The sequence below is a fragment of the Polynucleobacter sp. AM-25C3 genome, from assembly GCF_018882335.1.
GTDB lineage: Bacteria > Pseudomonadota > Gammaproteobacteria > Burkholderiales > Burkholderiaceae > Polynucleobacter.
Window position 1 is genome coordinate 57,672 of sequence record NZ_JACVOS010000001.1, and the last position, 57,391, is coordinate 115,062.

Sequence of the window (57,391 nt, forward strand, 5' to 3'; positions counted from 1 at the left end):
GGGCTTTCCAACACGCAGTTGATCATCTAGCTTTAGGACGGTGACATCACCACGATCAGGGATTAAAACGGAGTTGGCGGAGCTGCCTAAAGACTGCGAAGAAGGGGGTAAAGGTGCTGGTGCTTGGGCAATACTTGGGAGAGCAAATTGCGACAATGCAACCCCCATCATTATGCGGAGGGTGACAGCTAAAAAAAGAGGGGCGCAAAGGCCGGCGCGACGGCGATAATGACTCATAGATCCAGACCCGCCTTATTATACGAATCGACCATGACTGACTCTCGCTTAGATACCCTCCGCAACTGGCTAAAAGGCCTTGAACCTAACTGGCAATTAGATCTCCCCACCTTGACCCCAGCCTCGGCAGATGCCAGCTTTCGGCGGTATTTCCGAATTGAGTCCAAAAACCTAGATTTTCCGACTTTGATCGTAATGGACGCCCCACCCCAACACGAGCCCTTAGACGCCTTCATCAAGGTCGATTTATTGCTCGAAAATGCCGGTTTAAACGTTCCTAAAATTCTAGAAAAAAATGTAGCCGAGGGCTTTCTTCTATTAAATGATTTAGGTACTAAAACTTATCTGGCCGAACTCAATAATGAGAGTGCAGATTATCTGTATAAAGATGCGACACATGCTTTGGTGCAAATGCAATTGGCCAGTAAACCGGATGTATTGCCAAACTACGATGAAGCACTCTTACAACGAGAATTGGATTTATTCCCAGAGTGGTACATACAGAAACACTTGCAGATCGAATTGACTGAAATTCAACAATCTCAAATCAAGCAAGCTTTTGCGCTCATCATTGAGAATAATTTAGCGCAGGCAAAAGTCTATGTTCATCGCGATTACCATTCACGCAATCTCATGGTGACTGAAAAAAATAATCCAGGCGTGATTGATTTTCAAGATGCAGTTTATGGGCCGATTACATACGATGCATCTTCACTCTGGCGCGATGCTTACATTGCTTGGCCGGAAGAACGGGTAATTGATTGGGTGATTAAATTCTGGGAAGCTGGTCGCAAAGCCGGACTTCCGATGACAGATGATTTTGGCCAGTTCTATCGCGACTTCGAATGGATGGGATTACAACGTCACCTTAAAGTTTTAGGTATTTTTGCAAGACTCTTTCATCGCGATGGAAAAGATGGCTACCTTAAAGACATTCCCTTGGTACTAAAGTATGCAATTGCGACAGCCAATCGTTATATCGAATTAAAGCCATTGGCACGTATTCTGGAATCGACGCGCCCAACCAAAGAATGACGGCAATTCATCATGAATAAGAGCAATCTCATTCCGTGTTTTTTACTTGCCGCAGGTCGAGGCGAGCGCATGCGTCCATTAACAGATGATTTGCCTAAGCCGCTCCTGACCATCAAGAACAAATCCTTGCTTGCCTGGCATTTGGAAACATTGAATAAAGCAGGAATCAAACAAGTGGTGATTAACCACGCATGGCTTGGCCAGAAAATTGAATTAGCCCTAGGCAATGGTAGTCAATTCGGCCTCCACATCACCTACTCTCCGGAAGCCAGTCCCCTCGAAACGGCGGGGGGTATTCGTAAGGCTCTGCCTTTGCTCAACCCTAGCGATTATTTCCTAGCCATCAATGGGGATGTTTTTAGCCCAAATCTTCCAATTCAGCAGCTTTTGGACCAAGTTTCTAGCTTACGTAGCATGCCAAATACGCCTTTGGCACATCTGTTGATGGTTCCGAACCCAGTTCAGCACCCGGAGGGGGACTTTTATCTCCAAGACTCCCGAGTGTCCAATGAACCCTTGGATGGGGCTGAAAAGCTCACTTTTTCTGGAATTGGGCTATATCACCGAGATCTATTTAAAGACTTAGAACTAGGCACCCCTGCCAAGCTAGCACCCCTCCTTAGAGAGGCCATGGCTGAAAATAGAGTATCCGGTGAAAAATATACTGGACCATGGCACGATGTAGGTACACCCCAACGATTACAAGAGCTCAATGCAGCTAATGAATAAATCCCTTATTTACCAACAACGCCGAGTTGAGCTGGCAAAACTGATCTGTGCCAAAACTGGTGGCGGTATTGCCATCATCACTACGGCGCCCGAGACTTCTCGCAATCGGGATAGTGAATTTCCATATCGTCACGACAGTGATTTTTTCTACCTGACCGGCTTTGAAGAACCAGGCGCAACGTTGGTACTAAAAGTCGCGGGGTCAAGCTCACAGCCTCAATTAGAGTCCCATCTGTTTTGTCGACCGAAAGATACGGAGCGCGAGATTTGGGACGGCATTCGCTTAGGGCCAGAGGCTGCCCCTGCAGCCCTAGGAGTAGAACATGCCCATAGCAATCATGATCTGGATAGTGAATTAAGTGAATTATTAGCAGATCAGGATGCCATCTATATTCGTCTATCAGAAAGTGCTGAGACGGACCGTCGTTTGCGTCATTGGATGAAACAATTACGAGGTCAAGCTCGAGCTGGCATCAATCCACCTTCGGAGTTTCATGATGTCGAAAGCTTGATTCATGAAATGCGTTTATTTAAAGACGCACATGAAATTGACATCATGCGTCGTGCTGCGGTAATTTCTGCGCGTGCCCACATCCGAGCAATGCAAGCGTGCAAACCAGGAATGCGTGAGTACCATCTGGAAGCAGAATTACTCCATGAGTTTCGTCATGGCGGTGCGCAAAGCGTGGCGTACAACAGCATTGTTGCTGGTGGCGCCAATTCCTGCATCCTTCATTACCGCGCAGGCGATAACGAACTTCTTAGCGGCGAACTGTGCTTGATAGATGCAGGCTGTGAGTTAGATGGCTACGCCTCAGATATCACCCGCACCTTCCCAGTAAATGGAAAATTTTCCGGTCCGCAACGCGCCCTGTATGACATCACACTAGCTTCGCAAGAAGCCGCTATTGCTGTGACCAAGCCAGGCAATACTTTCATGCAGCCACATGAGGCCGCCCTAAAAGTGCTGACTCAAGGTTTGCTCGATGAGAGGCTTCTCAAATTATCTGACTTGGGCTCATTAGATAACGCCATCGAAACTGGCGCCTATCGCCGCTTCTATATGCACCGCACCTCACACTGGTTAGGCATGGACGTACATGATGTTGGCTCGTATCGCGAACCACTCGGCACGGCAAAGGATTCTTCAGAAAAACCATGGCGCGTACTGAAACCAGGCATGACCCTCACTATCGAGCCAGGTCTATATATTCGTCGAGCAGATGATGTGGATGAGCGCTTTTGGAATATCGGCATCCGCATTGAAGATGATGCAGTAGTCAATGATTCTGGATGTGAGTTGATTTCTCGTGGCGTACCAGTGAAGGCCGATGAAATCGAAGCACTGATGAAGAACAATTAAGACGCGACTCAATAGAAATTAAATCACCAAGCATGCAAGTAGAAAACTTCGATATTGTGATTCAGGGCGGTGGGCCAGTAGGCTTAGCCTGCGCTGCATGGTGCTTACAAAAATTCCCAGAAGCAAAGATTGCACTACTAGATCGCAACCCTCTTGATGATGCAGACTTAGCAGCCGCAGATAGTAGAGGCATTGCCCTATCGCATGGCAGCAAGCTATTGCTCGACACCATCGATGCGTGGCCTTCTGAATGTGCAGATATTCACCAGGTCCATGTCTCGCAAGCGGGCCGTTTTGGTCGCGCACTGATGACACGCGAAGAACTCAAACAAGATGCGCTGGGTCATATCATTCGCTATCGCGATATTCACCTTACCCTACGTAAGGCATTAAGAGTCATTCAAAAGAAGAGTCCCAATTTTGTGTGGCGCCACATAGATGCTAATGCCAACGCTGGCACTATTGAGGCCAACTGCGTAGTTCATGCTGAGGGCGGTTTATTTAAGAAGCAGGATTGGGTTGAGTCGGGTCGAGACTATGAGCAATCTGCATTGGTAGGCTTAGTTGAGGTTGAGAATGCAGCGCCAAACCAAGCCTGGGAGCGCTTCACATCCGAAGGTCCTTTAGCTGTTCTACCAAGCCACTATGGCCCCAATATTCTGAATCTCGTTTGGTGTGGATCGCCAAGCTCTTCACAAGCTCGCCTCGCTTTAAGTGACGCTGAGTTTCTGAAAAGCCTGCAAGCTGAATTTGGATCACGCATCGGGCAATTTGTAAAAATCCAAGACCGTCGTCTCTATGAGCTAGGCCTTAATTACCACAAAGAAATTAACCAAGGTAATGAAGTCTGGATTGGCAATGCTGCTCAGACATTGCATCCTGTTGCTGGACAAGGCCTCAATCTTGGACTAAGAGATGCTTACCTCCTCTCGGAAAAACTCAGCGCCCTCTTTTCTAAGCCGGAAGATCAAAAAACTGCTTTAGCTATTGAGGCGACTCTGCAAGATTACGCCCTCAGCAGAAGAGAGGATCGCACCGCCACCATCGGTCTAACTGACTTCATGGCCAGAATCTTCACATCCAATCTACTTCCGATTGTGATTGGCCGAGGATTGGCTTTATCAGCCCTCCAATGGCTACCTCCACTCAAGACAGCCTTAGCTCGCCAGATGATGTTTGGCAGGCGCTAAGAGGCTGAAATAGCCCTCCAAATACAAGCATTGTCCGTTTGATTTAAAACAAGCAATCTGCCTATTTTTTAGGCAGATTTAGGCTGACTTGTGCTAAAGTGACACCCTTCCCCAGCACGAGAAGCCCTCCAGAATCCACCCTGAAATACATGAAGATTGGCCCACACCTACTCGCAAATAGACTATTTGTTGCCCCCATGGCTGGGGTAACTGATCGCCCGTTTCGTCAGCTTTGTAAAAAGCTAGGTGCTGGTTACGCTGTTTCTGAAATGATTGCGTCAAATGCCTTGCTATGGAAGAGTGAGAAAACCCAACGTCGCGCCAATCACCAAGGTGAATTCAAGCCCATCGCAGTCCAAATTGCTGGTGCAGATCCTCGCATGATGGCTGCAGCGGCCAAACTCAATGTCGATCATGGGGCTCAAATCATCGATATCAATATGGGTTGCCCAGCTAAAAAGGTATGTAACGTTGCTGCTGGTTCAGCACTATTAAGGGACGAACCCCTAGTGCAGCAAATTTTGGAAGCCGTAGTCCAGGCTGTGGGCATAGGACCTGATGCAGTGCCGATAACGCTGAAGATTCGCACAGGCTGGGATCGCGAGCATAAAAATGCTATCGATATAGCCCGCCTCGCAGAAAAATCTGGCATTTCGATGCTGACAGTTCATGGTCGCACGAGAGCAGATCTGTATCACGGCGAAGCTGAGTACGAAACCATTACGGCAGTAAAAAACAGTGTGGCAATTCCGGTAGTAGCGAATGGTGACATCACCACTCCAGAAAAAGCAGAATTTGTTTTAAAAGAAACTGGGGCGGATGCCATCATGATTGGTCGCGCCGCTCAAGGGCGTCCTTGGATCTTTCGCGAGATCAATCACTTTCTGGAAACGGGTGGCAAATTACCGACACCGCAAGTCAATGAGATTCAGGACATCATGAATGTCCATCTGCTTGATCACTATGAGTTCTATGGTGAATACGTTGGTTTACGCACAGCACGCAAACATATCGGCTGGTACTGCAAAGGCTTGCGTGACTCTCATGCCTTCCGCCAAAAAATGAATACTGCCGATGATTGCAAAACACAACTGCAAATGGTGAATGCTTTTTTTGATGAAATGAAATCCCACTCAGATCATTTGTTATTTTTAGAAGCCGCCTAAATTTAGTTTTTACTTATTTAATTTACCCATGACCAATAAGCACCCCATCACTGAATGCATTGAGACCCAGTTACAACAGTACCTAGAAGATCTCAAAGGAACGCCCCCATCTGACTTGTACCAAATGGTTCTAGCGGTTGTTGAAAAGCCCATGCTGGAATTAGTGATGCAGCACGCCAAGCAGAATCAATCATTGGCTGCACAGTACCTTGGCATTAATCGCAACACCCTTCACAAGAAGTTGGTCGAACACCAACTCTTGAAATAAGTCATCACCAAACACCCCATTCTTAATTAATTACACCTTCTGAAAAATATGATCCGCACAGCCCTACTCTCTGTTTCCGATAAAAATGGCATTGTGCCTTTTGCTAAAGCCCTCCATGAGCAAGGCGTCAAGCTAATCTCTACTGGTGGTACCGCAAAGCTTTTGGCTGAAAATAACTTGCCTGTAGTGGAGGTATCTTCATTAACTAAGTTTCCAGAGATGTTGGATGGCCGTGTGAAGACATTACACCCCATGGTTCACGGCGGTCTATTGGCCCGCAGAGATTTTCCTGAACACATGGCTGCTTTAAAAGAGCATGGCATCGATACGATCGATATGCTCGTGATTAACCTCTACCCGTTTAATGAGACGGTTGCTAAAGCTGATTGTTCATTTGAAGATGCTGTGGAGAACATTGATATTGGTGGCCCAGCCATGCTGCGTGCCGCCGCCAAGAACCATCAAGATGTCACTGTGTTGATCTCGCCCGAAGATTACGCGCCAGTACTTGAGGAGATGAAAACCAACAAGAATGTGGTTTCTTATAAGACCAATTTGGGTCTAGCTAAAAAAGTGTTTGCCCATACCGCTCAATACGATGGTGCCATTGCTAATTATTTATCTGCATTGGGCGATGACTTAAATCACAAAACGCGTTCAGCTTATCCAGAGACTTTGCACTTCGCATTCAACAAAGTACAAGAGATGCGTTACGGTGAAAACCCGCATCAATCTGCAGCCTTCTATAAAGATATCTATCCAATCGATGGCGCACTTGCTAATTACAAGCAACTGCAAGGCAAAGAGCTTTCTTATAACAATATCGCTGATGCTGACTCTGCCTGGGAGTGCGTCAAGAGCTTCACTGGGAATGCTGGTGGGACCGCTGCTTGCGTCATCATCAAGCATGCCAACCCTTGCGGCGTAGCTGTTGCTGCCAACGCCCTCGAGGCGTATCAAAAGGCATTCAAAACAGATCCAAGTTCAGCATTTGGCGGAATCATTGCCTTCAATGTGCCATGTGATGGTACGGCGGCTGAAGCCATCTCTAAACAGTTCGTAGAAGTATTGATTGCCCCAAGCTTTAGCGCTGAAGCAAAAGCGATCTTTGCTGCAAAACAAAATGTTCGTCTCTTGGAGATTCCTTTGGGCACTGCATTTAATGCCTTTGACTTCAAACGCGTTGGCGGCGGTCTCTTGGTTCAGTCTCCTGATGCAAAGAACGTACTCGAGAATGAAATGCGTGTTGTGAGCAAGCGCCTCCCAACCCCAAGCGAAATGCACGACATGATGTTTGCTTGGCGCGTTGCCAAGTTCGTGAAATCCAATGCGATTGTGTATTGCGCTAACGGCATGACCCTCGGTATTGGCGCAGGCCAAATGAGTCGCGTGGATTCTGCACGTATGGCAAGTATTAAGGCTGAGAACGCAGGCTTAAGCCTTAAAGGCTCTGCAGTAGCGAGTGATGCTTTCTTCCCCTTCCGTGATGGCTTAGATGTAGTTGTAAATGGCGGCGCAAGCTGTGCAATCCAACCGGGTGGCAGCATGCGTGATGACGAAATCATTGCGGCAGCCAATGAGCATGGTATTGCCATGATCTTTACCGGCACCCGTCACTTCCGTCATTAAGCAAAAAGATCGTCAAAGCACCCATGCGCTGGATAGGAATCGACCCAGGTTTACGTACCACCGGCTTTGGGGTCATTGATGTTGATGGTCAAAAGCTGACCTACGTAGCCTCTGGGACGATTGAGAGTGGGGATCCAGCCCAAGGACTTCCTGAGAGATTGGGAATCTTATATTCAGGCATCAAGGAAGTTTTAGAGACTTACCATCCAGAGCAAGCAGCTATCGAAGAAGTATTCCTAAACGTCAATCCGCGTTCCACCCTAATGCTTGGACAAGCTCGGGGCGCTGTGATTGCGGCTCTCGTTTCTGAAAAACTCCCTGTTGCTGAATACAGTGCCCTCAGAGTAAAGCAATCCATTGTGGGAACTGGCAGGGCGACTAAACCCCAAGTTCAAGAAATGGTAAAGCGCTTGTTACGCCTGAGCCGCGCTCCCGGAACGGATGCAGCAGATGCTTTGGGAGTAGCGATTTGCGCTGCGCATCATGCCCAGATTCCGAAAGCAATTACTGCTGCACTTGCGCCCAAGAAAAGTGGCAAGAAATAACAATTCAAACAGGTTAAGATCTTCACATGATTGGTCGCATTCAAGGCATTCTCGTTTCAGTTCATCCGCCCCGCCTTTTGGTGGATTGCCAAGGCGTTGGTTACGAGATCGATGTGCCCATGAGCACCTTGTATCAACTTCCTGAGATCAATCAAAAAATTACGCTACTCACCCACTTCCAAGTGCGTGAAGATGCACAGCAGCTCTTTGGCTTTGCTACCGAGACAGAGCGGGAAGCATTTAGACAATTGATTAAGATTAGCGGTGTCGGCTCACGTACGGCGCTCGCCGTACTTTCTGGCATGAGCGTCAATGAATTAGCCCAAGCAATTGCAATGCAAGAAGCAGGACGTCTGACCCAAGTCCCCGGCATTGGTAAAAAGACTGCTGAGCGCCTTTGCCTCGAACTCAAAGGAAAGCTAGCCCCAGATTTAGGTATCGTTGGCGGCAAACCCCAAGCCATCGAAGCAAGCAGCGAAGTTTTGCAGGCTCTCTTAGCGCTGGGCTATTCAGAAAAAGAGGCACATCTTGCCCTCAAACAAATACCGCCTGACACTACCGTTTCAGATGGTATCCGCATGGGCCTGAAATACCTCTCGAAGTCTTCATAACTAGTCACCCAAACACCACTACACTTGCAGTATGGCGATACATACCGAAGACCTCAGCTCAATTCCCGAAGACTTACCGGAGGACAATGACCGCATTGTTAGCGGTGCGGCAGGCAACTCTGAAGCGGTCTTTGAAAGAGCTTTGCGTCCAAAACAGCTTGACGAATATGTTGGTCAAACTAAGGCTCGCGCCCAATTAGAAATATTCATCACCGCAACTAGGGCAAGACAAGAAGCGCTCGATCATGTGCTTTTATTTGGCCCTCCTGGACTCGGCAAAACTACCTTGGCACACATCATCGCCAGGGAACTGGGTGTGAACTTACGCCAAACCAGCGGACCAGTTCTGGACAGACCTGGTGACCTCGCTGCATTACTAACCAATTTAGAAGCAAACGATGTGCTCTTTATTGATGAGATCCATCGGCTCTCTCCAGTTGTTGAGGAGATTCTCTATCCAGCACTTGAGGACTACAGCCTAGACATCATGATTGGCGAAGGTCCTGCAGCACGCAGTGTCAAGATTGATCTCAAACCATTCACTTTGATCGGCGCAACCACTCGTGCCGGCATGCTCACAAACCCTCTGCGTGATCGCTTTGGTATTGTGGCAAGACTAGAGTTCTACACCACTGAAGAGCTGACTAAAATTATTACACGCTCTGCCAGCCTACTTAAAGCTGATATTGATCCTGAGGGATCCATTGAGATTGCGAAACGCGCTAGAGGCACTCCACGCATTGCCAATCGTTTATTACGTCGAGTGCGCGACTATGCTGAAGTTAAAGGTACTGGCATTATCACCAAAGAGATGGCTGACGCAGCATTGAAAATGCTCGATGTCGATCCAAGTGGTTTTGATGTGATGGACAGAAAATTACTGGAAGCCATCTTGCATAAGTTTGATGGCGGTCCTGTAGGTATTGATAACTTGGCTGCAGCAATTGGTGAAGAGCGCGACACCATTGAAGATGTCTTGGAGCCTTACTTAATACAGCAGGGTTACCTACAGAGAACTTCGCGTGGTCGAGTGGCGACTAGACAGGCTTATGAGCACTTTGGCTTAAAAGCGCCAAGTAGTTTAGGGAACTTAGATCCACAGAAATAGCATTAGGATTTCTTTAGCCCTCATCTTTTCTTGGGGGCTGCCATGGCCAGCGGCCATCAATTTCCAGAGTTAAAGACCAGCTTAAGAAGCATCGGATAAGCACAATAGCGCCGAGCACCGCAACACTAGTTAAGGTGGGGCTAATTGCTACTGTACGAATGACATCGCCAGCAACCAGCACTTCAAGACCCAGTATTAATGAACGCACAATTTGAATGCGAAATCCCTTATAGGCAATATCCACCGACTGAGTAATCAACTCTTTGATAAAGATAAACAAGCCCCAAAGCACGCCAAGAGAAACAACTGCAACCCCCAAGGCATCCATCACATCACTAACACCTCTAATAATTTCGATCTGATTCATAAGGGGTCTTTATTTAGAAGAATTAATATCAGTGAACTATTGGAAATCTAAACTAATATAGCCTTAGCAAACTTACGCTTGCCTACCTGCACCACATAAGTCCCAGCCTCTACTTTCAACTGTTTATCAGTAACTGTTACGCCATCAAGCTTTACGCCGTTCTGCTCAATATTGCGATTGGCTTCTGAGGTAGATGGGGCAAGGCCAGCAGCCTTGAGGAAGTTAGCGATCCCCATAGGAGCACCTGTAAGTGTTACCTCAGGAATCTCATCTGGTACACCACCTTTAGCACGGTGATTAAAGTCTTCAAGCGCTTTTTCTGCAGCAGCTTGTGAATGAAAGCGCGCGACGATCTCTTGACCGAGTAGCACTTTGCAATCGCGTGGGTTGCGACCAGCGGCAACTTCTTGCTTCATTAAATCAATCTCTGCCATCGGGCGAAATGACAGTAATGTGAAGTAATCCCACATTAAGTCATCGGAGATGCTCATGAGCTTACCGAACATCTCGCTAGCAGGCTCGCTGATGCCAATGTAATTACCTTTGGACTTACTCATCTTATCAACGCCATCCAAACCAACGAGGAGTGGCATTGTCAAAATGCATTGTGGCTCTTGACCATACTCACGTTGAAGCTCACGGCCCACTAAGAGATTAAATTTTTGATCGGTACCACCGAGCTCTAAGTCACTCTTCAAGGCAACGGAGTCATAACCCTGCATCAAAGGATACAAAAACTCATGCACAGAGATGGGTACGCCACTACGGTAGCGCTTGGTAAAGTCATCACGCTCTAACATCTGCGCCACGGTATATCTTGCTGCCAACTGAATCATGCCGCGCGCGCCCAGTGGATCACACCACTCGCTGTTGTAACGGACTTCCGTTTTAGCAGGATCAAGCACCATGCTCGCTTGACGATAATAAGTCTGCGCATTGACGGCAATTTCTTCGGCAGTCAATGGTGGGCGAGTGGCATTGCGTCCAGAAGGGTCGCCAATCATGCTGGTGAAGTCGCCAATCAAGAAAATAACCGTATGACCTAAATCTTGCAGCTGACGTAACTTATTCAAAACAACTGTATGCCCCAAATGAATATCTGGCGCAGTAGGGTCTAAACCCAACTTAATCCGTAATGGAGTGCCAGTGGCTTGGCTTTTGGCTAGCTTCGTAATCCAATCTGCCTCAACCAATAACTCATCACAACCCCTTTTGGTCACTTCAAGGGCTGCAAAAACTTCAGGGGTCAGTGGGTATTTTTGTTCTGGTTTAGCCGTCATGCTGAATTAGTGAACTGATTCGGTTAAATTAGTATTTATGTTGCTAAAGCATAATTGTCGCATTCCTGAGAACAAAGTCCCGATACCGCATGAATAAGTCTCATTCCCTCTATATTGGCCTGATGTCTGGCACCAGCCTAGATGGAATAGATGCCGTGCTAGCAAAGCTAGGGCCTCAAGGTGATGCAAGTCTGCTGGGGGCCGTAAGCACGCCCTTTACGCCTGATCTACGCAAAGCCCTGCTAGACCTGCAATCTCCAGGGCCTAATGAGCTTCATCGCGAAAAACAAGCAGGAAATGCTCTTGCTGCAGCCTATGCGGATGCAGTGCAAGACTTGTTATTGCAGTCCAACCTTACTCCTGAAAATATCAGCGCGATTGGCGCCCACGGCCAAACTATTCGTCATCAGGCAGACCTCCCCCATCATCTGGCATATACCCACCAAACACTCAACCCAGCCCTATTGGCAGAGCTCACTGGGATTGATGTTATTGCCGACTTTAGAAGTCGTGATCTAGCAGCAGGTGGTCACGGCGCCCCATTGGTGCCGGCTTTCCATGCACAGCAATTTTCCTTAAATAAAGAGATCGCTGTCCTCAATTTAGGTGGCATTGCCAATCTCACCCTCCTCCCCAAAAGTGGCGAAGTGAAAGGTTTTGATTGTGGTCCAGCAAATATGTTGATGGATGCCTGGATTGCAGATCAACAAGGGCATACTTTTGATAAAGATGGCGTCTGGGCATCACAAGGCGAAGTGAATCAACCGCTCCTCGCCAGAATGTTGTCCGATCCATTCTTTTCAAAAGCCCCACCAAAGAGTACGGGACGTGATGACTTTCATCTGGAGTGGTTACAAAGGCAGATTAACTCAGACAACATCAATGCAGAAGATGTGCAAGCAACACTCTTACATCTGGCGGTGGACTCAGCGCTACAAGCATTAGAGCGCCATGCCCCACAAACCCAAACACTCATTGTGTGTGGTGGTGGCGCACGCAATACAGCACTCATGAATCTATTTAAAACGAGCTCACAAGCGGTGTTTAAGAATCCTCTGGAGATCGTGACAAGCGATGTACTAGGAATAGACCCACAACTAGTAGAAGGCCTCGCATTCGCATGGCTGGCATGGGCTCACAAAGAAAAACGGCCAGCAAATTTGCCAGCCGTTACAGGAGCGAAGGGTCCTAGAATTCTAGGCGCTTGCTATCCAGCTTAAGTTATTAAGCTTGTTCTTATGCGGAGAAAGAGGATCCACAACCACAAGTGGTTTGTGCATTTGGGTTTTTGATTACGAACTGTGAACCGTTAATATCTTCTTTGTAATCAATCTCAGCGCCAACTAAATATTGGAAGCTCATTGAATCAACCAACAAAGTTACACCATTCTTTTCAAAGAGTGTGTCGTCTTCATTCACAGCATCATCAAATGTGAAACCGTACTGAAATCCTGAGCAACCACCGCCTTGAACAAACACGCGCAGTTTTAATTCAGGATTGCCTTCTTCAGCAATCAAGTCAGCCACTTTTGCAGCAGCGCTATCCGTGAACACCAATGGGGTTGGTGGCTCGGCTAAATCTTGTGCGGGTTGCGTAGTTTCTTGCGTAGCTAATTGGGTCATGATTTACTCCTAATTCAAAAGGCAATGGTCTATTTTAGGCTTTTAATACCAAGCTTGCTGAAGGGTCTTTCCCGCTGGCCCCATTATGGGGAAACAGCAATCTGCGTCAATCCGGTGGTCTCAGGCAAACCAAACATCAGATTCATGCACTGGACACCTTGGCCTGAAGCACCCTTCACTAGGTTGTCCTCAACTACCAAAATGACTAAAGTGTCACCGCCTCCTGGACGATGGATGGCGATCCGCAAGCCATTACTGCCGCGTACAGAGCGTGTTTCTGGGTGACTACCAGCAGGCATCACATCCACAAATGGCTCGCCTTTGTAGAAATCTTCATAAAGCTTCTGAAAATCCACATCCATCCCAGCTTCGGTCAAACGCACATACAAAGTGGAATGAATGCCTCTAATCATGGGAGTTAAATGTGGCACAAAGGTCAAACCAATCTGATCATGACCAGCAATTGCCTTTAATCCCTGGACGATTTCCGGTAAATGGCGATGGCCTTTTACGGCATAAGATTTGAAGTTATCACTGGATTCTGACAACAAGGTACCGATCTCAGCTTTACGTCCGGCGCCAGAGGTTCCCGACTTAGAGTCGGAAATAATATGGGTACCATCGATCAACTGCTTACCGCCAGTCGACTTAGGCGAAAGTAATGGAGCCAAGCCTAATTGCACAGATGTTGGGTAGCAACCAGCTAAGCCAACTACGCGCGCTTTTTTAATGGCTTCACGATTAATTTCTGGCAAACCATAGACTGCTTCAGCCAAAATTTCTGGGCAGCCATGCTCCATGCTGTACCACTTAGCAAACTCTTTAACGTCTTTCAAACGGAAGTCTGCAGCCAAATCCAAAATCTTTACGTTATTGGCGAGCAATTCTTTTGCTTGCGCCATTGCTACACCATGTGGCGTTGCAAAGAACACCGCATCACATTCATTTAATTTGGCTTCATCTGGCGTGGTGAATTTCAGATCAATACGACCGCGTAAAGATGGAAACATCTCAGCCACTGGCATGCCAGCTTCTGTGCGAGAAGTAATTGCCTGAATCTTCACCTCAGGATGCTGCGCCAACAAACGCAGTAATTCCACTCCGGTATATCCAGTTCCACCTACGATGCCAACTTTAATCATGTCACTCTCCAAAATGCGCTATAGCGAAATTATCGTATAGAGCTTACTACTTGATTCTTACAGTTTTCTTAATTGTAGAAACAAAAAGGGCCGCTTGCGCGACCCTTTCGATAAAACTGAAGCGACTGAAAGAAATTAGCGCTTGCTGAACTGCTTACGACGACGCGCGCCATGCAGGCCAACTTTTTTACGCTCAACTTCACGAGCATCGCGAGTTACCAAACCTGCTTTAGACAGGGCTGGCTTCAAAGTGATGTCGTAATCCATCAATGCACGAGTAACACCGTGACGAACTGCACCAGCTTGGCCAGTTTCACCGCCACCAGAAACGTTTACTTTGATATCAAAGGTCGTTAAGTGGGCTGTGAGAGCCAAAGGCTGACGAGCAATCATGCGTGATGTTTCACGAGCAAAATAAGCATCGATAGGCTTGCCATTAACAATGATTTCGCCCTTGCCAGATTTAATGAATACACGCGCCACAGAACTCTTGCGACGACCAGTACCGTAATTCCAATTTCCGTAATTAATAGCCATTTGGTTTCCTTAAATCTCTAACGCTTTTGGCTGTTGAGCCGCATGCGGATGACTGGCGTCGCCGTAGACTTTTAATTTCTTAATCATGGCATAGCCTAGTGGGCCTTTTGGCAACATACCCTTCACAGCCTTCTCCAAAGCGCGACCTGGGAAACGATCTTGCATCTTGTCGAAGTTGGTCGAGCTAATACCACCTGGGTATCCGCTGTGACGGTAATAAATTTTGTTCAAGCCTTTTGTGCCTGTAACACGCAGCTTAGAAGAGTTGATGACAACAATAAAGTCGCCGGTATCAACGTGTGGGGTGTATTCAGGTTTATGCTTGCCGCGTAGACGGAGTGCCACTTCACTGGCGACACGACCGAGGACTTTGTCCGTAGCGTCAATCACGAACCATTCATGCACTACCTCATGGGATTTTGCAGAAAAAGTTTTCATGATTTCTCAAATTGTTATAGTCAAAAAAAATTACTCCAACCAAACTACGTCCACCTTGGCCCTGCTTATATTTGCAAGCTCGCAGATTCTGCAATTCACTTGGTACAACAATTACCGCTGACTGGTTCGGTAATTCAGTAAAGCCTTGAATTGTAACCTAAAAAAACCCAGGAACGAGTCCTGGGTTGGAATCCACCTATGTTTAAGTGGAGGAGACACTGGGAGGTAAGTCACAGTCTTGTATAAGACTGACTACCAATATGGTTATTCTACACAAGAAATTTGGTGCAATGCAAGAAAATTGACCAAAATCAAGTTTTTGATGTTTTTTAGCCAAAATAGGGAGGATGGCTAAACTGCTAAATATTGGTAAACTATTGATAATATTGATTAATTTAGTAAGTTAGGGGTCACTAATATGGAATGTCGAGTATCTTGGTTGGGTAATGGCGGGATGGCTTTTTCAGCAGAAACCGGTAGCGGCCACCAGATCAAAATGGATGGCCCTCCTGAAGCTGGTGGGCAAAATAGCGCTCCAAGACCGATGGAACTGCTTTTAGCAGGTACTGGTGGCTGCTCTGCCTTTGATGTGGTTTTAATCCTACAAAAGGCCCGCCAAGAGATTAGCGCCTGCGATGTCAAGCTAACAGCAGAGAGGGCTGATACTGAACCCAAAGTTTTTACAAAAATTAACCTGCATTTCACGGTTAAAGGGAAAAACCTAGATTTAGCCAAGGTTGAGCGTGCGGTGAAGCTATCCCACGAAAAGTACTGCTCTGCCACAACCATGCTCGCCAAAACAGCAGAAATCACCTATTCGATTGATGTGCTGAACGACTAATCAGCTGTCTGGTAAGTGCAGAGTCAATCGATAAGCCGGATTCTGTCGCCTAGATTTGCATCTAGGGGCAATCATTCCTCTAGGCCGGCAGTTACCTGACGGCTCAAGCTCCCTACCCGCAGACTCAGCGGATCGCCTCATCGCCTGCTTACTTGGGATTGCTCCGGGTGGAGGTTACCGCGTTTCACCGTAACTAAATACGCTCGTCTCTGTGGCCCTATTCCTCACGTCGCCGTGGATGGTCGTTAACCATCACCCTATCCTATGGAGTCCGGACTTTCCTCCCCCTCAATAAAGAGGCGGCGATTGCCCAATTGACTCTGCGACTGCAGTCTAACGCAGTCGCAGAAATTTAGCCTAAAAATGAAAAAAAGAATGAATTGCTAACTTAAGCCAATGACCAAGCAATAGTCTCGCCAGCGCGCAGTGGCACGATGGTCGCATCTCCTAGTGGTAGCTCAGCTGGAATGCTTTGCGCTTGTTTCACCAGGGTAATTGTTTTGCTATTGCGTGGCAAAGAATAAAAATCGGGGCCAAAGAAGCTGGCAAAGCCCTCAAGCTTATCTAGTTTGCCAACACCCTCAAATGCTTCGGCATATAAACCCAAGGCGTTAAATGCGCTGTAGCAACCTGCGCATCCGCAAGAAGTTTCTTTTGCACCCTTAGCATGTGGTGCGCTATCAGTCCCCAAGAAAAATCTAGGGCTGCCACTCGTAGCCACTTCAAGTAAAGCTATGCGATGCTCTTCACGCTTTAGCACTGGCAAACAATAGTTATGCGGACGAATGCCGCCAGCAAAAATAGCATTGCGGTTCATCAGCAAATGTTGCGGAGTGATTGTGGCCGCTAAGGTATTTTTTTCACCGGTTTGCGCATCACGCACATAGTGGGCAGCTTGCTTAGTCGTAATGTGCTCAAACACAATCTTGAGCTCAGGAAAATCTTTACGCAAAGGCTCAAGAACCTGGTCAATAAACACTGCTTCGCGATCAAATATATCAATCTCAGCGCTAGTTACTTCACCGTGCACTAGCAATGGCATGCCCACTGCCTGCATCGCCTCAAGCGCAACATAGCAACGCTGGATATCGCTGACACCAGCATCACTATTGGTGGTGGCGCCAGCAGGGTACAACTTAAATCCGACAATACCAGCAGCTTTGGCCTTTCGCACCTCATCAGCAGAAGTGTTATCAGTCAAATACAAGGTCATTAATGGCGTAAAGCTGTGGACGCCTAAAGATTGAAGGCTAGCTTCAATTCGAGTGCGATAGGCGCTTGCTAAATCTACAGTGGTCACTGGTGGCTTCAAATTCGGCATGATGATGGCACGGGCAAATTGGCGCGCAGTATCTGCCAAGACATCTTTCATGACTTCGCCATCACGAATATGCAAATGCCAGTCATCTGGTTGAATCAATTGAATTTTGCTTGGGCTAGTAGACATGTATTTGAGTATTGATATTGACCGTATTAATTAAGCAAGATGATGCGGAAATCATTCACATTCGTAAGTGTAGGGCCAGTTTCCACTAAAGCATCTAATTGGGCAAAAAAACCATAGCAATCATGGCTAACTAAATACTGGGTAGGAAGCAAACCTTGAGCCTGGGCAGCCTGACGAATAGCCGGGGTAAACCAGGCGCCGGCATTCTTTTCGCTGCCATCGATACCGTCGGTATCCGCAGCCAGAGCAGAGATGTTTGGCAGATCCGTTGATGCTGAAAACAGTGAAAGCAGATATTCACTGCAACGACCGCCTCGCCCCTTGAGATCGACAGGAATGGTAACCGTGCACTCGCCACCCGAAATCAGAGCTAACGGTTTATCAGCCGACTTCGTCAAATACTCGCGCGCCATTGCTGCCTGAGTAGCGCCCACATATTGCGCTTCGCCGGTAATGGTGTCACCCAAGATCACTGGCTCATATCCTTGAGTGCGTACATAGTCTGCTGCAGCCTCAAGACTTTTATAAGCGGTGGCGATCACATGATTGTTCACTTGGACATTTTGTAAATCGCCCACCTTCAATGTCTCCGGCACCTCACCGGCAAGACCGCGATTCAAATGCAAGAGCACGGAAGCTGGAATCGCTCCTTCGCCCAAGCGATGCTTATTCAAAATAGTTAAAGCATCTTGATAGGTCGAATAATCAGGAGCACAAGGTCCGCTAGCGATATCCGCTGGGGAATCACCTGTCACATCAGAAATCAATAAGGCCTCAACTCGAGCACCTCTCGCCATAGCCAGTCTTGCCAAATTGCCACCTAGAATTGCTGACAAATGTTTGCGCACCACATTCATCTCATCGATCGGTGCGCCAGAACGCAATAGCGCCTCTGTAGTTTTTCGCATATCTTCAATGCTGATGCCAGCTTGGGGCAAAGTAAGTAGGCTAGATCCGCCACCCGAGATCAAGGCAATCAGAATATCACCCGCTTGCAGTTCACTCACTAAGCGGTAGATTTCTTTTGCGCCATCCATGCCTGCCTGATCGGGTACAGGATGACCTGCTTCGATAATTCGAATCTGACTTGTGGGAGAGTTGTGCCCATAGCGAGTCAAAACCACACCATTAATATTGGCCTGAGGCCAATGGGATTTTGTATAAGCCTCTAATGCGCTTGCCATAGAAGCGCTGGCTTTACCCGCACCCACCACAACACATCTTCCCCGAGGCTCATTCCCAACTGGAAATATCTTGTCTAAATATTGCGGGACTATGAGTTGTGGATCAGCTACCGCCACAGCAGCTGAAAACGCATTTTTAAGAATAGTCTCTTGCTGGCTCATTCGGATATTTTAATCAAGGGCACTACGCTCTTGCATTTGCCACATCTCAGCATATCGGCCATTGGTGTCCAATAGCTCAGCATGCGTTCCGCGCTCAATAATTTGCCCATGCTCCATCACCAAAATTTGATCAGCATGAATAATAGTAGAAAGTCGATGAGCAATAATCAAAGTAGTGCGATTCTTGGCAAGGCCGAGCAACTCCTCCTGAAATGCCCGCTCCGTCTTGGAGTCCAAAGCTGAAGTGGCCTCATCAAAGATCAGCATGGCAGGCTTCTTGAGTAATGTTCGCGCAATTGCAACGCGCTGCTTCTCACCGCCAGATAACTTCAGACCGCGCTCTCCTACTTGGGTTTCATAGCCATCTGGCAAATGCTTGATAAAACCGTCGATCTGCGCAGCTCTAGCCGCCTCATGCACTTCTTCAATCGAGGCGTTGGGATTGCCATAGGCAATGTTGTAGCCAATCGTGTCATTAAATAAAACTGTATCTTGCGGAACAATACCAATCGCTTTACGCAGGCTAGACTGGGTGACATCCACAATGTTCTGATCGTCAATCAAAATCTTGCCAGATTGAACATCATAGAAACGAAAGAGTAAGCGAGCTAAGGTACTCTTACCCGCACCGCTTTGCCCAACTACTGCGGTAATCATTCCCGCTGGAATATTAAAACTAACATTTTTGAGAATTTCACGTTTGGCATCGTAGTGAAACGAGACGTTCTCAAAACGAACATCTGGGCCACGCCCTTGGTTAGCAATACGCAAAGGTTTGGCATTAGGGTCATCTGCAATCTCCTTCTCTGTATTGAGAAGAGAAAACATTCGATCCATATCTGTGAGAGCCTGTTTAATCTCCCGATAGATTACACCCAAGAAATTGAGTGGAATATACAACTGAATCATCAAAGTATTCACCAGTACGAGATCACCCAAAGTCATTGAGCCATCAATCACGCCTAAGGTTGCGCGCCACAAAATCATCACTAAGCCAACCGCAATAATCGTTTGCTGACCAAAATTCAGAAGCGCTAAAGATTTTTGAGATTTGACTGCAGCTACCTGGTAACGCTCGAGATTTTGATCGTAGCGACTTGCCTCGAATGCTTCATTGCCAAAGTACTTCACCGTCTCGAAATTCAACAAAGAATCAATCGCCTTCTGGTTGGCCTTCGAATCCATATCATTCATGGTACGACGGAAATGGGTGCGCCATTCTGTTACGACTACCGTGAAGCCAATATATAGAACTAAGGCAGTAAGCGTAATTGCAGCAAACCAAAGATCGTAGGCATAAGCAAAGTAGCCCAGCACCAAACAAAACTCAATTAAGGTTGGCAGGATGCTGTAAAGCGAATAAGAGATCAACGACTGAATACCGCGAGTACCACGCTCAATATCCCGGCTCACTCCACCAGTCTGGCGAGCTAAATGAAAGCTCAGTGCCAAAGAGTGCAAATGCTCAAAAACTTGCAGAGCAACTTTGCGCACCGCATTTTGAGTAACGCGAGCGAAGAGGGATTCTCGTAACTCAGTAAATAAGGAGGCTGAGATTCTTAAGAGGCCATAGGCTAAAATCAATCCAGCTGGAACCACTAGTAATGCTTGTGGTGAATCGGCCTTGATATTGAGTGCATCAATCAATTGCTTCATCAAAATCGGAATGCCGAGGTTGGTAACCTTAGCAGCGACTAAGCATGTCAGGGCAATCGCAACCCTATATTTGTATTCCAGTAGATAGGGAAGCAGGTCACGGATAACTTTCCAGTCGCTCCCCTGTGTAGGTTTTGAATCTCCTGCCGAATGATGATGCCCAGATGAATGTCTCATCGCTCTATCTTAGTCACTTCTGCACTAAGGCGCAGAGAACAACTGCAAAATGGCCTCACCATTGCTGCGAGAAAAACATTTGCTCACCGCTTCAGCATGAGGAAGCCATTGATAGGCGACGTGCTCTCTTGGAGCCAATTGAACTTGAGTGTTATCTGGCACTCGCAATGAAAACCAATGCTCAGTGTTTTTAATTACGCCAGGTGCATAGCGATGGCGCCATTGCGGGTAAATCTCATATTCAATCTGGTGGTGCATATCTTGTAGCGAGTTTGCCGGCAAGAATTGAATATCAATACCCGTTTCCTCAAGCACTTCTCGTTCAGCTGCTGTACTGAGATCCTCGTCAATGGCATCGACACTGCCAGTAACTGATTGCCAGAAGTTGGATTTGTCGGCCCGCTCTATTAGCAAGACCTCCCCATTCGATTTATAGATAACAACTAAAACCGAAATGGGGATTTTCAAGATGCTTTAAATACTTTTCTGCTTAAGCAGCTGGAGCGGCCTGGCGCAAACGAATGTGCAACTCTTTTAGCTGACGCTCATCTACCGGGCTAGGAGCTTGAGTTAATAAGCATTGGGCACGCTGCGTTTTAGGGAAGGCAATCACATCACGAATAGATTCGGCACCGGTCATCATGGTAACTATGCGATCCAAGCCAAATGCAATGCCACCATGCGGAGGTGCGCCATATTGCAAAGCATCCAACAAGAATCCAAACTTCGCCTGAGCTTCTTCAGCATCAATCTTCAATGCACGGAATACCTGACTCTGCACAGCCTCTTGGTGGATACGAACTGAACCGCCACCAATTTCGCTACCGTTAAGAACCATGTCATAGGCTTTCGCTAAGCACTTACCTGGATCAGACTCTAAATACTTCATGTGCTCATCTTTAGGGCTGGTAAACGGATGATGACAAGCAACCCAACGGGCTTCGCCTTCATCGTAATCAAACATGGGGAAGTCAACTACCCACAATGGCTTCCAGCCTTCAGTAGAGAGACCATGCTCTTTACCCCAAGCAGAGTGGCCAATCTTCAGGCGCAAATTACCAATAGCGTCATTGACTACTTTTTCTTTATCAGCACCGAAGAAAATAATGTCGCCATCTTTGGCGCCAGTGCGCTTTAAGATGCCTTCGATCGCAGCATCATGCAAATTCTTCACGATCGGTGATTGCAAACCATTACGACCTTCCGCAACGGAGTTCACTTTGATCCATGCCAAACCTTTGGCGCCATAAATGCCAACAAACTGGGTATAGTCATCGATTTCGCTACGGCTTATTTCGGAGCCGCCGGGAACGCACAAACCTACTACACGACCACCCTCTTGGTTTGCTGCACCAGAGAACACCTTGAAATCAACATCCTTCATTAAGTCGGTCAGCTCGGTGAATTCAAAATTCACACGCAAGTCAGGCTTGTCGGAACCAAAGCGCGCCATACCTTCTGAGTAAGGCATGGTTGGGAATGGATTTGGCAACTCGACATTCATCGTGGTTTTAAAAATATGACGAATCATGTTTTCAAATAACTCGCGGATTTCTAACTCATCCAAGAAAGCAGTTTCACAGTCGATCTGCGTAAATTCAGGCTGACGATCAGCGCGTAAATCTTCATCACGGAAACACTTAGTAATTTGGTAGTAGCGATCAAAACCAGCCACCATCAATAACTGCTTAAACAACTGAGGGGATTGTGGCAAAGCAAAGAACTGACCATCATGAACACGTGAAGGCACCAAATAGTCGCGCGCACCTTCAGGTGTGCTCTTAGTCAACATTGGAGTCTCAATATCGATGAAGCCAGCAGCGTCTAAATAGCGACGGCATTCCATTGCGACGTTGTAACGTAGACGCAAATTCTTTTGCATCTGTGGACGACGCAAGTCGAGAACGCGATGGGTTAAACGAGTTGTCTCGGATAAATTCTCATCTTCCAATTGGAATGGAGGCGTAATAGATGCATTCAAGATCACCAAGCTATGGCAAAGCACTTCAATCTTGCCGCTCGCTAAATCATTGTTCTCAGTGCCAGCAGGACGCGCACGTACCAAACCTTTAATCTGAATACAAAACTCATTGCGTACTTGCTCTGCCAAGGCAAACATGTCTGGACGATCTGGATCGCAAACCACCTGTACAAAACCTTGGTGATCGCGCAAATCAATAAAGATCACACCACCGTGGTCACGGCGGCGATTAACCCAACCTGAAAGAGTCACTTCTTGACCAATGAGTGATTCAGTTACCTGGCCGCAGGTATGGCTTCGCATCGACATAACAATTTCCTATAAATCAAAGATGATGGTTTGACCCAATAGCGGTCAAACCAGTTGAACTGGTGGGGGGAACGGATCCCATTGAAACAATATGTTTGAGCGCCTCTTCGACACTCATCTCTAATTCAATCGTGTGCGCACGCGGGACAATCATAAAAAAACCAGAGGTTGGATTTGGGGTGGTTGGCAGGAATACATTGACATAATCCTCGCCTAACTTGGATGCAACCTCTTTTGCGGGGATGCCCGTCTGAAATGCAATCGCCCACGAATCCGCATGCGGATAGCGAATCAATAATGCCTTGCTGAAAGCTTGGCCACTGCCGGAAAATAATGTGGAAGACACTTGTTGAACGCTGGAATAGATCGATCGCACGATTGGAATGCGATTCATCTGCTTATTCCACATCCGGATCCACCATTGCCCAGCAAAACTAATAGCAACTAATCCAGTGAACATAATCACTGAAACTACGATCAAAATACCTACGCCCGGCAACTCACGGAAATGACGCAAGTCCCCAGCGAACTGGCTGGGGAATACAGTAATAATGGCTTGCATCACGGATCCAAAAACACCGTCGAGCAGGCCTAGACCCCATGCAATCACCCAGATGGTGATTGACATCGGCGCCCACACCAAAATGCCTGCGATAAAGTATTTTTTCATTTGCCTATGCTTACGCTTTGCTTAACCTGGCATTTTAGCGGTTTAAGCGGTGACAGGCGACAGACTAATAAATACCCAGGCCGATGATTACAATCCCAGCCAAAAAGCCACCTGCAAACAGTAAGGCGCCAACTAATAGGCGGTGAGTGCGTCTTTCTTGTAATAAAAGGGCTTTGAGGACCTCTAATTCGCCTTTTTGCTCCCTTTGGGGGGTGCGCGCCTGAGCCAAACTATCTGCAATCAAGCGAGGCAAAGTTGGCAAAATTTGAGCCCAGCTTGGCGCCTCAGCCTTAATTCCATCTACCAAAGCCCTCCAACCTAGCTGCTGACTGATCCATTTTTCCAAAATTGGCTTAGCAGTCTTCCAAAGATCTAGATCGGGATCTAGCTGACGAGCAAGTCCTTCAACGTTCAATAGAGTCTTCTGAAGCAAAGTAAGTTGTGGCTGAATCTCCACCTTGAAACGACGCGAAGTTTGGAACAAACGCATCAAGACAATGCCCAAGGAGATTTCTTTTAAAGGGCGATCAAAGTAAGGCTCGCAAACAGAGCGTACTGCACCCTCAAGTTCTTCTACCCGTGTATTAGCAGGCACCCAACCAGATTCGATATGCAATTCTGCAACACGGCGGTAATCACGATTAAAGAAGGCTAAGAAATTTAATGCCAAATAACTTTTATCGGACTGACTCAATGCGCCGACAATCCCAAAGTCCAAAGAAATAAATCGGCCAAATGTTTCTGGCTCAAGGCTAATCATGATGTTACCGGGATGCATGTCCGCATGAAAGAAGCCATGCTCAAATACTTGCGTGAAGAATATTTCTACACCATCCGCAGCTAGCTTTTTAAAGTCAACGCCAGCAGCGCGCAACTCTGCGCTACGACCAATCGAAATGCCATTCATCTTTTCCATCACGATGACATTGGTATGGCACAAATCCCAATACATCTCGGGAATCATCAACTTCTTAGAGTCAACAAAATAACGGCGCAACTGACTCGCGTTTGCTGCCTCGCGCATGAGATCCAATTCATCATGCAGATAAGTATCAAACTCCGCTACGTTCTCGCGAGGCTTTAGGCGACGACCATCCTCTGAACTTCTCTCGATAATTTTTGCCAAGTCGTATAACAAGGCAAGATCGCCATCAATAATTGGCAGAATGCCGGGACGCAAGACTTTGACTGCTACAGCACGACCTTCCCACTCGGGATGTTTTTCAGTTCCGCGCAGTAAACCAAAGTGTACTTGGGCCACAGAGGCGCTAGCTACAGGGGTTGCATCAAAACTAATAAACACTTCCTCGATGGACTGCCCTAGTGCTTTTTCAATTAAATGGCATGACTCATCATTAGAAAATGGAGGGACTTGATCCTGTAACTTGGCCAGTTCATTCGCAATATCTTCTGGCAATAAATCACGTCGAGTAGAAAGCACTTGTCCAAACTTGACAAAGATCGGACCAAGCGCCTCTAAGGTCAAACGAATACGCTCGCCCCTGGGTAAAGATTCACCAGGAGAGGTCCAACAAATCATGGTTAATGCGCCACGACGAATACCGGGTTTCAGAATATCGCGTAGTAATGGCAATAAGCCATAGCGCCATGCGGTAAAGAATATAAAAAAGAGGCGGGCAAGACGACGCACGATGAATTAACCTTTTCGCTCTAAAAGTTGGATGCGCTTTTCCATGCGATCAACTGCATCACGCAAGGCATTCAATTCATTTTTGCGAATCATAAAATCTCGTTTATTCAAAAGTACTTTTCTCTCTTCACTGACATACTCCACTACATTCTCCAGTAAGTCAGAAGCGGCAGACCGCCCCGCGGAGATGAATTTCTTACCTTGGCGTACAGCAAAATTGGCAGGTGCATCACCAATGAAATGCGCTAAATCCTCCTCATACTCCCAGCGAATTTGTCCTGCCAAGCGGCCTAATAATTGCGCTAGGTCAGCATCGCCAGTAATCTTGACTGATTTCATCGCCTGCTCTCGCAAACCGCCAGAACTACCTGCAAGCGCACTCAATATCTCAGCAGAAACCTCTAGCTCTAAGGAGGGGGCTTCAAAATGCGTCAAAGCAGTCAAGGAGCCCTTGGGTGTTAATTCAAAACAAAGATTGCCGACAGGCAACTTCATTAACACCACTTTTCCTGCATGCTTCGCCAACTCCACCATCGCCCATGGCTCTGCCTGGAGGACATGATTAATCCCTCTACTAGCGGCTGTAGCTGCAATATGGTGAGTAGTGGGAGAGGTGGTGGTCATGAGCGTAAAAAACCCGCACAAGTGCGGGCTTTCAATGGAAAGTACCTCAAGCTTAAACCAACTGAGAAATACCCGCCAGTACCCAGCCTCCAGGGCCCGCTACCGGCTTACTGAGGTTCCAAATTTCAGAGAAATTATTTGCCTGTGCGCCTGCTTGCTCACGAATCATGCCCGTGAACTGCACGCTACAGTAATAAGTATTGTCGGCCGTCTCAATTCCGAGCAACTGCGCATTGAGCGTAACCACATCAGTTTGATTGGCGCTATCTGCACGACCCGAAAGATCTTGCTCGATTGTGGCGAACATCTCAGGCGTGGTGTACTCACGCAATGCTGCTAAGTCGCCTTGATCCCATGCCTTTTGCAGGCTTGAAAAATACTGCTTCGCATTTTCTAAAAACGCATATTCATCAAACCCTGGAGGCAAGGTTGACTGAAATGGTGCAGGCTCAGCGGCAACGCCACCAAAAGCACTAGCAGCAGGCGTAAATGCTGGCTCCTGTCTTGGTGCCTGGTCCATATTCGTACGCTGCATTCCTTGCGAAGTGACTTGAGGACCTTTATTGGCACCTGATAAAGCAGGCAACAACCTTCTCATCACAAACATGATGGCGAAGCCTGCTAGAACAGCAATCAACAAACCAGTAATTAAAGAGGATGCCGCCTCACCCATACCAAAGTGGGATAAGAGATACCCAATACCAAGCCCTGCAGCAAGACCGCCTAGGATGCCACCCATACCGCCAAAGCGACTAGGTGCTGGCGCCTGAGGTGTTGCAGCTGGTGCAGCCGGTTGAGCTTGCTGAACTGGCTTTTGCGCCGGAGCAGCTTGTTTTTGCATTGGCGCGCTTGGCGCTTTACCGATACTTCTACCACCACCTAAACGCGCAGCATCAGCATGACCAACAGTAGCAAATATCAAGCTAACACTTAACAGTACTGCCTTGAAAAATTGCTTATTCATTTTTTTATCCCCTATAGAACAACTTGAATTCTTGACCACTAAAAACTACAAATTCACTAGTATTTAATACCAATATGCAATGCAACGATACCCCCAGTCATTCTATGGGTATCAACTTCATCAAAACCGACTCCTAGCATGATCTCTTTCAGGGCCTGTGCATCTGGATGCATCCGAATGGATTCTGCTAAATAGCGATAGCTCTCAGAATCTTGAGCAATTTTTTCACCCAACCAAGGTAACACCTTAAATGAATAAGTGTCATAAACCGGTTGTAAAAAAGCATCGGGCTTAGAGAACTCCAGTACCAATACTCGACCCCCGGGCTTAATGACTCTGAGCATCTCTGCCAGAGCAACATCTTTGTGAGTCATATTTCTCAAACCAAATGCCACTGTCACTACATCAAAGTGATTGGCAGGAAAGGGAATTTTCTCTGCATCGAATTGAACACAAGGTAAAGCCAGGCCTTTGTCTAAAAGACGATCTCGGCCAACACCCAACATCGAGGCATTGATATCACTTAACCATACCTGCGCATCAGCATTTTGCCCCCAGCCCGCTGCTCTTGCAAATGCAGCAGCCAAGTCGCCTGTACCGCCGGCAATATCTAGCACCTTTTGACCTGGGCGAACTTGCGCGCGAGCAATAGTGACTTTCTTCCACAAGCGATGCAGACCAAATGACATCAAGTCATTCATCACATCGTATTTGCTAGCTACCGAATGAAAAACTTCTGCGACCTTACCCGCTTTTTCAGCTTCGTCAACGCTTTGGTATCCAAAATGGGTCTTGCTCATATTCTTCTTTGCTCTACTGAAATATCGATTAATGACTGCCGCAGGCATGTCCGCCAGCAACACTCATCGGAGTATCGCGGTCTAGGCCGGCAGCAGCTAATTTATCCAAATGCTCTTGCCACAGCGCTTCCTGGTTCTCACATAAAAAGTGCAAGAAATCCCAGGTATACAAACCAGAATCATGTCCATCAGAGAAGGAAGGCTTCAGTGCATAGTGGCCTACTGGCTCGATATTGGCAATGAGAACCTCGCGCTTGCCTGTTTGCAAGGTCTCCTGCCCGGGGCCGTGCCCCTGCACTTCAGCTGATGGTGACAATACTCTTAACAATTCAAAAGGGAGGCGATATGTTTTGTCATCGCCATAAGTAAGCTCCAATACTTTTGACTGTTGATGAACAACAACATTTGTTGGAATCATCAAACCAATACCCTCTCAATGCCACCTTGGTTCGCCTTGGCAACATAATCTTGCATCCAGTTATCACCTAATAATTTTTGTGCCATCTCAACCACGATGTAATCGGCAGTCGTATCGCTATCCGCATCAAAGCGTGTGAGGCCTTGCAAGCAAGATGGGCAGCTCGTCAACACTTTGACGTCACCAGTGAAGTCGCCTTTACGCAATTCGTTGGCAGCCTTCTCCATTTCAATTTGCTTACGGAAGCGGATTTGCGTAGAAATATCAGGGCGTGTCACTGCCAGCGTTCCAGACTCACCACAGCAACGATCATTCTTCTGAATGGTTTTGCCATCCTCCTGCTGAATCAGTTCATTCACTGTCTTGAGTGGATCCTGCAACTTCATCGGCGAATGACATGGATCGTGATACATATATTTCACGCCAGTCACGTTTGAAAGCTTGACGCCCTTCTCAAGCAAATACTCATGAATATCAATAATGCGGCAACCAGGGAATATCTGTTCAAACTGATAGCCCGCCAATTGGTCATAGCAAGTTCCGCAAGAAACCACCACGGTCTTAATATCCAAATAATTGAGAGTGTTCGCAACGCGATGGAAGAGCACGCGGTTGTCGGTAATCATCTTCTCGGCTTTATCAAAGTCGCCATTACCGCGCTGTGGGTAGCCGCAACAGAGGTAGCCCGGAGGCAATACAGTCTGAACGCCGACATTCCAGAGCATCGCTTGCGTAGCTAAACCTACCTGCGAGAACAGGCGCTCAGAGCCACAACCCGGGAAATAGAACACTGCTTCCGTATCCGCAGAAGTGGTCTTAGGATCCCGAATAATTGGAACGTAATTCGCATCCTCAATATCTAAGAGCGCACGAGCAGTTTTCTTGGGCAAATTGCCTGGCATTTTCTTGTTGACGAAGAAGATCACCTGCTCTTTGATGTTTGGTTTAGTGACCGTCGCCGGAGGATGCGCAGTTTGCTTGCGCGCCAACTTACGGAAAACATCATTACCCAAGCGTTGAAGCTTATAACCCCAGCCAATCATGGTCTTGCGAACCAAGTTGATAGTGTCTGGATCGGTAGCATTCAAGAACAGCATTGATGCCGCTGTTCCCGGATTAAAGCGTTGCTGCCCCATCTTGCGCAACAAGTTACGCATGTTCATCGTGACATCACCAAAATCAATATTGACAGGACAAGGTGTTAAACACTTATGACACACGGTGCAATGTGCCGCGACATCGTCAAACATTTCCCAATGACGAATCGATACACCACGACGCGTCTGCTCTTCATACAAGAAGGCTTCAATCAACAAAGAGGTTGCCAAAATTTTGTCGCGTGGGCTGTACAGTAAATTTGCACGGGGTACATGTGTAGCACACACTGGCTTGCACTTACCGCAACGCAAACAATCTTTCACGCTATCAGCAATCGCACCGATGTCACTCTGCTGCATGATGATGGACTCATGTCCCATCAAGCCAAAGCTTGGAGTGTAGGCAATGCTGAGATCAGCATGCGGCATTAACTTGCCCTTATTAAAGCGACCTTCTGGATCCACGCGCTTCTTATAAGCGCGGAAATCTTTTAGCTCAGCTTCAGTCAAATACTCCAACTTAGTAATACCAATGCCATGCTCACCAGAAATCACACCGTCTAATGAGCGAGCCAATTTCATAATTCGAGCGACTGCACGATGCGCATCTTGCAACATCTCATAGTCATCAGAGTTCACAGGAATATTGGTATGCACGTTACCGTCACCAGCATGCATATGCAGCGCTACAAACACGCGCTTGCGCAGAATATTTTTATGAATTGCCTCTAGCTCATTCAAAATTGGCTCAAATGCAAGACCGCCAAATATGATTCGGAGCTCGGCACGCACTTCTGTTTTCCAAGAAGCGCGCAGACTGTAATTCTGCAAGTCTGGGAAGTAGGTATCCATCTGCGTTAACCACTCAGACCAACGCGCCCGCACCCCTGAAATCAGTTCAAGCGCCTGCTGAACACGATCGCCCAATATTTCAGCGCTTGGGATTTCAAAGTCCTCATCATTCTTGCCGAGCGGCAAGGCACTCTTTTTCAAAAATGCTTCGAGGGCATCTAAAACTTGTAATTTATTTTTGAGAGAGAGTTCGATATTGATACGCTCAATACCTTCGGTGTACTCACCCATGCGTGGTAATGGAATCACCACATCTTCATTAATCTTGAAGGCATTGGTGTGGCGAGCAATCGCGGCAGTACGTGCACGATCTAACCAAAACTTTTTGCGCGCTTCCGCACTAACCGCTACGAAGCCTTCGCCCACGCGATTATTGGCCATGCGCACGACTTCACTAGTCGCAGCAGCTACAGCCTCTTCATCATCACCAGCGATATCGCCGATCAATACCATCTTCGGTAAAGCATTGCGTTTGGACTTGGTTGAGTAGCCAACCGCCCTCAGATAGCGATCATCCAAATGCTCCAAGCCAGCCAAGATCGGACCGCCATTCTTACTCAAGCCATCGAGGTAAGCTTTAATTTCTACAATGCTGGGAATAGCTTCTTGTGCTTGACCAAAAAATTCCAAGCAAACAGTACGCATGAATTTAGGCATGCGATGCAAAACCCAAGTTGCGCTGGTGATTAAACCATCACAACCTTCTTTTTGAACGCCTGGTAAACCTGATAAAAACTTATCAGTTACATCTTTACCTAAACCTTCTTTGCGGAAGCGCTTACCTTCCACCTCAAGAATTTCTGTTTTCAGAATACGTTCGCCCGGCTCACTCAAACCATCCGACCAAGTCAGTTGAAAACGAACTTTTTCTGCAACGTGAATTTTTCCTAGGTTGTGCTCTAGACGCTCGACATCCAACCAATTGCCTTCTGGATCTACCATGCGCCAGCTAGCTAAGTTATCCAATGCAGTGCCCCAGAGGACAGCCTTTTTACCACCGGCATTCATGGCGATGTTGCCGCCAATACAACTAGCGTCAGCAGAAGTCGGATCGACCGCAAACACAAGCCCAGCGTGCTCTGCAGCATCTGAGACTCTGCGGGTAACTACACCTGCGCCAGTAAAGATCGTTGAAACTTCATGGTCTACGCCAGGCAAACGCTTTAGCTTGACAGCATCAATTTGCTCAAGCTTCTCAGTGTTAATGACAGCAGACATGGCGTATAGCGGAATAGCGCCACCGGTATATCCCGTGCCACCTCCACGCGGAATAATTGTTAAACCTAATTCAACACAGGCTTTAACTAAGCCAGGGATTTCAGATTCGTAATCTGGCTTAAGGACCACGAGCGGAAACTCAACCCGCCAGTCAGTAGCATCAGTGACATGAGCAGCACGAGAGACCCCATCAAAACAAATATTGTCAGAGGCAGTAATGCGACCAAGTTCTTTGCGAGCACGCTTCCGAATTTCAGCAACATCCTTAAAGCCCTGCTCGAAACTTTCAACGGCGCGATGCGCAGCATTTAATAAGACCTGGACTTGCTCAGCAGATTCACCACTTGAGCGTTTTTTGACTTCACCCAAGCGATGCCACAAGGCATCAATCAACAATTGACGGCGATTGGCGTTATCCAATAAGTCGTCTTGCAAAAAGGGATTGCGTTGGACTACCCAAATATCACCCAATACCTCAAACAACATGCGAGCTGAACGCCCAGTACGACGAACCCCACGCAAATCATTCAGAACGCGCCATGACTCCTCGCCCAATAAGCGAATAACGATTTCACGATCGGAAAAAGAGGTGTAGTTGTAGGGTATCTCGCGGAGGCGGGGCGAGCCGGCCTCAGCATCTAACAACTGGTTCAAAGCTAATGGTGCGTTCATAGCGTCATATTTGATAAATATGCATTTTAATTGAGTGATCCTGATATTGACAGGAAACGCGGAAAGTTGTCGACTGAGGGGATAAAACCTTGCAAATCTAAGGGCTTAGAGCCCGTTCATGGTACGCTCATCGCATGGCAACGAACTATTTAAAGAAAATTTTATCGGCCCGAGTCTACGATGTGGCCAGGGAAACAGAGCTCCAAGTAGCCCCCGAACTCACAAAACGCTTAGGCAACCAAGTTTTACTCAAAAGAGAAGATAACCAGCCGGTTTTCTCCTTCAAGCTTCGTGGCGCCTATAACAAAATGGCCCATTTGCCACCAGAAGCCCTAAAACGGGGGGTCATAGCGGCCTCTGCAGGCAATCATGCCCAAGGCGTGGCCTTGGCAGCAGCAAAAATGAAGTGCAAAGCCGTCATCGTGATGCCCCTCACTACCCCGAGCGTCAAAATCGATGCCGTAAAGGCGCGTGGCGGGTCTTGGGTAGAGGTGATTCTGCATGGCGAGTCCTATAGTGACGCTTTTAAATACTCAGAGCTTTTAGAGAAAAAAAGGGGGTTAACCTTTGTTCATCCCTTCGATGATCCCGATGTCATCGCCGGGCAAGGCACAATTGCCCAAGAAATTTTCCAGCAATACCAAGAGCCGATTGATGCCATTTTTGTAGCTATTGGCGGCGGCGGCTTAATTGCTGGCATTGGCGAATACGTCAAAGCGGTCAGCCCTAAGACCAAAGTCATCGGCGTTCAGTCGGTAGATTCAGATGCAATGAGAAGATCGCTTGAAGCCAATAAGCGTATCGAAATGAAAGATGTCGGCCTTTTTTCAGATGGCACGGCAGTCAAGCTGGTTGGCAAAGAAACTTTCCGCATTTGTAAACGTGTTGTGGATGACATCATCACCGTCGATACCGACGAGATCTGTGCCGCCATCAATGATGTCTTTACAGATACCCGCAGCATTCTAGAACCTGCAGGAGCCCTAGCCATAGCAGGGATGAAGAAGTACGTAGAAAAACATCGTCTCAAAAAGAAGACTTTGGTCGCCATTGCTTGTGGCGCCAATATGAATTTCAGTCGCTTACGCTTTGTGGCTGAACGCGCTGATGTTGGTGAATTCCGAGAAGCCGTATTTGCCGTCACAATTCCTGAAGAGCGTGGGTCCTTTAGACGCTTCTGCGAATTGCTCGGCAATCGCAACGTCACTGAATTTAACTATCGCATCGCCGACCAAAGTGAAGCGCATATCTTCGTTGGCATTGGCACACAAAAAGCAACAGATAGCGCTGCTATTGCAAAACATTTTCGTAAAGCAAAATTTGCAACCATCGATTTAACTCATGATGAGTTGGCTAAGTCTCACTTACGCCACATGGTAGGCGGTCGCTCTACTCTTGCAAAAGATGAGCTACTCTACCGCTTTGAATTTCCTGAGCGCCCAGGCGCTTTGATGAAATTCCTCACCAGCATGGCGCCCAATTGGAATATCAGCCTTTTCCACTACCGCAATCACGGTGCGGACTATGGTCGCATCTTGGTAGGCATTCAGGTTCCAAAAAATGAGCAGAATAAATTCCAAAAATTCTTAGCCTCACTCGGCTATCCGCATTGGAATGAAACTGATAACCCGGCTTATCGCCTATTTCTCAAATAAGATGTAATTCGTAATGTCATACACACTTACCGGAAAACTCGTTGTTGCGATTTCATCGCGCGCTCTATTTGATTTCGAAGAAGAAAACAACATCTTTGAATCATCCGATGACAGCGCCTATATGAAGTTGCAACTTGAGCGACTTGGCGTCGCTGCCCAGACTGGCGTAGCCTTTCCCTTGGTAAAGAAGTTACTAGCTTTCAATGAAGAGGGCGAGCAACGTGTTGAAGTAGTGATCTTGTCACGTAACGATCCTGTCAGCGGCTTGCGTGTGTTTCGCTCAGCTGAGCATCATGGTCTACATCTGGAGCGTGGTGTATTCACAAGAGGTCGCCCGCCCTATCACTACCTTCGCTCCTTGCATGCCAACTTGTTTCTCTCGGCTAACGAAGATGATGTACGCGCAACGATTGATGCAGGATTTCCTGCGGCACGCGTTTATCCAGAGTCAAGCAAAACTGCAGAGTCTCACCCCAATGAAATTCGCATTGCATTCGACGGAGACGCAGTACTCTTTTCAGACGAAGCAGAGCAAGTATTTCAGAGTGAAGGCCTAGTGGCATTTGTTGATCATGAAAGCAAGAAGGCTGCGATCCCCCTGCCACCAGGTCCATTCAAACCTTTGTTAGAAGCACTCCATCGCTTGCAACGCTCTACCAGCGAGAAGGGCATGCGTATTCGTACTGCCCTGGTGACCGCTCGCTCCGCGCCCGCGCATGAGCGCGCAATTCGTACGCTAATGGCTTGGGGTATTGATGTGGATGAAGCCATGTTCCTTGGCGGACTCTCTAAGAGTGAATTCCTCCGCGAGTTTGAGCCAGATTTTTTCTTTGATGATCAAACCGGTCACTGCCAGTCCGCTGCATCAGTAGCGCCTACTGGTCACGTCGTATCTGGCGTATCGAATAAACCTAAAAACTAAGCACGCAAGGTATGTCAAAGCTATCTCTTGGCCAAGCAACGCAATACCCCGATCAATATGATCCGAGCCTGCTCTTTCCCATTCCACGTACTGAGAATCGCCTAAAGCTAGATATCCAACCCAATCAAGCTTTGCCATTCGTGGGTGTTGATATTTGGAATGCCTTTGAGCTCAGCTGGCTCAATAAAAAAGGGAAGCCCCAGATTGCTTTGGCAGAATTCCAAGTGCCAGCGGACTCGCCAAACATGATTGAATCTAAATCATTCAAGCTCTATCTCAATAGCCTCAATAGCGCTCGCTTTGAAGATGAAACTGAAGTGCGAGAAAGATTAATTACCGATTTATCGGCAGTGGCTGGCAGCAAAATTTCCACCCGCATGAATCCAATTGAAGTAGTTGCCAAAAAAGGCATGCAAGAAATGAGTGGCGTCCTGATGGATCGTCTTGATATCGAGATCGATCCCAAGGAAACTGCTGATCCTTCGCTACTCGGCATAAATGAATCTTTTGGACCGATCGAGCAATGCCTGGTCTCTCATTTGCTCAAATCCAATTGTCCGGTCACCGGTCAACCCGATTGGGCAAGCGTACAAATTCGCTATCAAGGTCGTCCGATTTTGGAAGAAGGCTTACTTCGTTACCTCATCGGCTTCAGACAGTTGGGCGAGTTTCATGAGCATTGTGTTGAAACCATTTTTTGCGACATCAAACGTCAGTGCAAACCAGACAAGCTCTCGGTTTATGCGCGCTACACCCGTCGCGGCGGCCTAGATATTAATCCCTTCCGCACAGATCACAATGCGCCCTGGCCAGACAACACGCGCCACGCTAGGCAGTAACAAAATCTGCAGATAAATAAAAAGCCCTTCTAGAAGGGCTTTTTACATGAAGCACAACTAATTAACGAGATACTTAAAACGGAATATCGTCATCCATTGCACCAAGCGATGCGGCGTTTGAAGACGCTGGGGCAGACTGCTCAGCCGGCTTTGAGCGGCTATAGCTTTCACCACCATCACCACTGCCGCCTACTGGCTTGCCACCAAGCATTTGCATTGTTTCTGCAACGATCTCAGTGGAATATTTTTCTTGGCCGCTAGCATCAGTCCATTTACGTGTACGTAAACGACCTTCTACATAAACCTGTGAGCCTTTTTTGAGATATTGACCAGCGATCTCTGCAAGCTTGCCAAAGAATGCAACACGGTGCCATTCTGTGGTTTCTTTCATTTCGCCAGACTGCTTATCTTTGTAACGATCTGATGTCGCTACTGAAATATTTGTTACGGCGTCGCCGCTTGGCATATAACGTGTTTCTGGATCGCGTCCTACGTTACCTACGATGATGACTTTATTTACCGAAGCCATGTTGTCTCCCGAAGAAAAATACTGCTGTTATTACTACTAAAAATAAACTACTCGTTTTAATTAAACCAATAATGCTACGGCGCTGTCTTTGGTGCCACATCCTTGGATTCTGTAGCTCTCGTTGGCATCGTACCCATCGACCAAGCAATTATAAGCCAGCATAAAAGCAGTACTGCGCCCATCACAAAGACCGATAAATCACCATGGCTATCCATTAGCCAACCCCCAATTACAGCGCCTGTAAAGAGGCCTATCGACTGGGTAGTGTTGTAAACACCCAGCGCAGTGCCCTTAGATTCTTTAGCAAAGCGAGAAACCAAGGATGGCTGCAATGCCTCAAGTAAGTTAAAACCCACAAAGTAAATTAACAAGGCAGTGGCGATAGCAGTAATTGAATGGGCGCTGGTAAACACGAGTTCCGCCGACAAGAGCAGCACAATCGCCGCCAATAAGATTGTTCGTAACTGCTGTTTCTTTTCTCCAAAAATCAGAATAGGTGCCATTAAGAAAAAAGAGAGGAACACAACTGGGAGATATACCTGCCAATGTGACGCCAAAGGCAAGCCTGCTTGAACTAATAAGCGAGGCACTACCAAGAACATCGCCACTTGAGTGGCATGTAATACAAATACACCCGCATTTAAACGCATCAACTCAGGACGCAGAAAAACTGCCTTTAAGCTCGCTTGCTGCAACTTAGCTTCAGGCTTAGTGCTTGGCAGAACGTAATAAGCGACAAACATCGCACCAACCCCCAATACCGCCAAGACCATAAAAATTCCGCTCAAGCTGATCAAACGATAGATTGGCGCAGCGATCACGAGTGATAAGGCAAATGAGAGGGCAATGCTACCTCCCACTAAGGCCATCGCACGGGTTCGAACCTGCTCACGGGTTAAATCGGCAACCCAAGCAGAAATCGCTGCGGAGACGGCTCCAGCTCCCATGACCCCGCGACCAATTGCAATCCACAAGAGATCGTCTTGGGCAGCGCAAATTAAGGCGCCCGCTACAAATAAGGAAAGTCCCCACAAAACGACTGGTTTTCGACCAATTCGGTCAGATAAGCGCCCCAAGGGAATATAGAAGCAGGCCTGGACAATATTGAAGATGCCCAGGGTTAAGCCAACCCAGATGGCATGTTCGCCGCCTGGCAAGCCCCGCGCATGAATGCTAAAAACCGGCAAAAGCAAAAATAAGCCCAGCATACGGAGGCCAAAGATGCCTGCTAAGGCCAGAGTGGAGCGAAGTTCAGAAGGATTCATGGGAAAGGGCTATATTAACAAGTTACGCTAAAAAATCATGAATAACGAAATTAAGATCCGCGGTGCGCGCACGCACAACCTTAAAAACATCAATCTAGATATCCCTAGAGAGAAATTGGTCGTCTTGACTGGTCTATCTGGCTCAGGCAAAAGCTCATTGGCTTTTGACACCCTGTACGCCGAAGGCCAACGTCGCTATGTAGAGTCCTTATCTGCCTATGCCCGCCAGTTCTTGCAGTTGATGGAAAAGCCAGATGTCGACACGATTGAAGGCCTTTCTCCAGCGATCTCCATTGAGCAAAAAGCGACTAGCCACAATCCCCGCTCTACCGTTGGCACCGTTACTGAAATTCATGATTACTTGCGTTTGTTATTTGCACGCGCTGGCACACCGCACTGCCCAGAACACGATCTCCCCTTAGAGGCACAAAGTGTTTCTCAAATGGTGGATACCGTTTTAGCCATGCCTGAAGACACTAAACTCATGATCCTAGCTCCTGTGGTCAGCGAGCGTAAAGGTGAATTCGTAGATTTATTTCAAGACCTGCAAGCCCAAGGTTTTGTGCGCTTTCGTGTGCGCTCTGGTGGCGGCACTACCAATACTGCCAAAGCAGAAATCTTTGAAGTTGATCAATTACCAGCACTTAAGAAAAACGATAAACACTCAATTGAAGTGGTAGTCGATCGCATTAAAGTGCGTCCCGATATTCAGCAGCGTGTAGCAGAGTCCTTTGAGACTGCGTTACGCCTTGCTGATGGCAAAGCCATGATCGTGAATATGGACACTGGCAAAGAGATGATTTTCTCGAGCAAGTTTGCTTGCCCCATTTGCTCTTACTCATTGCAAGAACTTGAGCCACGTCTCTTCTCGTTTAACAACCCAATGGGCGCCTGCCCCTCATGCGATGGTTTAGGTCATCAATCTTTCTTCGATCCAAAGCGCATTGTTGCTCACCCGGACTTATCCCTGGCATCTGGTGCTATTAAAGGTTGGGATCGTCGCAATCAGTTTTACTTCAAGCTATTGCAAACACTCGCAAAGCACGGTGGATTTGATGTTGAGAAACCCTTTGAGACCCTCAATAAGAAACAACAAGATTTAATTTTGCTCGGCTCGGGTGATGTCACTATTCCATTTGAGTACATCAATGAGCGTGGCAAGAATAGCGTTCGCGAACATGCCTTTGAAGGCATTGTTGCTAACTTTGAGCGTCGTTATCGTGAGACTGACTCAGCAACCGTTCGCGAAGAATTAGCCCGCTATCAAAACGTCCAAACTTGTCCGGAATGTAGTGGCAGTCGTTTGCGCAAAGAAGCGCGCTTTGTCAAAGTGGGCGATGGCAAGCAGTCGCGTGCTATTTATGAAATCAGTGCCCTGCCCCTAAAAGAAGCTAAGGAATATTTTGAAGCGCTCGAACTCAAGGGTGCTAAGCGAGAAATCGCTGACAAAATTGTGAAAGAGATTGGCTCGCGCCTTCGCTTCTTAAATGATGTGGGCTTGGACTACCTCTCATTAGAGCGCAGTGCAGATACCCTCTCCGGCGGCGAGGCACAGCGCATTCGTCTGGCTTCCCAGATTGGCTCTGGTCTGACTGGCGTGATGTACGTATTAGATGAGCCATCAATTGGCCTGCATCAACGCGATAACGATCGCCTGATCGGCACCTTGAAGCATCTACGCGACCTTGGTAACAGCGTACTGGTGGTAGAGCATGACGAAGACATGATTCGCGCCTCTGACTACGTCATCGATATCGGCCCTGGCGCTGGCGTACATGGTGGCGAAATCGTTGCTGAAGGCACTCCCGAAGAAGTAGAGGCTAACCCTAAATCCCTGACAGGCGCTTATTTATCTGGTCGAGAGTGGATCGCTGTTCCAGAAAAACGCATCCCCGTAAATGACAAGTTCCTAGAAATCATCGGTGCACGCGGTAACAATCTCCAATCAGTCCACGCCAAGATTCCAGTGGGCTTACTCACTTGCGTCACTGGTGTATCTGGATCTGGTAAATCCACGCTGATTAACGACACACTGCATCACGCAGTTGCACAACATATCTATGGTTCGAATGCTGAACCAGCAGCGCATGATGCAATCAAAGGTCTAGAGAACTTTGACAAAGTCATTAGCGTAGACCAATCCCCTATTGGCAGAACACCGCGCTCTAACCCGGCAACTTATACAGGTCTATTTACGCCGATCAGAGAACTCTTTTGTGGCGTGCCTGCTTCACGAGAGCGTGGCTACGAGGCGGGACGTTTTTCATTCAACGTCAAGGGTGGTCGCTGTGACGCCTGCGAGGGTGATGGCGTTATTAAAGTAGAAATGCATTTCTTGCCAGACGTATATGCGCCTTGTGATGTCTGTCATGGCAAACGCTATAACCGCGAGACTTTGGATATTCGCTACAAAGGCAAGAATATTCATGAAGTGCTGTCGATGACTATCGAGCAAGCCCATGAATTCTTTGAGGCCGTTCCCATCGTCAAACGTAAACTCAAAACATTACTTGATGTAGGCTTGGGCTACGTCAAACTCGGTCAAAGCGCGACTACCTTGTCAGGCGGTGAAGCACAACGCGTCAAACTCTCGCTAGAACTTTCAAAACGCGATACCGGTAGAACACTGTATATCCTGGATGAGCCAACTACTGGCTTGCATTTCCACGACATTCAATTACTACTCACCGTTCTGCAGACCCTCAAGAAACAAGGCAATACGATTGTCATCATTGAGCACAATTTAGATGTGATCAAAACCGCTGATTGGATTATTGACTTAGGCCCTAAAGGCGGCGCCGGCGGTGGACAGATTATTGCCACTGGTACGCCAGAGGAAGTTGCTAAAAATGAAGCTAGCTTTACCGGTCACTACTTAGCACCATTACTGGTTCGCAAACAGGCTCCGGCGAAAAAGAAAAAATAACTCAAACGAAATGTTGAGTTACGCAATCAGAGCAATTTAGATTCGGCTAAATCAGTCGCTTCTGAATTGCCTGAGAGCACCAAGATGTCGTTAGCCTCTAAACGCAATTCTGGGGTGAGCTCTAACTTGACATAGTCAGAGCCGCCTACTTTTCTTCTAACTGCTTGTACGCTCACACCTTCATTTTCAAGATGCAGCTCTTCAAGTGTCTTACCAATGCTGGCTGACTCTGGCAATAAAGTGACGGAGTGTAAACGCCATGAGTCTTTAGACTCCGCTTCATCCGCCACTCCACGAAAGTACCCGCGAAGCAGGCTATAACGTGCCTCGCGCGCACTGGTTATACGGCGCACTACCTTCCGCATGGGCACACCCATCATGAGCAACACATGCGATGCCATCATGAGGCTGCCTTCAATTAACTCTGGCACAACCTCGGTCGCGCCAGCTGCTTGTAGCTTAGCTAAATCTGCATCGTCTTTCGTGCGCACCAATACCGTCATGCCTGGACGAAGGAGCTCAACTTGATGCAGCACTTTCAAAGTTGCAGGGGTATCTGCATAGGTAATCACAACCGCCTTTGCTCTAGATAAGCCGGCAGCTACTAAATAATTTTCTCGACTTGCATCGCCATACACCACGTTGTCCCCTGCTGCTGCGGCTTCTTTTACGCGATCTGGGTCCATATCTAAAGCGATATAGGGTATCTTTTCTTGATCAAGCATCCGAGCCAAACTTTGACCTGAGCGACCAAAACCACAAATTACCACATGGTTTTCTGTACGGACACTTTTTGCTGCAACACGTGTCAGTGCCAACGATTGCAATAGCCACTCGTTACTAGAAAAACGCATCGCAATACGATCGCTATATTGAATCAAGAAAGGCGCACCAAACATCGAGAGCAACATCGCCGCCAATACTGCTTGACTCAAAGCGGGGTCGATTAAATCCAAGCCATCTATTTGATTTAAGAGCACGAACCCGAATTCACCAGCCTGCGCCAAACACAAGCCTGTCCGAATAGAGATGCCGGGGCTGGAACCAAAAGCGCGTGATAGCAGTGCGATCAAACCAAACTTAAAGATCAAGGGGCCAATCAGTAGGAGTAAGACGAGCATCCACTGCTGATAAATCACCTCAAAATCCAGCAACATGCCAACGGTAATGAAGAAAAGGCCTAAGAGTACATCCCTGAAAGGTTTAACGTCCTCTTCCACTTGATGGCGATAGGGTGTCTCGGCAATCAACATGCCAGCCAAGAAGGCGCCGAGCGCTAGCGATAAGCCAAAGTGCTCGGTAAGTCCCGCCATACCCAAAACAATGAGCAGCAAATTGAGCATGAATAATTCTTGAGAGCGCAACTTGGCAACCAAACTAAACCATCGGCTCATTAAGGTTTGCCCAATAACGAAAATCAGAACCAGCGCCACCGTAATCTTGATGGAGGCTGCAGTCAACGCTAAAAATAAGTCTCCAGGATTTTTACCCAAGGAGGGAATCAAAATGAGCAGGAAAACCACTGCCAAATCCTGAAACAGCAAAATACCAATAATGTTGCGGCCATGCTCGGTTTCAATTTCTGAGCGATCGGCAATGAGCTTAGTAACAATGGCGGTTGAGGACATGGCCAAAGCGCCCCCTAAGGCAATAGCCGCCTGCCAGGAAATGGGGTAAATCCAGTTCATCATCAAACTGGCCGGAACAGCAAGTAAAATGGTCAAAATTACCTGGCTGGCACCCAAGCCAAATACGATGGTTCGCATGGCTCGAAGCTTGTGGAGGTTGAATTCCAAGCCAATCGAGAACATTAAGAAAACCACCCCAAATTCAGCTAAATACTTTACTGTGGCGGAATCATTGGCCAAACCAAGGGCATGCGGCCCAATGAGGACGCCAATGGCTAGATAGCCCAAAATAGGGGGTAGCCCAAAATAGCGGAAAATAACCACCCCGGCCACTCCGGAGGCCAACAAGATGAGAGTTAACTGAAGGACTGACGGCATATACTCACCCCATGATAGCTAAGACTCGTGACCGAACCCTAAAGCTTGCGCGCGACACCCTCACCATTGAGGCTGCTGCACTGCACACCATGCGTGATCGCCTTGAAGGCGCGAACGCCGATGCCCTCGTATTGGCGGTTGATCTCCTACATTCCTGCAAAGGCCGTATTGTCGTTTCTGGAATTGGCAAATCAGGGCATATTGCTCGCAAGATTGCCGCCACATTTGCATCAACAGGCTCCCCGGCTTTTTTTGTCCATCCTGCAGAAGCCAGTCATGGCGACCTAGGAATGGTCACACGTGATGACGTCTTTGTTGCTCTATCGAATTCTGGTGAAACTGATGAATTACTCACCATCGTACCCATCGTCAAGCGCACTGGCGCAAAACTGATTGCTCTTACTGGCGCACCAAATTCTTCTTTGGCAAAGTTGGCGGATGCCCATTTAGACACCAGCGTAGAAAAAGAAGCCTGTCCACTTAACTTAGCGCCGACCACCAGCACAACGGCGGCCTTAGCAATGGGCGATGCCTTAGCCGTGGCATTGCTCGATGCTCGCGGTTTTCAGGCAGAAGATTTTCAGCGCTCTCACCCTGGCGGACGCCTGGGTCGAAAACAGCTAATGCATGTGAGTGAAGTCATGCGCAGCTTGGATGAGACTCCTAAGATTGCGATCTCCGCCTCTTTGCAAGATGCTCTACTCGAGATGACGTCCAAGCGGATGGGTATGGTGGTTACTTTAGATACTGCAAATAAAGTAGCCGGCATCTTTACTGATGGTGACTTACGTCGCCTACTAGAAAAGAGTACCAATTTAGATGGCCTCACTTTAGAAAAAGCGATTACCTCAGCGCCACGCACGATTCCCCCAGAGCTATTAGCAGAAGAAGCTATTGAGATGATGGAAAAACATCGCATCAACCATTTGGTGGTAACCGACCCAAATGGCGGATTACTTGGAGCACTCAATCTGCATGACTTATTTGCAGCCAAGGTAATTTAAGCCGCCAACTTTTAAAAATTCTATTTATTCACATGCCTAGCGCCTTTAACGCCCACAATACCAATCCCCTAAGCCAATACCCGCAAGCCTGGGAGCGTGCTGGCGCAGTCAAACTTCTGGTGCTGGATGTCGATGGTGTTCTCACCAATGGTCAAGTATTGATTGGGGAAAATGGCAAAGAATCTACCAAGGGATTTGATATCCAGGATGGATTAGGAATTAAGCTTTTAGAGAAGATTGGTATTCCCACAGCGATCATTACAGGACGCAGCTCCAAAATGGTTTTGGCGCGTTGCGAAGAGCTGGGCATTAAACATGTACACATGGGCGTAGAAAACAAGGCAGTTGCTTTAGAAAAGATTCTGCAATCTCTTGGGCTACAGTCCACTGATTGCGCAGTGATGGGTGATGATTGGCCTGATTTCCAAATGATGAAGTCAGCGGGACTAAAGGTATGCCCCGCACAAGGGCATGAGGCTGTCAAAGAAACTGTTCACTTTGTCACTACGAGATCTGGTGGGAGTGGCGCCGTGCGCGAAGTTTGCGACCTCATCCTGAAGGCGCAAAACCGCTATGAGGAATTACTCGCTCAGGCGCGCGCTTAAGGTCTTTAGTAATGCAACTGAATCCCCAAAAAATCAAACTGAGTATCTGGCGTGGCTTATTACGTCTCATGCCTTTGATCTTGATGGGCTCTCTCACGCTGATGACCTTTTGGTTGGTTAAGAAAAATCAGCCAGCGGAAAAATCTGCCATCGAACGCGTCCGCCTACATGAGCCTGATTACATTATTAACAATGGTGCTTTATCTGCGCTCAACGAATCTGGCAACACCAAATATCGAGTATTGGGCAAGAAGGTGACCCACTATGACGATGATGCTTCAATCGATATTGAAACGCCTCGGATACGCTTGTTCCCACCTGAAAAATCACCGATAACCGTCAAAGCAGATACAGGCCACTTAGATGGTGATCTAACTATTTTGGACCTGATTGATAACGCAGAAATCTTTCGCCCGCCTCAAGCCGCCACAGCCACTGAACCAGCAAGACCACGCATGCTTGCGCGCTCTTCGTATTTCAAGGTGCTCATCAATGATGACATTATTGAAACGGATAAACCCATTACGCTTGAGCAAGGGGTCTCTGTCATGCATTCCACCGATGGCGGTGTATTTAACAACATCGAACAAAGCATGGTTTTATCAGGGCAAGTAAGAGGACGCATAGAGCGCATACAACCAGGAGGGCAGCCATGAGTTATGCGTCTTTCAATTTATTGCGTCAACTGGCAATCTCAACTTTAGTCTTAGCCATCTGCATGATGACAGGAGCTCATGCTGAAAAAGCAGATCAAGATAAGCCTATTGTTTTGGAAGCTGAAAAAGTTTCAGTAAATGATGTCCAGCAAGTCTATGAACTCGATGGTGAAGTACTCCTAACCAAAGGTAGCATTCTGATTACCGGCGAGAAAGCCAATATCAAGGTCGACCCTGAAGGCTATGAATACGTTGATGTCCAGGGAACTCCAGAATCGATAGCTAGCTTTAGACAAAGACGCGAAGGGCCTGCCAATGAGTTCATGCAGGGTCGTGGACAAACCGTTACCTACAATGCAAAGACCGAGCTCCTTACCCTAACTGGGGATGCTAGTTTGAAGCGTCTTCTTAATATGCAAATGCTAGATCAATTACGCGGCTGGAAAATTGACTATGACGATGTCAAGCAACGCTATCAAGTCTCGCCGCCTGCAAATGCGAAGGCAGAAGATTTGCCATTGGCCAGAGCCATCCTTTCACCCAGAAGAAAAGCTACACTAGAGAAATGACCACGGACTCCAGCAGCAATCAAAAGCCAGCAACTTTAACTGCCCAGCATCTTCAAAAGCGCTATGGATCCCGTACGGTGGTGCGGGATGTTTCGGTAGAAGTGAAGTGTGGCGAAGTGGTTGGGCTCTTGGGTCCGAATGGTGCTGGCAAAACAACATCTTTCTACATGATTGTTGGCCTAGTTCCGCTAGATGGCGGGAGCATCGTTCTTGATGGCACAGACATTACCCACCTCCCCATTCATGAGCGAGCCCGCATGGGCTTGTCCTACCTTCCACAAGAGGCCTCTGTTTTCAGAAAGCTCAATGTGGCTGAAAATATTCAGGCTGTACTAGAGCTTCAAGTTCAAGGTGGCAAACCTTTAAGCAAAGCTGAGATTGCGCATCGCTTAGATGAGCTCTTGGGCGAGCTCCAAATTAGCCATCTGCGGGATAACCCAGCGCTTTCCTTATCCGGTGGAGAGCGTCGACGAGTTGAAATCGCCAGAGCCTTAGCTTCTCAGCCTAAGTTCATCTTATTGGATGAGCCCTTTGCAGGCGTTGACCCGATTGCAGTTGGAGAAATTCAGCGAATTGTGCGCTTCTTACGAGATCGTCAAATAGGTGTTCTCATCACGGACCATAATGTTCGCGAGACTTTGGGTATTTGCGATCATGCCTACATCATCAGCGAAGGCAGCGTTCTGGCACAAGGCAAGCCAGACCAAATTATTCAGAACGATGCCGTCCGAAGAGTGTATTTGGGCGAAAACTTCCGCATGTAAATTTTCGGGTTTTTCCAGTATTTATTAAATAAAAATGATCTGCCCCCTTGGTTTTCAGCAAAATCGCTGATACGCTGGAGGCTCATGAAGTTCAATTCCATATAAATAAGTACAACATTACAGGGGCTTGCTGCGCACCCCGGGTAATTATTTGCGCATGCATTTTGATTTGAATAGGAGCCGCTAATGAATTTAAAAATTAATAGCCGTCATGTCGAAGTAACTCCAGCGATGCGTACCCACCTTGAGTCTGGGTTAGCCAAAATTCGCAAACACTTTGATCACGTCCTAGATGCCTCCGCATTTTTAATTGTTGACAACGCCAAAGAAAAAAATCTTCGCCAGGCTGCCGAGATCACAATTCACCTGAAAGGCAAGGAACTCTTTGCTGAAGCTCACAATGCTGACCTTTACCATGCTATGGACGCTGTCGTCGATAAACTCGAGCGTCAAGTTGTCAAGCATAAAGAAAAGATCCAAGATCACTACCACGATAAGCATTTTGAGTGATCCTTGCCGTCAGGACACCTATAATCATTTGACATGAATGCCCTGACCGATCTTTTCACCTTAGACCGCATTGCCTTAGATAACCCCGCTAAAAATCGGACTGAGGTATTTGCGGCCGTAGGGCAACTATTTTCCAAGCAAGCAGGTCTTGAAGCCGATGCAGTAGTTGGTTTCTTAAATGCCCGCGAAAACTTGGGCTCCACCGCCTTGGGTGCTGGCGTTGCCATCCCTCACGGCAGAGTAAAGGGACTGAAACACCCCATTGCTGCATTTGTGAAATTAAAAGAGCCGATTGAGTTTGCTGCGCCCGATGGCGAAGCTGTCTCTATTCTGATCTTTTTACTCGTCCCTGAAAAAGCGACCCAGCAACATTTAGAGATTTTGTCCTCGATTGCACAGCTCCTATCTGATCAGGATGCTCGCAAGTCGCTCGCCTTAGAAGATAGTCCAGAGAAGGTGTGCCAGCTTTTACAAACGTGGGGCTCAGTTTGACGACCCAACCCTTACTCCTCGAGGGAGTTACCGCCCAACAGATCTTTGATGACAATGTTTCAGAGCTGAAACTTTCTTGGATTGGTGGACTGGAAGGTGCCGATCGCACTTTTCCTCCGGAGGCTGTTAAAGCAGCCGCGGCCAGCTCTGACTTGGTGGGCCACTTAAACCTCATTCACCCAAGTAGGATTCAGATCTTTGGTGAACAGGAAGTTGACTATCACGCTGAGCTAGAGCCCAAACAAAGACAAGAGCAGATCTCCAGCCTAATCTCGAAAACTCCGCCTTGCGTGATTGTGGCTGACGGGAAAGGGGCGGATCCAGATTTGCAACTCTTCTGCCAGAGATCTTCTACCCCTTTATTTACGACAGCTATCTCGGCTGCTGAGGTCATTGACCACCTACGTACCTATCTCACCAAAATTGGCGCGCCCCAGATCACCATGCATGGCGTGTTCATGGATATTTTGGGTTTAGGTGTCTTGATTATGGGTGAGTCTGGCCTAGGCAAAAGCGAATTGGGCTTAGAGCTAATTTCTCGTGGTCACGGCCTAGTAGCGGATGACGCAGTGGATTTTGCGCGTTTGGGCCCTGACTATATTGAAGGTCGCTGTCCCGTCATCTTGCGTAACCTTTTAGAGGTTCGCGGGCTGGGCTTATTGGATATTCGCACCATCTTTGGTGAAACTGCTGTGCGCCGTAAATTGAAATTGCGTTTAATCGTGCAATTGGTACGTCGCAATGATGGAGAATTCGAGCGCCTGCCTTTGGAAGCCCAGCATATTGATGTTTTGGGTATCCCCATCAGAACGGTAAAAATTCAAGTGGCTGCGGGACGCAACTTAGCGGTTCTCGTAGAGGCGGCAGTGCGCAATACCATTTTGCAACTGCGTGGCATCGACACCTTAAAAGAATTCATGGAACGCCAGCGTTTGCAAATGAATGCTGAGGCCGACTCCGCCAAATCACAGGGCCGCCTCCTCTAATATGCAAATCAATCTGATTACCGGCATCTCCGGCTCAGGTAAATCAGTTGCACTGAGGGCCTTTGAGGATGCTGGCTACGACTGTGTAGACAATCTTCCAGTCACCCTCTTAGAAAACCTCATCACCACCTTAGAAAATGAGAAGTGTGAGCGCGTTGCAGTTGCCATTGATGCGCGTCGCGGCAAATCGATTGCAGAACTACCCAAGATCCTAGAAAACCTGAGGCGCAATCACCAGGTACGGGTTGTTTTTCTTAATGCTGATACAAACACCCTCATACAACGATTCTCGGAAACCCGTAGGCGTCATCCGCTTTCTGGCAAAACTCAGCAGACTCAATCTGCCACCCTCATTGAAGCGATTGATAAAGAGCGTAGTCTGTTGGAGCCACTACGTACTCAAGCGCATAGTATTGATACCAGCAGCCTTCCTGCGCACGCTTTGCGCTCTTGGATTCGGGATCTTTTAAATGATAAACCGCTTGGACTCTCTATCATCTTTGAATCCTTTGGGTTTAAAAAAGGCGTGCCCAGCGATGCTGACTTGGTTTTTGATGTGCGCTGCCTCCCCAACCCGCACTACGACACAGTCTTACGTCCTCTATCAGGCAAAGATCAGGCGGTAAAAGAATTTTTAGAAAAGATTCCTGAAGTAGTCAGTATGGAAAATGACATTATTCAGTTTGTTGAAAAATGGTTACCCCACTACATTGCAGATGGTCGCAGTTATCTAACGGTTGCTATTGGGTGCACGGGAGGACAACATCGCTCAGTCTATCTAGTCGGTCGAATCATGGCGCACTTTCTAGCGCAACAAGATTTAGCTAATCTTCAGATTAGTTTTTTAAGTCGTCACCGCGAGCTAGACTCAATCCCTGCAATAGCAATTTAATTGGCTGCGGCAAGCCGTACTTTCCTAGCTGACGCAAAGGAATCCACTTCAAATTATCGCTAGAGAATTTCACCGTATCGCTCGAAGACACATGCCAAATCTGCATCCATAAACGTCGATGGGTAAAGACATGCTTGATTTCTGGGCCACGCTCCATTGGCTGACATGTCTTCAAAGCAGTAGCGCGCTTTTCATCTGGCAATACCAACTTGAATAAATCCTTGGTAGTCAGATGAATCGGATCTTCTTCAGAAGGAGTCGCTGAATTTTTCTCTTTTGGTCTCCATGCAGATTCAGGTAAAGACCAGAGCCCACCCCAGATGGCTTTCTCTGGACGCTTTTGCAGCAATACTGAATCGCCATGCCGGAGCAATAACATGTCGCAATCAAATTCTGGGGATTTTGCTTTGACTGCCTTGCGAGGCAGCAACAATACTTGATCGCTAAGGCTGGCCTGACACTCTTTTGCAAATGGGCATTTCTTTAGATCACTCAAACACACGGGCTTGCGCGAGGTACACCATGTTGCCCCAAAATCCATTAAGGCTTGCGTATATACCGGCATGTCTACGGCATTTTTAGGAAGTAGTTTTTTGGCTAAGAGCCACAGCTGATCATTGACTGCTTTTTCTTGAATAGCGCCCTCGATGCCAAACAGGCGTGCCAGAATACGTTTCACATTAGCATCCAAAATTGGCGCACGCTCATGAAATGCAAAGGCTGCAATTGCGCCTGCTGTTGATCTGCCGATACCCTTTAATTGTTCAAGCAAGAGGGGGTCGCTCGGAAACTGCCCCCCAAACTCTTCCATGACTTGCTTGGCACAGGCATGGAGATTTCGAGCGCGTGAGTAATAACCAAGTCCAGCCCATTCTGCCAAGATATCATCCAATGGAGCAGCAGCCAACTTCTTTACTGTCGGAAAGCGTTTCATAAAGCGGGGGTAGCGCTCTAAAACCGTAGCAACTTGGGTTTGTTGCAACATGATTTCCGAAACCCAAACTGCATAAGAATCACGAATACTTTGCCATGGCAAGCCTTGGCGCCCATCCTTGCCATGCCAAGCAATCAGCTTGTTAGCGAAGTACTTCATTAGCGCTTCTGACATTGGGGGCAAAAATAAGTGGAGCGTTGACCTTGCACTATTTGCTTAATCGACGTCTTGCACACTTTGCAAGCTTGGTCTTTACGATCATAGACTTTGGTTTGCACCATGAAGTGCCCAGGATCACCTTCGCTATTGACGAAGTCCTTCAAAGTACTACCGCCTGCGTCAATAGCCTTCTTTAAAATCAACCGCACTGCAGCGGCCAATCGAGAACATTGTGGACGGGTTAATTTTCCAGCGGCCTTGGCCGGATGAATGCCTGCCTCAAACAAACTCTCCGAACAATAGATGTTCCCAACACCAACCACTGCTTGCCCTGCCAACAAAAACTGTTTTACCGCAATACTGCGCTTGCGTGAGTACCGATATAAAACATCCGCGCCCAGCTCGCCAGAAAATTCAGGTGAGAAAGGCTCGATGCCGAGCTTTAGTAAAAGCGCGTTGCTCTCAACGGGTCCTTTGGATTTTGGATGCCACAAAACAGCGCCAAACTTTCGAGGATCATGCAAGCGCAAACTGAGCTTGCCGAACTCAAATGTCACACGATCATGTGGCTTCAGAGGATCGCTACTCGGAAGGACTCGCAGCGTTCCTGTCATGCCCAGATGCAGCAATAGATAACCATTATCCAATTCCATTATTAAATATTTGCCACGACGCTCTATCCCCGCTACCTTCTGCCCAGAAAGTAATTGATTCAAATTGCTGGGCACCGGCCAACGCAAGCGACCATCAATAATTTTGACTGTACTGAGCTTGCACCCCTCTAAATGGGGTTGGATACCCAATCGGGTAACTTCGACTTCTGGGAGTTCTGGCATAAATGGATTGTAGATTCGCAGATTAGAATGTGCTTATGACCAAATTTTCACTAAAGCCCTCTTTTTGGGCCTTAATGCTCGTAACTGGACTTGGCATCAGCCTTTCCCTCTCCTCGAGTCATGCCCTTGCTAGAGCCAGTAGCCTAGATAGCGGTGAAGCCATATTCGAGGTCTTGGCCTCGGAAATCGCCTTACAGCGCGGTGAGGCTGGCCTTGCCTATGGCACTTATTTAGAACTCGCTCGCCAACTCGATGACCCCCGTTTGGCACAAAGAGCGATGGAAATAGCCATTACTGCAGGTGCACCAGATTTAGCCCTACAAGCTGCCCAAACCTGGGATAGCTTGGCAGGGCCAAAAAATACCAAACCCAAAGAAGTCCTCATCACGCTCTTGATCTTGAATCAGCGTTGGTCGGATGCCGTCAATCCCGCGATTTCTCTTTTAAATCAGCAGACTCCTGCACAACGTGAAAACACCTTGCTGCAGCTTCAAGCACTGTTGTCTAAGGCAACCGATGAGTCAGAGGCATTACGCGCTTTTTATGACATTGTTTCAACTTTAAAACCAGAACCTAAAGATCCCGGCCTGCTCTACACCTACGCGATGTCTGCTGAAAAATCTGGGCATATCGACGCTATGGAAAAGATTCTGCGTGAGATTTTGCGCAAAAATCCGAATGATGTGAACAGTCTCAATGCCCTAGGTTACTCACTAGCGGATCGCAATCAGAAATTGCCGGAGGCATTCAAACTCATCAGCAAGGCACATCAACTCTCGCCTAAAGATGGTTTTATTTTAGATAGCCTGGGTTGGGTCAACTTTCGCATGGGTAAAAATGCCTTAGCCCTTGAACAACTTCAACAGGCTTTCAATATGAAACCTGAGGCGGATATTGCTGCGCATATCGGTGAGGTCTTATGGGTTATGAATCGTCCTATCGAGGCAGAAGATATGTGGCGCAAAGGGCAGCAATTAGATGCCAATAATCCCACTCTGAAAGAAACCTTGAAGCGCTTAAAACCCGACTGGTCGGTGGCGGACACCACCCTCAAAGGCTCATGGGATGGACGTTTTGCGGTGAAGGTCACCGGACTTACTGAAGGCAGAAATCAAGGTGGCTCTGGTGGATTTACTTTGACTCAAGATGCACTCACTGATGTATTGGAAATTCGAAATCCGGTTGGTGGATCTATTGCCAAAATTACGATTAAGCCTGGTGAGGCTATTCTGGAACGCGATGGTCAACTGACTACCGCGATCGATGCTGACACCCTGATTCAAAATGCATTAGGACTTCCGCTACCCGCCCGCGGCTTATCTGATTGGTTACGCGGACAAACTCGTCCTGGCAGCAATGCGAGTGTCGAACGAAATGCAAAGGGGCAAGTAAGCAAAATTACACAAGATGGCTGGACCTTAAATTACAACTGGGGCAATTCTCAGCAATTAGAAAAACTCACCATGACTCGCAGTTCAAATATTGGGTCTATTGATATCCGGCTGGTATTCGATACTCCGAATGAGTGAAGCTGCAATGACGAGTAATACGATAGAACTTCGCTGTCCTGCAAAGCTCAATCTTTTTCTGCATATTGTTGGGCGCCGCGAAGATGGCTACCATCTTCTGCAATCCGTTTTTCAGTTGATTGATTGGTGCGATGTCCTCACCTTAAAGTGCATTCCAGAAAATGAGATTCGTCGCATTAATCCCATTCCAGGGGTACCACCAGAGCAGGATTTAGTAGTTCGTGCCGCCCAACTCTTGAAAGATTTCTGCAAGAGTAATCAAGGCATTGAGATTGGTCTGAAAAAAATGATTCCTATGGGAGCGGGTTTGGGTGGCGGGTCTTCGGATGCAGCATCCACCCTGATAGGCCTCAATAAACTCTGGGATCTCCATCTCGACACCCCCACCCTTTACCAACTCGGCCTAAAACTGGGGGCAGATGTGCCATTTTTTATCTTTGGTCAAAATGCGTTTGTCGAGGGCATTGGGGAAAAATTGCAGGAAATTTCCCTAGAAACCCAAGACTTTCTGGTGATCTTTCCCAATCAGGGGATTGCTACAGCTCAGATTTTCCAAGACCCTCAATTGACCCGGGATCACGCTCCGATTACAATAGATCGCTTTCTTGCATCGCCAAGGTCATTTCAGTCGAATGATTGTCAGGCAGTAGCGGTGCAGAAATGTCCTGAAGTGAAGCAAGCATTAGATTGGATTTACAAGGCAGTGCCAAACTCGGCGCCTTGTATGTCTGGCTCTGGAAGTAGCGTATTTGCCGCCTTAGACCCTAAGACGGACACCGCAAATCTGGAAAATCTTCTGCAAAATCTTCCAAAAGGATGGATGGGTCGAATTGTTCGGGGGCTAAATAAAAATCCCGCTTACAATTTGATTTCTTCAGATTGACCTGTAGGGGAATCGCCAAGCTGGTTAAGGCACTGGATTTTGATTCCAGCATGCGAAGGTTCGAATCCTTCTTCCCCTGCCAACTACTGTAGATACGACCAAAAGACATCCATTCGAACCCTACCCAAATTCCAAAATCACCTATGTCCGCCCCAATGAACGCAGATTTACTGACTCTTTTCACAGGCAATGCAAATCCGGTTTTGGCCCACGCGGTAGCCAAAGAGCTCAATCTCCCGATGGGAAAAGCATTTGTTGGTCGCTTCTCTGATGGTGAAATCCAGGTAGAAATTCAAGAGAACGTTCGCGGTAAGAATGTTGTCGTTATCCAATCCACTTGCGCTCCGACGAATGACAGCTTGATGGAGCTCATGATCATGATCGATGCTCTCAAACGAGCATCAGCAAGCCGTATAACCGCAGTGATCCCTTACTTCGGTTACGCTAGACAAGACCGTCGCCCACGTTCTGCACGGGTTGCGATCTCCGCCAGAATCGTAGCCAACATGCTCCAGTCCGTTGCCGGCGTTGAGCGTGTTCTCACCATGGACCTCCATGCCGACCAAATCCAGGGCTTCTTTGATATCCCAGTAGATAACATCTACTCATCCCCGGTATTGCTTGCTGACCTCCAGGCTCAGAAGACCCAAAAAGACCTCATCATTGTTTCGCCAGATATTGGCGGCGTCGTTCGCGCCCGCGCAATGGCCAAGCAATTAGGCACAGATTTAGCGATTATTGATAAACGTCGCCCTAAAGCAAACGTCTCAGAAGTAATGCACTTAATCGGCGAAGTAGAAGGCCGTCACTGCGTGATCATGGATGACATCATCGATACCGGTGGAACGCTCTGTAAAGCGGCTGAGGCTCTAAAAGAGCGCGGCGCCAAGGGTGTTACTGCCTACTGTACCCACGCAGTTCTATCCGGTGGCGCAGTAGCTCGCATCGCTGCCTCTGAATTAGATGAATTAGTAGTTACCGACACCATTCCATTGACCTCAGAAGCACTAAAAGTAGCCAAAATCCGTCAATTGAGCGTTGCCCCCATCCTCGCTGAGACCCTTTCCCGCATTAGTAAGGGTGATTCAGTGATGTCGATGTTTGCCGAATAAGCCAAAAATAGCGTTTCCAATCCTGTTTTTGGCAGTTTTGAGGCTTTTCTAGGCAAAAACTGCCATTCCCAAGATATAATCAAAGGCTTTTCTGTTTGGTCGCGAACGGAAATTAACCTTAACTTTAGGAATTGAATATGAAAGTAGTAGCCTTTGAAAGAAGCGTACAGGGAACGGGTGCGAGCCGCCGTCTGCGCAACTCCGGTAAAACTCCGGGAATCATCTATGGCGGTAAAGACGCCGCAACTGTAATTGAGTTGGATCACAACGCACTGTTCCATGCTCTCCGCAAGGAAGCATTCCACTCATCCATCCTTGATCTTGAAATCGGTGGCAAAGCACAAAAAGTGTTGTTGCGCGATTACCAGATGCATCCATTTAAGCCTTTGGTTCTGCATATCGACTTCCAGCGCGTTTCTGCGACTGAGAAAGTTCATATGCGCGTTCCATTGCACTTCGTGAATGCTGACACTTCAGCTGCCGTGAAATTGCAAGGCGCTGTTGTTAGCCATATCTCAACTGAATTGGAAGTTTCTTGCTTACCAGCAGACTTGCCAGAGTTCATTGAAGTGGACTTGAGCAAAATTGAAGTTGGTCATGGTATCCATGCTAAAGACCTCACATTGCCAAAAGGCGTTTCTTTGGTATTGCATATTGAGCAAGAAAACCCAGTATTGGCCAACGCACGTATCCCAGCAGTGAAATCTGCCGATACTGAAGCTGCTCCTGTGGCTGCTGCGGCTCCTGCTGCTGAAACACCAAAGGATAAAGCTTAATTATTTAGGCCTTATCTTTGCGACAGAGGAAGCCCGCTACCAAGCGGGTTTTCTTTTTTGCGGAAATGCTTTTATCCTTAAGCACTCATCATGACTAAATTAATTGTTGGCCTCGGCAATCCTGGCGATGAACATGTGGAAGATCGGCACAATGCTGGCTTCTGGTTTGTCGACGCCCTCGCCAAGCAATTGAACGCCCGCTTTGAAACTGAAAAACGCTTTCATGGGAAAGTGGCGAAGGGTAAATGGGGTGGTGAAGATCTCTTCCTACTTAAGCCGAGCACTTATATGAACCTCAGCGGTCAAGCTGTAGGGGCATTGTGTCGCTTTCACAAAATTACTCCACAAGAGGTCTTGGTTGTGCAGGATGAGCTTGATCTCAAGCCTGGCACGGCACGCATCAAGCTCGGTGGCGGTACTGGCGGTCACAATGGCTTAAAAGATATCCAAGCCCACCTAGGAACTCCTGAATACTGGCGCTTGCGACTTGGGATTGGTCACCCTCGTGACCTTGCTCCCGAGGGCGCTCGCTCGATGGATGTGGCTGACTACGTATTGAGAAGACCCCTACAAGCAGAGCAAAAACAAATTAATGCCAGCATTGAAAATGGTTTGCAGATTCTTGGATTATTTATGAAGGGTGATACTCAAGCAGCAATGCTGGAGCTACACTCAAAAACGAATTAGGGCGTACCTCGCACACCCATCAGAGTGCACTACTTAGTGGCTAGTGCTTTTTTGGCAGCAGTTAAGGTTTGATATTTCACCATTAACTGCGTTTGATTTTCTCGAAACGCTGGATTCAATGGAATGCAGTCAACTGGGCAAACCTGCTGACACTGTGGGGCATCGTAATGACCCACACATTCAGTGCACTTATTGGGATCAATCTCATAGATCTCTAGACCCATATAGATTGCATCATTTGGACATTCTGGCTCACACACATCGCAATTGATGCATTCGTCCGTAATCATTAAAGCCATATTGTTACCAAGCAGCCTTACTCTTTATTGTGATTGGCAGATGCAATCTTTTTGACCAGCCACTTTTCTACGGACGGGAATACAAACTTACTCACATCACCACCCATCGAGGCAATCTCACGAACAAAGGTTCCAGAAATAAACTGATATTGATCTGAAGGTGTCAGGAATAGCGTTTCAACATCAGGCAGTAAATAGCGGTTCATACCAGCCATCTGAAACTCATACTCAAAATCAGATACTGCACGCAAGCCACGCACAATCACACGAGCGTTGTGCTCACGGGCAAAATCTTTTAGCAAACCAGAGAAGCCAACAATCTTCACGTTGGAATAGTGTCCAAGCACCTCTTTCGCGATTTCAATACGCTCTTCCAAGTTAAAGAAAGGGCGCTTGCTGCGACTATCAGCAACACCAACAATCAGCTCACCGAAAATACTTGAAGCGCGACGCACCAAGTCCTCGTGACCACGGGTAAAGGGATCAAATGTTCCAGGGTATACGGCAACAGTCATAACGCTCCTAAGGCTTTTTCAGCTACAGGCAAGAGTTTAGCCCCTCTTAGAGCGAAATAGACAAGCTTTTACCTGCCCAGCCTCTAAGTATTTTCCACAATGCCAATCAGGCACTAGGGCCTCAATCGCCTCACGCGAGCGACTTGCCGGAAACTCGACATAAATTCCCCCGCCAGCACTGTCTTCACAAATCCGAGCGGCCTCTATAAGCGCTTGATTCAACAGACCCTCTTCCTGAAAGGGTGGGTCTATAAAAATCAAATTACTAGAGTGATCGGTCTGCTGCTTTAAAAACTCCACGCTATCTCGGTGCAAAATCTGCACCGCCCCAGGAGCAGGGGAAGACTGGAGCAAGGCAAAATTTGCACAGAGATTTGCATGGGCTTTTTTGTCTTTTTCCAATAAGACCACTGCTTGGGCATGTCGGGAGGCGGCTTCAAAACCTAAAGCGCCTGTACCAGCGAATAAATCCAGGCAGCTCAAGCCCGTTAGATCCTGCCCCAACCAATTAAATAAGGTCTCACGAACCCGATCAGTGCTTGGGCGTAAACCCGGTAGATCCAAGACGCTTAATAAACGACTGCGCCAGACCCCTCCAATGATGCGGATTTTCTTAGGGGGCTCTGACTGCTTTCCCAATTTCACAGACTTCGTTAGTTTTGCTGGCTTATTTATTTTTGGCCCCTAAAACCACAATCTTCATTCGATCCATGGCTAAGTATTTTTGGAATGCCGCGTTCACCTGCTCCAAGCTAACTGCCTCTACTTGTTTAGTCCAAACCTCCATCGTATCGAGGGGTAAATTATTCCAAGCAATCGATGAGACGTTATCCAGCAACTTACGGTTGTTATCAATTCTTAAGGGGTAGCCGTTCATCAAATTGGCTTTGGCAGCATCGAGTTCGCTTTGGGTAGGTCCATTGGCAATAAATTGCGCGATGGTGGAGCTCATCACTTCAAGCGCCAAGGTGGCTTGGTCATTTTTGGTTTGCAGTCCCGCTTGAAATATCCCGACGTCTTTACCTGGAGCAAAGTAACTAAACACGCTAT

58 protein-coding genes, 1 tRNA gene and 1 other RNA gene (2 of these 60 only partly in view) are annotated in these 57,391 nt (G+C 47.5%); 31 read left to right on the forward strand and 29 right to left on the reverse strand.

Annotation, left to right across the window (positions count from 1 at the left end; all coding sequences use genetic code 11):
- Positions 1-237, reverse strand: partial view of an LPS-assembly protein LptD gene (locus tag ICN12_RS00290; protein ID WP_216270015.1) — the beginning only. The gene continues 2,307 nt to the left of window position 1, outside the view; only the first 237 of its 2,544 coding nucleotides appear in the window; its start codon is at positions 235-237; its stop codon lies off the left edge, out of view.
- 33 nt (positions 238-270) lie between these two features.
- Between ICN12_RS00290 and ICN12_RS00295 the strand changes: the two genes are divergently transcribed.
- The 10 genes from ICN12_RS00295 (at position 271) to ruvB (ending at position 9,881) form a co-directional block, all read left to right on the forward strand.
- Positions 271-1,272, forward strand: a complete 1,002-nt coding sequence (locus ICN12_RS00295; RefSeq protein ID WP_216270016.1) for an aminoglycoside phosphotransferase family protein — start codon at positions 271-273, stop codon at positions 1,270-1,272.
- A 12-nt stretch (positions 1,273-1,284) separates the two neighbouring features.
- The gene (murU, locus tag ICN12_RS00300; protein WP_216270017.1) at positions 1,285-2,001 is read left to right on the forward strand and encodes an N-acetylmuramate alpha-1-phosphate uridylyltransferase MurU; all 717 of its coding nucleotides are present in this window, start codon (positions 1,285-1,287) and stop codon (positions 1,999-2,001) included.
- On the forward strand, positions 1,994-3,364 hold the full coding sequence (locus ICN12_RS00305; RefSeq protein ID WP_370624905.1) for an aminopeptidase P N-terminal domain-containing protein: 1,371 nt from the start codon (positions 1,994-1,996) through the stop codon (positions 3,362-3,364). The genes murU and ICN12_RS00305 overlap by 8 nt, the downstream gene beginning before the upstream one ends.
- A gap of 32 nt (positions 3,365-3,396) precedes the next feature.
- On the forward strand, positions 3,397-4,554 hold the full coding sequence (locus tag ICN12_RS00310) for an FAD-dependent monooxygenase (protein WP_216270019.1): 1,158 nt from the start codon (positions 3,397-3,399) through the stop codon (positions 4,552-4,554).
- Positions 4,555-4,703: 149 nt separating this feature from the next.
- On the forward strand, positions 4,704-5,720 hold the full coding sequence (dusB, locus tag ICN12_RS00315) for a tRNA dihydrouridine synthase DusB (RefSeq protein WP_216270020.1): 1,017 nt from the start codon (positions 4,704-4,706) through the stop codon (positions 5,718-5,720).
- A 28-nt stretch (positions 5,721-5,748) separates the two neighbouring features.
- A complete protein-coding gene (locus tag ICN12_RS00320; protein WP_216270021.1) occupies positions 5,749-5,988 on the forward strand; it encodes a helix-turn-helix domain-containing protein in 240 nt (79 codons plus the stop codon).
- A 48-nt stretch (positions 5,989-6,036) separates the two neighbouring features.
- Complete coding sequence (purH, locus tag ICN12_RS00325) at positions 6,037-7,617, forward strand: bifunctional phosphoribosylaminoimidazolecarboxamide formyltransferase/IMP cyclohydrolase (RefSeq protein ID WP_216270022.1); 1,581 nt, start codon at positions 6,037-6,039, stop codon at positions 7,615-7,617.
- A 23-nt stretch (positions 7,618-7,640) separates the two neighbouring features.
- The gene (gene ruvC / locus ICN12_RS00330) at positions 7,641-8,162 is read left to right on the forward strand and encodes a crossover junction endodeoxyribonuclease RuvC (protein WP_216270023.1); all 522 of its coding nucleotides are present in this window, start codon (positions 7,641-7,643) and stop codon (positions 8,160-8,162) included.
- Positions 8,163-8,188: 26 nt separating this feature from the next.
- Positions 8,189-8,773: a Holliday junction branch migration protein RuvA gene (gene ruvA / locus ICN12_RS00335; RefSeq protein ID WP_216270024.1), complete on the forward strand. Its 585-nt coding sequence runs from the start codon at positions 8,189-8,191 to the stop codon at positions 8,771-8,773.
- A 31-nt stretch (positions 8,774-8,804) separates the two neighbouring features.
- On the forward strand, positions 8,805-9,881 hold the full coding sequence (gene ruvB / locus ICN12_RS00340) for a Holliday junction branch migration DNA helicase RuvB (protein ID WP_216270025.1): 1,077 nt from the start codon (positions 8,805-8,807) through the stop codon (positions 9,879-9,881).
- Positions 9,882-9,894: 13 nt separating this feature from the next.
- Here ruvB and ICN12_RS00345 read toward each other — a convergent pair whose 3' ends face one another.
- The gene (locus ICN12_RS00345) at positions 9,895-10,248 is read right to left on the reverse strand and encodes a DUF1622 domain-containing protein (RefSeq protein WP_216270026.1); all 354 of its coding nucleotides are present in this window, start codon (positions 10,246-10,248) and stop codon (positions 9,895-9,897) included.
- Positions 10,249-10,295: 47 nt separating this feature from the next.
- A complete protein-coding gene (tyrS, locus tag ICN12_RS00350) occupies positions 10,296-11,528 on the reverse strand; it encodes a tyrosine--tRNA ligase (protein WP_216270027.1) in 1,233 nt (410 codons plus the stop codon).
- 89 nt (positions 11,529-11,617) lie between these two features.
- On the opposite strand from tyrS, the gene ICN12_RS00355 reads away from it, so the two are divergent.
- Complete coding sequence (locus tag ICN12_RS00355; RefSeq protein WP_216270028.1) at positions 11,618-12,748, forward strand: anhydro-N-acetylmuramic acid kinase; 1,131 nt, start codon at positions 11,618-11,620, stop codon at positions 12,746-12,748.
- Between the two features lie 16 nt (positions 12,749-12,764).
- Here the strand turns inward: ICN12_RS00355 and erpA are convergent, their stop codons facing one another.
- From erpA to rplM, 4 genes are all read right to left on the reverse strand, one after another.
- The gene (erpA, locus tag ICN12_RS00360; protein ID WP_216270029.1) at positions 12,765-13,151 is read right to left on the reverse strand and encodes an iron-sulfur cluster insertion protein ErpA; all 387 of its coding nucleotides are present in this window, start codon (positions 13,149-13,151) and stop codon (positions 12,765-12,767) included.
- Between the two features lie 83 nt (positions 13,152-13,234).
- Positions 13,235-14,293, reverse strand: a complete 1,059-nt coding sequence (gene argC, locus ICN12_RS00365) for an N-acetyl-gamma-glutamyl-phosphate reductase (RefSeq protein ID WP_216270030.1) — start codon at positions 14,291-14,293, stop codon at positions 13,235-13,237.
- Positions 14,294-14,428: 135 nt separating this feature from the next.
- A complete protein-coding gene (rpsI, locus tag ICN12_RS00370; protein ID WP_173961023.1) occupies positions 14,429-14,830 on the reverse strand; it encodes a 30S ribosomal protein S9 in 402 nt (133 codons plus the stop codon).
- Positions 14,831-14,839: 9 nt separating this feature from the next.
- Positions 14,840-15,268, reverse strand: a complete 429-nt coding sequence (gene rplM, locus ICN12_RS00375) for a 50S ribosomal protein L13 (protein ID WP_015422034.1) — start codon at positions 15,266-15,268, stop codon at positions 14,840-14,842.
- A gap of 418 nt (positions 15,269-15,686) precedes the next feature.
- Here rplM and ICN12_RS00380 point away from each other — a divergent pair, with 418 nt between their 5' ends.
- Positions 15,687-16,109 (forward strand): OsmC family protein, encoded by a 423-nt coding sequence (locus ICN12_RS00380; RefSeq protein WP_216270031.1) that lies wholly within the window; start codon positions 15,687-15,689, stop codon positions 16,107-16,109.
- 15 nt (positions 16,110-16,124) lie between these two features.
- Here the strand turns inward: ICN12_RS00380 and rnpB are convergent.
- From rnpB to ICN12_RS00445, 13 genes are all read right to left on the reverse strand, one after another.
- An RNA gene (gene rnpB, locus ICN12_RS00385) (RNase P RNA component class A) lies at positions 16,125-16,431 on the reverse strand.
- Positions 16,432-16,497: 66 nt separating this feature from the next.
- Positions 16,498-17,556, reverse strand: coding sequence for a dihydroorotase (gene pyrC / locus ICN12_RS00390; protein WP_216270032.1), 1,059 nt, complete (start codon positions 17,554-17,556; stop codon positions 16,498-16,500).
- A 26-nt stretch (positions 17,557-17,582) separates the two neighbouring features.
- Positions 17,583-18,902 carry a glycerate kinase type-2 family protein gene (locus ICN12_RS00395; protein ID WP_216270033.1) on the reverse strand — a complete coding sequence of 440 codons (1,320 nt, stop codon included), beginning with the start codon at positions 18,900-18,902 and terminating at the stop codon, positions 17,583-17,585.
- Between the two features lie 9 nt (positions 18,903-18,911).
- A complete protein-coding gene (locus ICN12_RS00400) occupies positions 18,912-20,735 on the reverse strand; it encodes an ABCB family ABC transporter ATP-binding protein/permease (RefSeq protein ID WP_216270034.1) in 1,824 nt (607 codons plus the stop codon).
- Between the two features lie 24 nt (positions 20,736-20,759).
- Positions 20,760-21,203, reverse strand: coding sequence for a dihydroneopterin triphosphate diphosphatase (nudB, locus tag ICN12_RS00405; RefSeq protein ID WP_216270035.1), 444 nt, complete (start codon positions 21,201-21,203; stop codon positions 20,760-20,762).
- A gap of 22 nt (positions 21,204-21,225) precedes the next feature.
- Positions 21,226-23,025, reverse strand: coding sequence for an aspartate--tRNA ligase (aspS, locus tag ICN12_RS00410; RefSeq protein ID WP_216270036.1), 1,800 nt, complete (start codon positions 23,023-23,025; stop codon positions 21,226-21,228).
- 16 nt (positions 23,026-23,041) lie between these two features.
- Positions 23,042-23,695, reverse strand: coding sequence for a DUF502 domain-containing protein (locus ICN12_RS00415; protein WP_216270037.1), 654 nt, complete (start codon positions 23,693-23,695; stop codon positions 23,042-23,044).
- Between the two features lie 64 nt (positions 23,696-23,759).
- Complete coding sequence (gene ubiB / locus ICN12_RS00420) at positions 23,760-25,346, reverse strand: ubiquinone biosynthesis regulatory protein kinase UbiB (protein ID WP_216270038.1); 1,587 nt, start codon at positions 25,344-25,346, stop codon at positions 23,760-23,762.
- Positions 25,347-25,352: 6 nt separating this feature from the next.
- A complete protein-coding gene (locus ICN12_RS00425) occupies positions 25,353-25,970 on the reverse strand; it encodes a ubiquinone biosynthesis accessory factor UbiJ (protein WP_216270039.1) in 618 nt (205 codons plus the stop codon).
- A 52-nt stretch (positions 25,971-26,022) separates the two neighbouring features.
- Complete coding sequence (locus ICN12_RS00430) at positions 26,023-26,934, reverse strand: Tim44 domain-containing protein (RefSeq protein ID WP_216270040.1); 912 nt, start codon at positions 26,932-26,934, stop codon at positions 26,023-26,025.
- A gap of 56 nt (positions 26,935-26,990) precedes the next feature.
- Positions 26,991-27,734, reverse strand: a complete 744-nt coding sequence (gene ubiE / locus ICN12_RS00435; protein ID WP_216270041.1) for a bifunctional demethylmenaquinone methyltransferase/2-methoxy-6-polyprenyl-1,4-benzoquinol methylase UbiE — start codon at positions 27,732-27,734, stop codon at positions 26,991-26,993.
- 28 nt (positions 27,735-27,762) lie between these two features.
- Positions 27,763-28,152 carry a gamma-butyrobetaine hydroxylase family protein gene (locus tag ICN12_RS00440; protein ID WP_216270222.1) on the reverse strand — a complete coding sequence of 130 codons (390 nt, stop codon included), beginning with the start codon at positions 28,150-28,152 and terminating at the stop codon, positions 27,763-27,765.
- Positions 28,152-31,991, reverse strand: coding sequence for a DUF3683 domain-containing protein (locus ICN12_RS00445; RefSeq protein WP_216270042.1), 3,840 nt, complete (start codon positions 31,989-31,991; stop codon positions 28,152-28,154). Before ICN12_RS00445 ends, ICN12_RS00440 begins: the two co-directional genes overlap by 1 nt.
- Before the next feature lie 134 nt (positions 31,992-32,125).
- Here ICN12_RS00445 and ilvA point away from each other — a divergent pair, with 134 nt between their 5' ends.
- The 3 genes from ilvA to queF are packed head-to-tail and all read left to right on the forward strand — an operon-like array spanning position 32,126 to position 35,407.
- On the forward strand, positions 32,126-33,646 hold the full coding sequence (gene ilvA / locus ICN12_RS00450) for a threonine ammonia-lyase, biosynthetic (RefSeq protein ID WP_216270043.1): 1,521 nt from the start codon (positions 32,126-32,128) through the stop codon (positions 33,644-33,646).
- 13 nt (positions 33,647-33,659) lie between these two features.
- A complete protein-coding gene (locus ICN12_RS00455) occupies positions 33,660-34,568 on the forward strand; it encodes a 5'-nucleotidase (RefSeq protein ID WP_216270044.1) in 909 nt (302 codons plus the stop codon).
- An 11-nt stretch (positions 34,569-34,579) separates the two neighbouring features.
- Complete coding sequence (queF, locus tag ICN12_RS00460; RefSeq protein WP_216270045.1) at positions 34,580-35,407, forward strand: NADPH-dependent 7-cyano-7-deazaguanine reductase QueF; 828 nt, start codon at positions 34,580-34,582, stop codon at positions 35,405-35,407.
- A 73-nt stretch (positions 35,408-35,480) separates the two neighbouring features.
- Here queF and ssb read toward each other — a convergent pair whose 3' ends face one another.
- Positions 35,481-35,936, reverse strand: a complete 456-nt coding sequence (gene ssb, locus ICN12_RS00465) for a single-stranded DNA-binding protein (RefSeq protein ID WP_215333974.1) — start codon at positions 35,934-35,936, stop codon at positions 35,481-35,483.
- 74 nt (positions 35,937-36,010) lie between these two features.
- Positions 36,011-37,201, reverse strand: a complete 1,191-nt coding sequence (locus ICN12_RS00470) for an MFS transporter (RefSeq protein ID WP_216270046.1) — start codon at positions 37,199-37,201, stop codon at positions 36,011-36,013.
- Positions 37,202-37,238: 37 nt separating this feature from the next.
- Here ICN12_RS00470 and uvrA point away from each other — a divergent pair, with 37 nt between their 5' ends.
- Positions 37,239-40,127, forward strand: a complete 2,889-nt coding sequence (gene uvrA / locus ICN12_RS00475) for an excinuclease ABC subunit UvrA (RefSeq protein WP_216270047.1) — start codon at positions 37,239-37,241, stop codon at positions 40,125-40,127.
- 26 nt (positions 40,128-40,153) lie between these two features.
- Here uvrA and ICN12_RS00480 read toward each other — a convergent pair whose 3' ends face one another.
- Positions 40,154-42,133, reverse strand: coding sequence for a monovalent cation:proton antiporter family protein (locus ICN12_RS00480; protein ID WP_216270048.1), 1,980 nt, complete (start codon positions 42,131-42,133; stop codon positions 40,154-40,156).
- An 11-nt stretch (positions 42,134-42,144) separates the two neighbouring features.
- On the opposite strand from ICN12_RS00480, the gene ICN12_RS00485 reads away from it, so the two are divergent.
- The 9 genes from ICN12_RS00485 (at position 42,145) to rapZ (ending at position 48,611) form a co-directional block, all read left to right on the forward strand.
- Positions 42,145-43,137, forward strand: coding sequence for a KpsF/GutQ family sugar-phosphate isomerase (locus ICN12_RS00485; protein WP_216270049.1), 993 nt, complete (start codon positions 42,145-42,147; stop codon positions 43,135-43,137).
- Between the two features lie 32 nt (positions 43,138-43,169).
- Positions 43,170-43,742: a KdsC family phosphatase gene (locus ICN12_RS00490; protein ID WP_216270050.1), complete on the forward strand. Its 573-nt coding sequence runs from the start codon at positions 43,170-43,172 to the stop codon at positions 43,740-43,742.
- 11 nt (positions 43,743-43,753) lie between these two features.
- Positions 43,754-44,398 (forward strand): LPS export ABC transporter periplasmic protein LptC, encoded by a 645-nt coding sequence (lptC, locus tag ICN12_RS00495; protein WP_216270051.1) that lies wholly within the window; start codon positions 43,754-43,756, stop codon positions 44,396-44,398.
- Positions 44,395-44,967 carry a lipopolysaccharide transport periplasmic protein LptA gene (lptA, locus tag ICN12_RS00500; RefSeq protein ID WP_216270052.1) on the forward strand — a complete coding sequence of 191 codons (573 nt, stop codon included), beginning with the start codon at positions 44,395-44,397 and terminating at the stop codon, positions 44,965-44,967. Before lptC ends, lptA begins: the two co-directional genes overlap by 4 nt.
- Entirely contained in the window at positions 44,964-45,731 is a 768-nt protein-coding gene (gene lptB / locus ICN12_RS00505; RefSeq protein WP_216270053.1) for an LPS export ABC transporter ATP-binding protein, read from the forward strand. The genes lptA and lptB overlap by 4 nt, the downstream gene beginning before the upstream one ends.
- Positions 45,732-45,917: 186 nt before the next feature.
- Complete coding sequence (gene hpf, locus ICN12_RS00510) at positions 45,918-46,241, forward strand: ribosome hibernation-promoting factor, HPF/YfiA family (protein ID WP_216270054.1); 324 nt, start codon at positions 45,918-45,920, stop codon at positions 46,239-46,241.
- 33 nt (positions 46,242-46,274) lie between these two features.
- Positions 46,275-46,733 carry a PTS sugar transporter subunit IIA gene (locus tag ICN12_RS00515; RefSeq protein WP_216270055.1) on the forward strand — a complete coding sequence of 153 codons (459 nt, stop codon included), beginning with the start codon at positions 46,275-46,277 and terminating at the stop codon, positions 46,731-46,733.
- The gene (gene hprK / locus ICN12_RS00520; RefSeq protein WP_216270056.1) at positions 46,730-47,719 is read left to right on the forward strand and encodes an HPr(Ser) kinase/phosphatase; all 990 of its coding nucleotides are present in this window, start codon (positions 46,730-46,732) and stop codon (positions 47,717-47,719) included. Before ICN12_RS00515 ends, hprK begins: the two co-directional genes overlap by 4 nt.
- 1 nt (position 47,720) lies before the next feature.
- Positions 47,721-48,611, forward strand: coding sequence for an RNase adapter RapZ (gene rapZ, locus ICN12_RS00525; protein WP_216270057.1), 891 nt, complete (start codon positions 47,721-47,723; stop codon positions 48,609-48,611).
- Here rapZ and mutY read toward each other — a convergent pair.
- Both mutY and mutM read right to left on the reverse strand, forming a co-directional pair.
- Positions 48,556-49,719, reverse strand: a complete 1,164-nt coding sequence (mutY, locus tag ICN12_RS00530) for an A/G-specific adenine glycosylase (protein ID WP_216270058.1) — start codon at positions 49,717-49,719, stop codon at positions 48,556-48,558. The genes rapZ and mutY overlap by 56 nt on opposite strands.
- Entirely contained in the window at positions 49,704-50,540 is an 837-nt protein-coding gene (gene mutM / locus ICN12_RS00535; protein WP_216270059.1) for a bifunctional DNA-formamidopyrimidine glycosylase/DNA-(apurinic or apyrimidinic site) lyase, read from the reverse strand. Before mutM ends, mutY begins: the two co-directional genes overlap by 16 nt.
- A 35-nt stretch (positions 50,541-50,575) precedes the next feature.
- Between mutM and ICN12_RS00540 the strand changes: the two genes are divergently transcribed.
- The 6 genes from ICN12_RS00540 to pth all read left to right on the forward strand — a co-directional run bounded on the left by ICN12_RS00540 (position 50,576) and on the right by pth (position 55,527).
- A complete protein-coding gene (locus ICN12_RS00540; RefSeq protein WP_216270060.1) occupies positions 50,576-52,069 on the forward strand; it encodes a lipoprotein insertase outer membrane protein LolB in 1,494 nt (497 codons plus the stop codon).
- A gap of 7 nt (positions 52,070-52,076) precedes the next feature.
- Positions 52,077-52,952, forward strand: coding sequence for a 4-(cytidine 5'-diphospho)-2-C-methyl-D-erythritol kinase (ispE, locus tag ICN12_RS00545; protein WP_216270223.1), 876 nt, complete (start codon positions 52,077-52,079; stop codon positions 52,950-52,952).
- 5 nt (positions 52,953-52,957) lie between these two features.
- A tRNA-Gln gene (locus tag ICN12_RS00550) sits at positions 52,958-53,034 on the forward strand.
- Positions 53,035-53,107: 73 nt separating this feature from the next.
- Positions 53,108-54,064, forward strand: coding sequence for a ribose-phosphate pyrophosphokinase (locus tag ICN12_RS00555; RefSeq protein ID WP_216270225.1), 957 nt, complete (start codon positions 53,108-53,110; stop codon positions 54,062-54,064).
- Between the two features lie 137 nt (positions 54,065-54,201).
- Positions 54,202-54,840: a 50S ribosomal protein L25/general stress protein Ctc gene (locus ICN12_RS00560; RefSeq protein ID WP_216270061.1), complete on the forward strand. Its 639-nt coding sequence runs from the start codon at positions 54,202-54,204 to the stop codon at positions 54,838-54,840.
- Between the two features lie 90 nt (positions 54,841-54,930).
- Positions 54,931-55,527: an aminoacyl-tRNA hydrolase gene (gene pth, locus ICN12_RS00565; protein WP_216270062.1), complete on the forward strand. Its 597-nt coding sequence runs from the start codon at positions 54,931-54,933 to the stop codon at positions 55,525-55,527.
- A gap of 29 nt (positions 55,528-55,556) precedes the next feature.
- Here the strand turns inward: pth and ICN12_RS00570 are convergent, their stop codons facing one another.
- The 4 genes in view from ICN12_RS00570 to ICN12_RS00585 are tightly spaced (at most 36 nt apart) and all read right to left on the reverse strand, a layout consistent with a single transcriptional unit that may run on beyond the window.
- On the reverse strand, positions 55,557-55,826 hold the full coding sequence (locus ICN12_RS00570; protein ID WP_216270063.1) for a YfhL family 4Fe-4S dicluster ferredoxin: 270 nt from the start codon (positions 55,824-55,826) through the stop codon (positions 55,557-55,559).
- A gap of 17 nt (positions 55,827-55,843) precedes the next feature.
- Complete coding sequence (gene coaD / locus ICN12_RS00575; protein WP_216270064.1) at positions 55,844-56,341, reverse strand: pantetheine-phosphate adenylyltransferase; 498 nt, start codon at positions 56,339-56,341, stop codon at positions 55,844-55,846.
- A gap of 36 nt (positions 56,342-56,377) precedes the next feature.
- Positions 56,378-56,980, reverse strand: a complete 603-nt coding sequence (gene rsmD / locus ICN12_RS00580) for a 16S rRNA (guanine(966)-N(2))-methyltransferase RsmD (protein WP_216270065.1) — start codon at positions 56,978-56,980, stop codon at positions 56,378-56,380.
- Positions 56,981-57,008: 28 nt separating this feature from the next.
- A protein-coding gene (locus ICN12_RS00585; protein ID WP_216270066.1) for a M16 family metallopeptidase crosses the window boundary here: on the reverse strand, positions 57,009-57,391 show its final stretch. Its footprint extends 964 nt past the window's final position; 383 of the gene's 1,347 nt are visible here — the last part of the coding sequence; its start codon lies beyond the right edge, outside the window — the gene reads right to left on this strand; the stop codon is at positions 57,009-57,011.

Coding starts and splice junctions, on each gene's coding strand:
- ICN12_RS00295 (WP_216270016.1), top strand. CDS start 271: ATGACTGACTCTCGCTTAGATACCCTCCGCAACTGGCTAAAAGGCCTT.
- murU (WP_216270017.1), top strand. CDS start 1,285: ATGAATAAGAGCAATCTCATTCCGTGTTTTTTACTTGCCGCAGGTCGA.
- ICN12_RS00305 (WP_370624905.1), top strand. CDS start 1,994: ATGAATAAATCCCTTATTTACCAACAACGCCGAGTTGAGCTGGCAAAA.
- ICN12_RS00310 (WP_216270019.1), top strand. CDS start 3,397: ATGCAAGTAGAAAACTTCGATATTGTGATTCAGGGCGGTGGGCCAGTA.
- dusB (WP_216270020.1), top strand. CDS start 4,704: ATGAAGATTGGCCCACACCTACTCGCAAATAGACTATTTGTTGCCCCC.
- ICN12_RS00320 (WP_216270021.1), top strand. CDS start 5,749: ATGACCAATAAGCACCCCATCACTGAATGCATTGAGACCCAGTTACAA.
- purH (WP_216270022.1), top strand. CDS start 6,037: ATGATCCGCACAGCCCTACTCTCTGTTTCCGATAAAAATGGCATTGTG.
- ruvC (WP_216270023.1), top strand. CDS start 7,641: ATGCGCTGGATAGGAATCGACCCAGGTTTACGTACCACCGGCTTTGGG.
- ruvA (WP_216270024.1), top strand. CDS start 8,189: ATGATTGGTCGCATTCAAGGCATTCTCGTTTCAGTTCATCCGCCCCGC.
- ruvB (WP_216270025.1), top strand. CDS start 8,805: ATGGCGATACATACCGAAGACCTCAGCTCAATTCCCGAAGACTTACCG.
- ICN12_RS00345 (WP_216270026.1), bottom strand. CDS start 10,248: ATGAATCAGATCGAAATTATTAGAGGTGTTAGTGATGTGATGGATGCC.
- tyrS (WP_216270027.1), bottom strand. CDS start 11,528: ATGACGGCTAAACCAGAACAAAAATACCCACTGACCCCTGAAGTTTTT.
- ICN12_RS00355 (WP_216270028.1), top strand. CDS start 11,618: ATGAATAAGTCTCATTCCCTCTATATTGGCCTGATGTCTGGCACCAGC.
- erpA (WP_216270029.1), bottom strand. CDS start 13,151: ATGACCCAATTAGCTACGCAAGAAACTACGCAACCCGCACAAGATTTA.
- argC (WP_216270030.1), bottom strand. CDS start 14,293: ATGATTAAAGTTGGCATCGTAGGTGGAACTGGATATACCGGAGTGGAA.
- rpsI (WP_173961023.1), bottom strand. CDS start 14,830: ATGGCTATTAATTACGGAAATTGGAATTACGGTACTGGTCGTCGCAAG.
- rplM (WP_015422034.1), bottom strand. CDS start 15,268: ATGAAAACTTTTTCTGCAAAATCCCATGAGGTAGTGCATGAATGGTTC.
- ICN12_RS00380 (WP_216270031.1), top strand. CDS start 15,687: ATGGAATGTCGAGTATCTTGGTTGGGTAATGGCGGGATGGCTTTTTCA.
- pyrC (WP_216270032.1), bottom strand. CDS start 17,556: ATGTCTACTAGCCCAAGCAAAATTCAATTGATTCAACCAGATGACTGG.
- ICN12_RS00395 (WP_216270033.1), bottom strand. CDS start 18,902: ATGAGCCAGCAAGAGACTATTCTTAAAAATGCGTTTTCAGCTGCTGTG.
- ICN12_RS00400 (WP_216270034.1), bottom strand. CDS start 20,735: ATGAGACATTCATCTGGGCATCATCATTCGGCAGGAGATTCAAAACCT.
- aspS (WP_216270036.1), bottom strand. CDS start 23,025: ATGTCGATGCGAAGCCATACCTGCGGCCAGGTAACTGAATCACTCATT.
- ICN12_RS00415 (WP_216270037.1), bottom strand. CDS start 23,695: ATGAAAAAATACTTTATCGCAGGCATTTTGGTGTGGGCGCCGATGTCA.
- ICN12_RS00425 (WP_216270039.1), bottom strand. CDS start 25,970: ATGACCACCACCTCTCCCACTACTCACCATATTGCAGCTACAGCCGCT.
- ICN12_RS00430 (WP_216270040.1), bottom strand. CDS start 26,934: ATGAATAAGCAATTTTTCAAGGCAGTACTGTTAAGTGTTAGCTTGATA.
- ubiE (WP_216270041.1), bottom strand. CDS start 27,734: ATGAGCAAGACCCATTTTGGATACCAAAGCGTTGACGAAGCTGAAAAA.
- ICN12_RS00440 (WP_216270222.1), bottom strand. CDS start 28,152: ATGATTCCAACAAATGTTGTTGTTCATCAACAGTCAAAAGTATTGGAG.
- ICN12_RS00445 (WP_216270042.1), bottom strand. CDS start 31,991: ATGAACGCACCATTAGCTTTGAACCAGTTGTTAGATGCTGAGGCCGGC.
- ilvA (WP_216270043.1), top strand. CDS start 32,126: ATGGCAACGAACTATTTAAAGAAAATTTTATCGGCCCGAGTCTACGAT.
- ICN12_RS00455 (WP_216270044.1), top strand. CDS start 33,660: ATGTCATACACACTTACCGGAAAACTCGTTGTTGCGATTTCATCGCGC.
- queF (WP_216270045.1), top strand. CDS start 34,580: ATGTCAAAGCTATCTCTTGGCCAAGCAACGCAATACCCCGATCAATAT.
- ssb (WP_215333974.1), bottom strand. CDS start 35,936: ATGGCTTCGGTAAATAAAGTCATCATCGTAGGTAACGTAGGACGCGAT.
- ICN12_RS00470 (WP_216270046.1), bottom strand. CDS start 37,201: ATGAATCCTTCTGAACTTCGCTCCACTCTGGCCTTAGCAGGCATCTTT.
- uvrA (WP_216270047.1), top strand. CDS start 37,239: ATGAATAACGAAATTAAGATCCGCGGTGCGCGCACGCACAACCTTAAA.
- ICN12_RS00480 (WP_216270048.1), bottom strand. CDS start 42,133: ATGCCGTCAGTCCTTCAGTTAACTCTCATCTTGTTGGCCTCCGGAGTG.
- ICN12_RS00485 (WP_216270049.1), top strand. CDS start 42,145: ATGATAGCTAAGACTCGTGACCGAACCCTAAAGCTTGCGCGCGACACC.
- ICN12_RS00490 (WP_216270050.1), top strand. CDS start 43,170: ATGCCTAGCGCCTTTAACGCCCACAATACCAATCCCCTAAGCCAATAC.
- lptC (WP_216270051.1), top strand. CDS start 43,754: ATGCAACTGAATCCCCAAAAAATCAAACTGAGTATCTGGCGTGGCTTA.
- lptA (WP_216270052.1), top strand. CDS start 44,395: ATGAGTTATGCGTCTTTCAATTTATTGCGTCAACTGGCAATCTCAACT.
- lptB (WP_216270053.1), top strand. CDS start 44,964: ATGACCACGGACTCCAGCAGCAATCAAAAGCCAGCAACTTTAACTGCC.
- hpf (WP_216270054.1), top strand. CDS start 45,918: ATGAATTTAAAAATTAATAGCCGTCATGTCGAAGTAACTCCAGCGATG.
- ICN12_RS00515 (WP_216270055.1), top strand. CDS start 46,275: ATGAATGCCCTGACCGATCTTTTCACCTTAGACCGCATTGCCTTAGAT.
- rapZ (WP_216270057.1), top strand. CDS start 47,721: ATGCAAATCAATCTGATTACCGGCATCTCCGGCTCAGGTAAATCAGTT.
- mutY (WP_216270058.1), bottom strand. CDS start 49,719: ATGTCAGAAGCGCTAATGAAGTACTTCGCTAACAAGCTGATTGCTTGG.
- mutM (WP_216270059.1), bottom strand. CDS start 50,540: ATGCCAGAACTCCCAGAAGTCGAAGTTACCCGATTGGGTATCCAACCC.
- ICN12_RS00540 (WP_216270060.1), top strand. CDS start 50,576: ATGACCAAATTTTCACTAAAGCCCTCTTTTTGGGCCTTAATGCTCGTA.
- ispE (WP_216270223.1), top strand. CDS start 52,077: ATGACGAGTAATACGATAGAACTTCGCTGTCCTGCAAAGCTCAATCTT.
- ICN12_RS00555 (WP_216270225.1), top strand. CDS start 53,108: ATGAACGCAGATTTACTGACTCTTTTCACAGGCAATGCAAATCCGGTT.
- ICN12_RS00560 (WP_216270061.1), top strand. CDS start 54,202: ATGAAAGTAGTAGCCTTTGAAAGAAGCGTACAGGGAACGGGTGCGAGC.
- pth (WP_216270062.1), top strand. CDS start 54,931: ATGACTAAATTAATTGTTGGCCTCGGCAATCCTGGCGATGAACATGTG.
- ICN12_RS00570 (WP_216270063.1), bottom strand. CDS start 55,826: ATGGCTTTAATGATTACGGACGAATGCATCAATTGCGATGTGTGTGAG.
- coaD (WP_216270064.1), bottom strand. CDS start 56,341: ATGACTGTTGCCGTATACCCTGGAACATTTGATCCCTTTACCCGTGGT.